Here is a 57,671-nt window from a genome sequence, read left to right on the forward strand (position 1 = left end):
ACGTTCGGTTTGACTTCAAGCCGGTAGTCCCTGGGTGAGAACCGGATCGTTCCAGGTGTGGGAATCCCGCAGAGGCTCCCTTCCTCGAAGTCGATCTTTGTTTCATCCCCTCGTCGCGTGATCCTGGCCCCAACGTTGCTCCAGGTAAGTGTACCGAAGGTGAACCGGCCCGCTTTGAGCGTCGCGTTTCCCTGCAGAGTCAATGGCTGCGTCTCGGGTGCGGGTGTTCGGACTCCGGATTTTTTCTTGTCGCTGCGGTCTTCCGTCAGGTGCTGGAGCTGCTCCCAGTCCAGAGCGTCGGCCGAAAGATCCAGATTGACGATGAAGCCTTCCGCGGAAAAATCCACGTTCCCCTGAAAATTCAGAGTGCTGCCGGCCCATGTGCTTTGAGACGACTGGATGTGGATTTGGCGACCGGCAGCTTCGAGTGCTGCCCGTTCGATGGTGATGGGCTGCTTCAGCTTGCCCTTATACTGGAATCCTTCGATGGAGAACTTGCCACTGGCCTTGGATTCCAGGGGCGCCTCCAAAGAAAAATGCGCCTCGAAATTTCCTTCGAGGGTGCCCGTAAAATGGGGATTTTTGGCCAGCAAACCGTCCACGCTGGACCGTTTCAGCGTGCCGGCAAAGGACAGGTCGAATTCTCCCCGGCTCCAGAGCAGGGAGAGGGACGCATCGGAGCTGGCGTCTTTCACGGCGATCTTATTGATGGTCAGCGCCTCGGGTTCATGCGTCACATCGAGGTCTACCGTCGTGCCGTTGTTGCCGGTCATCTGGCCGGCGAAAGAGATCGCTCCCCCTCGAGCCCAGCTGAATTTTGCCCCGGTGAAACGCAGGGGAGATTGAAGTCTGAAAGGGTCGGGCAGCTGGATGAGGTTGGACAGGTAGGCGTTGCCCGCCTCTCCGACCTCGCCCCCCAGGGTCAGGTTGACTCCGCGAAGGCCCTGGGTGTACCCCTGAAAAACGCCCGACCCCGTCAGGGTGGTGTCCAGGATGCGAGCAGAACAGTCGTAAAAGGAAAGCCTCTCCTGGTTGACCTCCACCCGGCCCGTCTTCACCCCGAGGGAATCCGGGAGGAAGGAGGTTTTCATCAGGAAGTTCTCGGGCCTCCCCCTGGCTTCAAATACCCAGTCCCTGGGTTGGAGCACCGGCCCTTTGAGGTTGAGGGAGTCCAGCCAGAGGACTCCCTTCATGGATTCAAAGTCTTTGAGGAAATTCTTCACGGCGCCGTGGGTCAGGAGCCACGGGTAGATTTCGTCGAGGTCCACGCGGGATTTTCCCGTGGAGCCGACTTCCAGGGTGACTTTGCCTCCCCATTGCACTCCGACGGAAACATCCGAGAGCTGCGATTTGCCCACGCTGCCGCTCGCGGATTTTACCTGGACGGCATTGCCATGATAAGCGAACGTTCCTCCCTGAAGGTCGAAGGGAACAGGAAGCCTGCGATAGTGAGACTTCAGGCTGAATGAGGTGATGTCGAGGTCCGTCTTGACGGCGTCGAGGCTTTCGCCCAGGACTAGGCGGCCCGCCGCCCGGCCCTGGATGTTCTCCATGAGGCGCATTTCCCGCAGGAACGGCTCGTATTTCACCACGCGCTCCAGTATGGGAGGCAACTGCACGAGGTCTGCATCCAGGCTGATGTCCAGGTGGAAAGGAGCGGGCTTGTCTTCCCTTTTGAGTCCAACCACCAGGGTGCCTTCCCTGCCGAAGGATTTTTTTGCCCGGCCCTCCAGCCCGTTTCCGTGCAGAACGCTGTTTGAGATGAGCACCTCGCCTTTGGCGTCCTGCACTTCAAGTTCGATCTTGGGGACGACAATCGTTCCACCGATCATGTTGCCACGGATGACCATGTGATCCAGTTTCTTGAGGTCATCGAACTGGGTTCCCTGGATGTCGAAAGTGATGCGGGGCACCTGGCCGGCCCGTATGATCTCGAAAACCTTGGCGAGGGCTTCGTCTTTGCCGCCGAGGGCCAGCAGGACCTTACGGAGGCCTGCGGCGTCGATCTCGCTGCCTGCCAGGTTCAGGCTCACGAGAGGTGCCTGGGAGTCACGAAAATACTTGCATGTCAGGCCACCCCGGGGCGTGTCGAACTGAAGCTGGGAGAGGACCACCTCCAGTTGATTGTTGCCGCTTTGAATGGAGCCCTCGAGTTTTCCGCCCTTGAGGATGATCGGTTCATGGTTTTGCCGCAGCTTGAGAGAAGGAACGGACCCTTTGAACTGGGAACGGAAAGTTCCGGGTCCGTCGCTTTCGAAGGTAACCTCCAGGTCTGCTTCGCCCTCCTCCACCTGGCAGGTGGCGGCAGGGAAGAAGAAGTCCGTCAGTCTGTGAGGGATGAGGCGCGTGAGGACCATCTTTCCCTGGCTTTTGAGGGTCTGGGTGGAAAGGGACGACTTGAGGGAGATGGATTCGAAAAGGTCCGATCTGCACTGAATGTCCAGGCTGGGGTGGTCCGGGGAAAGGCGGATGTTGCCGTGAGCGTCCTTGAACTGGAACCTTGGGGTTGTCCCCTCGAACAGCGTGAGGCTCCCGTGGGAAAGGGCAATCTTCAGCTCTGGCAGCCTGGAGGCCAGCCCGACCAGAAACTCGACAGCCTTTTCCCTCGCCTGGATGTGCTTTGCAATGTCTTCAGGGGGTGCCTCCGTCCCTGGGGTCCCCGTCAATTGAAGATTCACTTCGGGGGCGTTGCAAAGGATGAAGGCGATGCGCCCCTCTCCACGGATCAACGCAAAGAGGTTGGGAAGGACCTCCAGGGATTCCATGGAGACATTGAACCTTCCTGGAGATGACAGAAGGGGGTAATGAAAAACGACACGCGGATAAGGGAAGAGGGAGAGGCGCACCTCCCTGTATTGCAGCTCGTAACCCGTTTTGGCACGGAACGCTTCAGTGATTCTCTTGTCGATAAGTTCCATGAGGCTGGTCCTGGGGATGATCAGCGCGGCTGCGACAGCCAGCACCAGGAGCATTCCCAGAATGCCCGTGAACCAGAGGGCTGCTTTTTTCAGTGGTATTGTCCTCGCATTGTTTGTGCAACTTCCAAATGACACCGTGCCATGGACTCGCGGGCGAATCACCTGAAAGACTCCAGTATGTCGCAGCGAGCGTCATCACCTGGTCCGGGAGATTTTGAAGTCAATGCTGTTGAGTTAACGTCACCCCGTTGAAAACCGGGGTCCAGAACGTCTCTATTGTCCTGGATTCCGGCTTTCAACGGAATGACGAAAGCAGGTCAAGTCACCAACATTGGGTTTTGAAGTCCCCCTTTGCAGGGAAATTTCATATTTCCCAGACTATATGATGATTTTCCCTGCGACACAATAGGGAGAGAAATGCTGTTGCGATGCTTGACTTTATCGTTTCAGTCGTTAAAATTCAACTTCTGTCGGAAGCTGTACCAACCATCAAAAAGGGGGCGAAACGGGTTCGACGGAGGTAAGGAAGCTCAAGTTGCATGCCGAGGTCCTGGTTCCTCGTTAAACCATCGGGACAAAAAACAAACGCAGACGATTATTCGTATGCTGTAGCCGCGTAAGCGGCTACCGTTTCTCTGGTTTTTTCTTGCGGAACCAGCAGGAGCGTCGACTCAGCGAGATGGTCTTTGGCATGACGCCTGCAGTGCCAAAGGCGAGATCCTGTAGGCTAGCCTAATGGAAATCCTGCTCGTGGGAGTTCTCCAAGGCGAAACTCAAAACGCGAGATAAGCATGTAGTAACTTCAGTGGATTACTTTCGGACGCGGGTTCAACTCCCGCCGCCTCCACCAATTACAAAAGACAAACCCGTCCGCCAACCGCGTCCGGTTGTGAGACGGTTTTCCTTCAAATCTTCATCGGCTTACGTCGCTTTTGGTGTTTTTGGCCTTTCGGCATTATCACTCCTTTTTCGGGAAGTCGGCCATATCCCGCTTCTCTTTCGGCAGAGAATTCTCCGAATTCTTCCCCCCAATCTCCGGACCTCGTCCGGACTCCTGTATCCTTTGATTCAACCGCTGCTCGGCGATTTCGCCAGCCTGCGCGTGACCGCAAGCGGACAGGTCGGCAAATGCTGAAAAACCTGCCAACCTTCCACTTTCCACCTGCATTTGCACCTGCTATATTGAAGGCCGTGATTGTACGTTGGCAAATTGCGTTCGCTCGCTGGCATTAAACCGTTAGCGTACCAGGAATTGAGGCAAACCAATATGGCAAAGGCACCGGAAAATTTTGCGGAGACGGTCAAAGAGGTCCGCCAACAACTGGGGCTCAGCCAGGAAGAGCTGGCCCACGAGCTGGGCGTGAGTTTTTCCACGATCAACCGCTGGGAAAACAGCAAGACGGTTCCCTTCAAACTGGCGAGGAGGCAGTTTGAAGCTTTTTGTGAGCGGATGAAAGAACAGGGGAAGTTGGCCTGATGAACAAAAAACAGCTTTCCGAACGCGATATCTGCACAAAGTACATTACACCCGCCCTGGAGAAGGCGGGCTGGGATGTCACGACCCAGGTCCGTGAAGAGTTTCCTCTCACCAAGGGACGCATCATCGTGCGTGGCATGCTGCATACCCGCGCCAGGCAAAAGCGCGCCGATTATGTCCTGTTTTACAAGCCGAATATTCCCATTGCCATTATCGAAGCCAAGGACAACAACCACACTGTTGGTGATGGCATGCAACAGGCGTTGGGCTATGCCGACATGCTGCAAGTGCCGTTTGTGTTCAGCTCCAACGGCGATGGGTTCCTGTTTCACAACAAGATTGCCTCAGACGGTGTTATAGAGCGTGAGCTTGCACTCCACGAATTCCCCGCTGCGGAAACGCTGTGGCAATGGTGGGCGCAGCACCGTGGCCTGAACGATCAGCAGAATGCACTGATCACGCAGGATTATTTCAGCGACGGCAGCAATAAAAGTCCCCGCTATTACCAGCTGCTGGCCATTAATAAGACCATTGAGGCAATCGCTCGCGGCCAGAATCGTATCCTGCTGGTCATGGCCACCGGCACCGGCAAGACCTTCACCGCCTTTCAGATCATCTGGCGGTTGTGGAAGTCCAAGGCGAAAAAACGCATCCTGTTTCTTGCCGACCGCAATATTCTCATCGACCAGACTATGACCAACGACTTCAAGCCGTTCGGCTCGGCCATGACCAAGATCCAGAAGCGGCAGGCCAACAAGTCCTACGAGATTTACCTTTCCCTCTATCAGGCCGTCACCGGCAACGAGGAAGAGAAAAACATCTACCGGCAGTTCAGCCCTGACTTTTTCGATCTCATCATCATTGATGAATGCCATCGGGGCAGCGCAGCCGCCGATTCGGCCTGGCGGGAAATCCTCGAATACTTTACCTCCGCCACCCAGATCGGTCTTACCGCCACGCCCAAGGAGACCAAAGAAGTCTCCAACATCGACTACTTTGGCGACCCCATCTATACCTACAGTCTCCGGCAGGGAATTGACGACGGCTTTCTGGCCCCCTACAAGGTCGTGCGCATCGATCTCGACCGGGATTTGACGGGTTGGCGGCCCGACAAAGGGATGATCGACAAGTACGGCAACGAGATCGAGGATCGCATTTACAATCAGAAGGATTTCGACAAGACCCTGGTCCTTGAGCAGCGCACCCTCCTGGTGGCAAAAAAGATCACTGAGTTTCTCAGGCAGACCAACCGCTTCGACAAGGCCATCGTCTTCTGTGAAAACATCGACCATGCCGAGCGCATGCGCCAGGCCCTGGTCAATGAAAACGCCGACCTGGTGGCGCAGAACAGCAAATACGTCATGCGCATCACCGGCGACAACGAGGAAGGCAAGGCCGAGCTCGACAACTTCATCTTTCCGGAGAGCAAATACCCGGTTATTGCCACCACCTCCAAGCTGATGACTACCGGCGTGGACGCGCAGACCTGCAAACTCATCGTGCTCGACCAGCGCATCCAATCCATGACCGAGTTCAAGCAGATCATCGGGCGCGGCACCCGCATCAACGAAGATTACGGCAAGTACTACTTCACCATTATCGACTTCAAAAAGGCGACCGAGCTGTTTGCCGATCCTGATTTCGACGGCGATCCGGTGCAGATTTACGAACCCAGCGGGGATCAGTCACCGGTGCCGCCGGATGTTCCCGTTGATCCCGAAGTTGGCGGTGGCGTCACTTACCCGGAACCCGGCGAGGATCAGGAGTGGACCGGCGTCGCCGAACCCGGCCCCGAAGAGGTTGGTGGCGGAGTTCGCCGTTATGTGGTGGCCAATGTCGAGGTCAAGGTCGCTGCAGAGCGGGTCCAGTACTTCGATGCCAACGGCAAACTGATCACTGAATCCCTTAAGGACTACACCCGCAAGGCCCTGTCCGGGGAATATGCCTCCCTCGACGATTTCCTCCGCCGCTGGAGGCGCACCGAGAAGAAGCAGGCCATCATCGATGAGCTCTCAGAACAAGGGGTGTTCTTCGATGCCCTTGCCGATGAGATCGGACGGCAATCCGGCAAAGAATTTGATCCCTTCGACCTGGTCTGCCACGTCGCTTGGGATATGCCGCCCCTCACCCGCAAGGAGCGGGCTGAACAGGTGAAGAAGCGCAACTACTTCACCCAATACGGAGAGCAGGCCCGCCGCGTGCTGGAAGCCCTCCTCGACAAGTACGCCGATGAAGGCGTGGCCCACATCGAAGAGACGCAGATTCTCACCGTTGCCCCCTTTACCCAATTCGGCACCCCCCTGGAAATCATCCGCGCCTTTGGTGGGCTGAATCAGTATCAGCAGGCTGTCAACGAGCTGGAGCAGGCCCTCTATAGCGCCTGACAAAAGGAACTGGAGATAAAACCGCTATGTCACTCACCACCCTGATCAAGGCCATTCAGGATATCATGCGCAAGGATGTCGGCGTCGATGGCGACGCTCAGCGCATCAGCCAGATGGTCTGGCTGATTTTCCTGAAGATCTTCGACGACAAGGAACAGGAGTGGCAGTTCACCGTGCCCGGCTACAAGTCGCCGCTGCCCAGCCGTTTCCGCTGGTCCAGCTGGGCCAAGAACCCCGAGGGGATGACCGGTGAGGAGCTGATCGACTTCGTCAACAATGACCTCTTCCCGGCGCTCAAGAAACTGGCCACCGCCGCCGGTGTTACGTCCCATGGCAAAGTGGTCGGCTCGGTGTTCGAGGACGCCTACAACTACATGAAGTCCGGTACCCTGCTGCGCCAGGTGATCAACACCATCGAAGAGGATGTGGACTTCAACAAATCCGGCGACCGTCACCTGTTCAACGACATCTACGAAAAGATCCTCGCCGACCTGCAATCGGCCGGGAACGCTGGCGAATACTATACCCCCCGCGCCGTCACCCGGTTCATGGTCGACATGCTCGACCCCCAACTCGGGCAATCCATCCTCGACCCGGCCTGCGGCACCGGCGGCTTTCTGACCTGCGCCATCAAGCATCTGAACAAGCAGGTCAAAACCGCCGACGACCGCAAGCGCCTGCAGGACTGTATCCACGGCGTGGAGAAGAAGCCGCTACCTCACATGCTGGCCATGACCAACATGATGCTGCACGGCATCGACGTACCCACCAACGTCCGCCACGACAATACCCTGAGCCGCCCGCTCAAGGATTACGGCCCCCGCGATCGGGTAGACCTGATCATCACCAATCCGCCCTTCGGTGGCATGGAAGAGGACGGCATCGAGAACAACTTCCCGCGCAAATACCAGACCCGCGAGACAGCCGACCTCTTCATGGCGCTGATCATGCATCTCTTGAAGCACGACACCGGCAAGGCCGCCGTGGTCCTGCCAGACGGCTTTCTGTTCGGCGAGGGGACCAAAACCACCCTCAAGCGCGAGCTGCTGGAGGAGTTCAATCTGCACACCATCGTGCGCCTGCCCAAAGGGGTGTTCAGCCCCTACACCAGTATCGCCACCAACATCCTTTTTTTCGAGAAAGGCGGGCCTACGAAAGATGTCTGGTTCTTCGAGCACCCGTATCCTGAGGGCTACAAGTCCTACTCCCGCTCTAAGCCCCTGACCATCGCCGAGTTCGATCTCGAAAAGGCCTGGTGGGGCGGATCCGGGCGCAAAGGGCGCAAGACCACCGAGCAGGCCTGGAAGGTCTCGGCCAAGGAGCTGGCCGAGCGCACCTACAACCTGGATTGCAAGAACCCGCACGAGGTGGAGGTCAACCACCGCGATCCGGAAGAGCTGATGGCCGAATACCAGCAGATCGTCCAACAGCTCGAAGCGGCGCAGGCAGCCTTGAAGAGCGAGCTGATAGCCTGCCTCTCATCAAATAAGCGGAGCAAGGCATGAGCAGGAAGAAACAATCCGGCAAGGAAGTATCCATTGTCCGCTCCTCGGCTGCCGAATACCTCACCTTTGTCGCCGCCAGTGGCAGCGGTGGTGTCGAAGCGGTTTACGCCGATGAGAGTATCTGGCTGTCCCAGAAAATGATGGCCACGCTCTACGACGTGAACGTGCGCACGGTGAACGAACACCTGAAAAAAATCTTTTCCGACAGCGAGTTGCAGGAAGATTCAGTTATCCGGAAATTCCGGATAACTGCCGCCGACGGCAAGAGTTACAACACCCTGCACTACAAGCTGCCTGCCATCATCGCCGTGGGTTACAAGGTCAACTCCGAACGGGCCGTTCAGTTTCGCAAGTGGGCCACCACCATCATCGAGGAGTACACTATCAAGGCCTACGTCATGGATGACGAGCGCATTAAAAGCGGCGGCTCCATCCTTACGGAACAGTACTTTGAAGAACAGCTCCAGCGTATCCGCGAGATCCGCCTCTCCGAGCGCAAGTTCTACCAGAAGATCACCGACATCTACGCTACAGCCATCGACTATGACGTCACCGCTCAGGCCACCAAGCGCTTTTTCGCCACCGTGCAGAACAAACTCCACTGGGCCATCCACGGCCAGACGGCGGCGGAGGTCGTCATCAACCGCGCAAATGCCGAAAAACAGCACATGGGCCTGACCACCTGGAAGGATGCCCCGAAAGGGAAAATCCAGAAGTTCGACGTCAGCGTGGCCAAGAACTACCTGACCGAAGATGAAATGGTACAACTGACACGGTTGGTCAACGCCTACCTGGATGTGGCCGAAGACATGGCCTTGCGCAAGATCCCCATGACCATGCAGGACTGGGAAACCCGCCTGAACAAGTTTATTGAAGCCACCGACCGTGAAATTTTGCAGGCTGCTGGCAAGGTCACAGCGGAGATCACCAGGGCCCACGCTGAAAGCGAGTTCGAGAAATACCGCATCGTGCAGGACCGGCTGTTTGAAAGTGACTTCGACCGGATGCTGAAGCAGATCGAGGCCGTTCAAAAACCGGGGGACGGCTATGAATAACGGGATGGTCTCACACGAAGGCACGAAGACACGAAGAAAAAAAGATTTTTGTGACCGTCATACCCGTGCAGGTGGGTATCCAGTCCTACAACGGTCATTTATCCAACAGCTTGTTGGACAATTTGCCCGGCTCCATCGGGCATTTGTGCCACAGGTTGTGGCACAAATCATCGACTTCATAAAAGTGCAGCAGCCTGTTGCACTATTTCCAGCCACTCAGACCAGAAAATGTTTATGACCAGCTCCCCCTCCTTCGTGCCTTCGTGTCTTCGTGTGAGCGAACTGCTGGATCAGCACTTCGACACCGCCTTTGCCGCGCCTGACGGCATCGCCAAACTGCGCGAACTGATCTTGACGCTGGCAATGCAGGGCAAGCTGGTGGAGCAGGATCCGAACGACCCGCCCACTTCGGAACTGCTGAAGGAGATCGAGGCGGAAAAAAAGCGGCTGGTGAAGGCAGGCAAAATCAAACAGCCCAAGCCCCTGCCGCCCATCAAACCGGAGGAAGTGCCCTACCAACTGCCGCAGGGGTGGGAGTGGGTTAGGATCAGAGACATTTGCCACGACTGGGGACAAAAAACTCCTGATGCCAATTTTACTTATATTGATGTTGGGGCAATTGACAATAAATTGGGGACAATTGGCGCTGACACACAGCTTCTTGATGCAGCTAACGCGCCGTCACGGGCTCGTAAAATCGTTAAACCCGGTACGGTAATTTATTCGACCGTCCGCCCATATTTGCTGAATATTGCGATTGTCGAAAAAGAATATGATCCTGAGCCCATTGCAAGTACAGCGTTTGCAATCCTCCACCCATATTCATCATTGAGTAACCGGTTTGTCTACCATTACCTGCGATCACCTGCTTTTATTCGTTACGTTGAAAGCACCCAGAAGGGAGTTGCGTATCCAGCAATTAACGACGGCGATTTCTTCTCTAGTTTGTTCCCACTCCCCCCCCTCCTCGAACAACGCCGCATCGTCGCCCGGGTCGACCAGTTGATGGCCCGTTGTGATGCGCTGGAAAAGCTGCGCAAGGAGCGGGAGCAAAAGCGGTTAGCCGTCCACGCCGCCGCCATCAAACAACTGCTCGATGCGCCGGATGGCTCGGCCTGGGACTTTATCCAACAGAACTTCGGCGAACTCTACACCGTCAAGGAAAACGTCGCCGAACTGCGCAAGGCCATCCTTCAACTTGCCGTCATGGGCCGCCTCGTCAAGCAAGATCCCAACGACCCGCCAGCCAGCGAACTGCTGAAAGAGATCGAAGCCGAGAAACAGCGGTTGGTGAAGGCAGGCAAAATCAAGAAGCCCAAGCCCCTGCCGCCCATCAAGCCGGAGGAAATCCCCTACGAACTGCCGCAGGGGTGGGAGTGGGTGCGATTTGGGAAAGTGGCAAGCAACCGACTTGGGAAAATGCTCGATAAATCTAAGAATCGCGGCAACCCAAAACCATATTTGAGAAACACCAATGTTCAATGGCATCAGTTTGCTCTTGATGATGTCAAAGAGATGAAATTCGAAGATGATGAGCTTGATGAATTTCGTGTACTTCCCGGTGACCTCCTCATATGTGAAGGTGGTGAACCCGGTCGCTGCGCAATATGGAGCGATTCAGAGCTAGAAACCTATTTCCAAAAAGCCCTACATAGAGCGAGACCGTTTTCGTGCGTTACTTCTGAGCATCTGCAAGTTTGCCTTACTAACGATGGAGGCAACGGTCAGTTGGCAAAGTATTTCACTGGGGCAACAATCAAGCATTTCCCTGGTGACAAGCTTAATGGGTATGTCATTCCTCTCCCTCCCCTCCCCGAACAACACCGCATCGTCGCCCGGATCGACCAGTTGATGGCCCTGTGCGACACGCTGGACCAGCAGATCGACGCTGCCACCGGCAAACAGACTGAGCTCCTCAATGCCGTGATGGCCGCCGTATGAACGCAAACCCTGATTCACCTTCGTGTCTTCGTGCCTTCGTGTGAGGTAATCCCATGCGTCTGACATCGCGCAATATCTGCCAGTACAAAAACCTCCGGAATTTTTCCCTGAGCTTCGACGGCAGCAGCACGATCGCCTTCAAATTCGATGGTGAAAAGACTACCTTCGCCAAAGAAGTCGTGCCAACCCTCGACGCGGCCTGCTTCGAAGTCTTCCGCCCCATGTTCGAGTTCATCAAATCGAAATGCCCGACCGGTGCGGCAGGTGAGGAAGTTGCGCCATGAGCAAGCCCTCCAACTACCAGCCGCCCTACACCATCACCCTGGGGATCCTGAACCGGGTCGCCGCGATCAGCGAGGGCATCGGGCGGTTGACTGTACTCACCGACCAGGCAAAAGCGTTGCGGCTAAGGCGTATCAATCGCATCCGCACCATTCACGGCTCGCTGGCCATTGAGGGCAATACCCTGAGCGAGGCGCAGATCACCGCGATTCTAGAGGGCAAGCGCGTGATCGCCCCGCCCCGCGAGGTGCAGGAGGTGAAAAACGCCCTCGCCGCCTACGACCGGTTCGATACCTGGAAGCCCGAGACAGAAAAAGACCTGCTGGAAGCCCACCGGATTCTTATGTCCAGCCTGATCGACGAGGCGGGTAGTTACCGGCGCGGCGGCGTGGGGGTGATGGCGGGCCAGGAGGTGATCCACATGGCACCGCCCGCCGACCGAGTGCCGCATCTGATGGCCGACCTGTTCGGTTGGCTGGCCGCCACCGACGCTCACCCGCTCATTGCCGGCTCGGTCTTTCACTACGAGCTCGAATTCATCCACCCCTTCGTCGACGGCAACGGCCGCAAGGGGAGGCTGTGGCAGAGCCTGATTCTGGCTCACTGGAACCCCCTGTTCGCCGATATCCCGGCGGAAAGCCTTATCTTCGAGCAACCAGCCTGAGTACTACCAGGCCCTGCAGGAGAGCACCCACCAGACCGACTCTGCGCCCTTCATCGCCTTCATGCTGCGGATGATCCTCGATAGCGTGACCACCTCGACCCCGGAAGTTGCACAGGAAGTCACCCCGGAAGTCAGATTGCTCTCGGTCCTCACAGGCGAGATGCCCCGCCAACAGCTCAAGGAGGCGCTCGGGCTGAAAGACAATGAGCATTTCCGCAAGGCCTATCTGCTCCCCGCTTTGGAGGCCGGGTTGATTGAAATGACCATCCCCGACAAGCCACGCAGCAGCAAGCAGAAATACCGCCTGACCGACAAGGGCTGCCAGTGGCTGGCACAGCGTGGCGGTGGATAACTTGCGACGAACTCACGGCATGGCTTGTGACAATGTGGAACAACTTGAGCAGGTGCGCTACAGCCGGCGTCAGGCCCACTGGCTTGCCAAACGTTTCCCCAAGGCCAAAGTCTGCGATGTGGAGAGAAGAACTTCGAGGAATTGGGGACATGAAATACTGTCCGGACAAACACCACCGGCGATCGGTTCGTCTGACTGGTTACGATTATTCGCTGAGCGGGGCGTATTTCATCACCATTTGCACACAGAACAGGGAGTGCATCTTTGGGGAGATTGAAGGTGACGCCATGCGGTTGAGTGATGCCGGTCAGATCGCCGTCGATTCATGGGAATGGTTGGCGCGGCAATATGATCATGTTGTTTTGGATGAATGGGAGATGATGCCGAATCATTTACATGCAGTTATTGTAATCACCGACGATTGCAGGGGCGGTTCACAAACAGACGGTTCACAAACAGACGGTTCACAAACAGACGGTTCACGAATGGGCGGTTCACGAATGGGCGGTTCACGAACCGCCCCTACGGAACGCCGTAAACCCCTCGGGCGATTGATTGGGGCATATAAAACGGTATCTACCCAAACGCATCAACGAATTGGTTCACACGCCCGGTGCCCGAATATGGCAACGCAATTATTACTATTACGAGCACATCGTCCGCAACGATGACGAATTGAACCGCGTTCGCCAATACATCATCGAGAACCCGGCGCGGTGGGACGCAGATCGGGAGAATCCGAGGGTGGGAAATGTAACGGTGACTATCAGGAGCAGCAACGAAAAATGAGGGGCCGGAAAAATTTCTACGCCCGCCGACAGTGAAAATGGAACCCACCTGCGGTGAATTTTTGTGCCCGCCGGCGGCGAGAATGGGATCTACTGGCGGTGAAAATCGATGGACGTCGTAGGGGCGGTTCGTGAACCGCCCGTTCGTGAACCGCCCCTGCAATAGGGGTAGAGAACCGTCCCAACGGTAGGGGCCCTTAGCCGCCCCAACGGGAAGGTAGGGAACCACCGCAGCGGTAGCGGGTAATTCAACAACTCGACCTCCTGCCTCCCCCCCTCTCACACAATCCCTTCAACCTTACGAGCTCAGGTGATGCCTCTGGAAATCATAGATTCTCACACCCATTGGGGCCCTTCGGTTGCCCTGCATACTTCCGTCAGCACGGAGGAGCTGCTCCGTCAGGCTGCAGGGTGCGGAGTGGACCGGATTGTCATCTTTCCTTTTCCCTCCCAGGCCCTGGCCGATGAGAGCATCAACGAGGAGGTGCTGAACGAGGCCGCGGCCGTGCCGCAGTTTATCCCGTATTACTATATCCCCGATGATCTGCTTTCGATTCCGCCGGGGAAGGGCTTCTATGGAGGCAAGTGGCACTGGACGCGGGGCGTTTCCGATTGCTCCTCGTGCTATGACGTCCTGGAAGATCCGATCCTTCCGGCGTTTCTCGAAGAGTCGGAGGCTGTCGGTCTGCCGCTGATCGTCGAGGAGGAGCTGGAATTCACCCTGGAGCTTGCGAAGCGGTCCGGAAAGCTCAACCTGATCGTTCCTCACCTGGGCATGCTGGGCGGGGACCCGCTGGATTTCCTCGTTGCCTTCAAAAGGAAGGAGCACATCTTCTTCGATACGGCCCTGGCCCAACCTCGGACGATCCTCCGCTTCGTTCAGGAGCTCGGAGCCGAGAGGGTGCTCTTCGGCTCGGATGTCCCCTTCGGGACGATGTCTGTGGAATTGCGGAAGGTGCTGACCCTGCCCATCAGCGAGCGGGAAAAAGAAGCCATCCTCGGCGGCAATCTCCGCCGTTTGACCGGTATTGCTCCCCTTGCTCTCTGAGGGAGCGGCTCCGTTGTTCTCCCGCGAAGGATGAGCTTTTGCCCACCAGTCGATTTTCTTCCAGTGGATCCTCTACGAGATGGCAGGATCTCAACGAGACGGCGGCAAGGGGGAACCGACCCGCTCTGCGCCGCTCTTTTTCCCCCTCGCTTTGAACGGCCTATAGAGGGGGTCGCCCACGAGCACCATCCGCCAGGACAGGAAGGGGAGGGAGATGGTGTAGCATTCGGAAAGTGTTAGATTTCCTTCCAGCAGGGCTGCGAAGAAGACCTCGGGGACAGGGAAGGCCTGGACATAGGGCTCCGCCACCGGTCCCACGGTGGCCGCCGCACCGTTTTCCAGCATGGACTTGCACCAGACTTGGCTCCCTTCCTGCCTGAGAGTCTGGCATTCCTGGCTCGCAATGTGGTAGCCGACGGAGCCCTGCGCCCAGGTGAAGGCGGGCACGTAGCGAGCCAGGCTGTACCAGCCGCAGTAAAGCGCGGCATCAGGAGCTTCCCCGGGCTGAAACAGCTTCTCCTCCTCGTCAAGAGTCACGGGCATGGCGCCGCTCTTTTTCACGACATCGGCGGCCTTGTGGATCGAGTCGTCGTAGAAGGCATATCCGGAAGGTTTTTCGCTTTTCAGTGCCGGCCATCGCGCGTCGAAATAGGCCTTGCCGGCAAGCCCTTTTTCTTCAGCGGCCAGGCTGTCGTCGATCATCCTCCTGACGACGGCCGGGGAAGGTCCGTCGAGCCTCGCGACCATCAAAACGCGCTTGGGAAGATTGGGGACATCCTTGCCCCTGAAGCCGACGAACGAAGGGTTCGGAAGCCATCCCGAGAGGGGGTAGTCGCCCTCGAGGGCCAGCGTCAGCTCGGAGTCGACGGACGCACTTTCATCGTCCCTGTTGGTTTTCTGGATCTCGGCCTGCATGGATTCGAGGGCTTTCTTGAGGTCTTCCAGTTTTTTTTCGTCGGGGGGCATGATCTTGATTTCCCTCTGTATGGCCCGGCGGCGGAGCTGAAGCCCCCGGATGTGTGCCTTCTCGTCGAGGCTCAGCTTGGGCTCCGTGATGGCGAGGGGTACCCCCTGCATGAGGAGCAGGGCGCGGACGGGTGATCCGCCGGCTTCCCGTTCGTGGAGATGCTTTCTCAAAGGGACGAGTATCTGCGCTTCGTAGTCCGCGCGGGAGCAATGCTCCTTATCGGTGGTGCGGAGCACGACAATGTTGGCTTCGGGAATGTGCCGCTTTGCCATATAATACCGGGCGAGGTCGAGGCTCGCTCGCCCGTTTGCCACCACGAGAATCTCCGACGGTTCCAAGGCCAGGGAATGCGCCGGGAACAGGCATACTGCCGGCAGGCAGAGGAACCACAGGGCAATGAGCCAGGGTGGGCGGTTCATAGATCCTCCTTTGGGCAGAAATGCCCTTGCCGCCAGGGCAAAAGGCAATATTCCCTTTCGTTCCCGGACTGCACTCGATGGGGTCCCACTGACTGTCTAAAAATTCCATTGCTCGTCATTCCGGCAGTCGTTAAGCCGCAATCCAGCCCGGCGAAAAACCTGGATTCAAGCCTAAAGACCGCCGGAATAGCCAAACAAGGCGCATGCCGGGAGCAATTGGCTCATTTGTCAGAAAGCGTCTCACTGGCAGGGCAGCAGGATGGAGAAAGTCGTCCCCTTCCCCTGGGTGCTCTGTACGCTCACCGTGCCATGATGATCCTCGACGATTTTGTTGATGACTGCCAAACCCAAGCCTGTTCCGGTCTTTTTGGTGGTGAAAAAGGGGTTGAAAATCTCCGGCATCAGTTCCGGCTCGATCCCCTTGCCCGTGTCCGCGACTTCGATACAAATCTGGTCCCCCTGGCGGCGCGTTGAAACCGTGATGGACCCCTCGGTCTCCATGGCCTCCATGGCGTTCTTGATCAGGTTGATGAGAACCTGTTTCATCTGGTTGGGGTCGAACTGGCCGGAGGGCACCGAGTCGTCCAGGCTGGTTCGCAGCTGGATCTGCTTTTCTTCGGCCGCCTCCTGCATCATGAACTGGACCTCCCGGACGATCTTATTGAGGTCCGCCTCCTGCTTGACGGGGCAGGCCGGCTGCGTAAAGTCTCTCAGGTCTCCCAGGAAATTCTCCAGGCGCTGGACTTCATCGGTGATGATCTTGAGCTTCTGCCGCGCGCTCCCGGGGAGGTGTGGGTTTCGGTCCAGTTGACGGGCGAATCCACCGATGATCATGAGAGGGTTCTTGATTTCGTGCCGTACGTAAGCAGTCGCTTCTCCCACTGCGGCAAACCTTTCGGAGCGCAGCAGCCGTTCATGGCTCTGACGCAATGCATCGGTCTTCAGTTCCACTTCCCGAGTGAGGCTCTCGTTCCAATTGTAGGATGCGCTGATGAGAAGGCCGCTCATGCCGACAATCAAAACAAAGATGAATCCGGCCATCGTGCCCACCTGGACCTGGAGGCTTTCCACCAGACCGTAGACTTCTTCGAAGGGTGCAGCCACTCCGACTGCCCAAAGGTTGTGGGGGCTGTCTTCCACCTGTATGATCCCACGGACCATCCCCTTGTCGAATCGCACGGGAGTGTACGCCAGCAATTTCTTTATTTTCCCTATCTTTTCACGGTGCCAGCCCGATTCGTACCAGTCGGTCCCTTCTTCACCTTTCAGGATATGATTGACTTGAATGTACTCGAGCCTGTCGAAGGACAGTTTCGTATTGCGCTTCTGGCGAACCTTGATGGAATCCTGGCCCACAAACTCCTGCTCATAGTGGGCGAGGAAAGTCCCGTGCTGATCGATGACCCAGGCGTAGCCGGTCTGCCCCGACTTGACATCTTTCGTCGCCATTTGACTCACGAACGTGGGGTCGAAAATGATTTTCAGGATGCCGGCAAAGGTTTTATTCTGTTCGGGGAAAAGCGAGCTCATGCGATAGAGGGGCGTCATGAGGGCCATGGCCAGGCGTTGCTGTCCGGAAGGGTCGGTGTGCAAGAAGGTTTTCGTAAGAAAGACCATCCCTCGATGCTCCGGGGCTTTCGCCCAATCCACATAGGTCGCATCCAGATTTTGAGCTTCCTGTGGGATGGACTTAAGGGTTTGCCCGTAGGAATGCTCCAGCCGGCCCTGGGAGTTGAAGATACGCATGTCCAAAATGCCGAAAGCCTGCTTGTCCTTGAATTCGAGAGCGCCGTAGGCGCGAAAGTGAGCGATCGTGTCACTTTCGACTTTGTACAAGTCGGCATAACTGGTCAGTTCATTTTCCAGCAGATCAAAATACCCTTCGATGTTGTCGGCGATCTTTCGAGCCAGCATGAGCTGCTGTTCGTTGAACTGTCGGCTGATGATCTGTTCGATTCTCTTGGATGCCCAGTACCACAGGGAAAAAAAGGTCAGGGAAACGAGCAGCGCCACGGTAAGAATGCTCGCCATGATCTTTCGAGGTCGTAATCGGCTCAGCCGCAGGAGAGGGTTCATTGGAGTCCGCTCGCAAAGGTCAGGGTTTGCAGCACCGCCGTTCAGCGCATCGGCAATGCGAGGAGGTCTCTGATCACGATTTTCACTGTGAATCGCCACCAAGAATAGCACAATTCAGGGTCGGTTGTGTGCTTAAAATGATGGCTGGAAGGGTTCCTGCCTTCACGGAGTGCATACGATGTCAACCATGATGCAGAAAAAGTTTTCAGGATGGCAGGGTTCGGATGAACGCGGACATGTCTTTGGCTGGCTCTACAATTTTCATGCCATACCACTGGCAACACAAAAAATGATGATTACCTTCTTGCTAATCTGATCGAAGTTCAATCATATTAATCCCTTATGGGAAAAGAACCTTAGAATTACTTCTAAGGACAACTCAATACATGAGAGTTTGCACCACTCGATTTGTCATTCCGGCGGTCCTTTAGCCGGAATCCACAGAAGAAACTGGGTGCCGGCTTAAAAACAGCCGGCATGACGAGGGGCGATCTGTGGACATATATTAATGAAACCGTCCCGTGTGTCCTGTTGAAAGGCAAAGGGTTGCATTCGACCTTATAGTACCGGTGTCAAGGAGGAAAAGCACATGGCGAAAGCAGTGGGTATAGACTTGGGAACAACCAATTCGGTCGTGGCCATATGGGAGGGTGGGAAAGCTGCGGTGATCCCCAACACGGAGGGAGGACGAACGACCCCGTCCGTGGTGGCCTATACCGAGGATGGGCAGAGGCTGGTGGGGCAGGTGGCGAGGCGGCAGGCCATACTCAATCCTGCCGCCACGGTATATTCAGCCAAGCGTTTTGTGGGTCGCAAATGGGGTGAAGTGGACGCGGAATCCAAAATTGTTTCCTACAAGGTGATTCCCGGCCCCAATGATGCCGTGCGGTTTGACATACGGGGCAAATCCACCGCCCCTGAAGAAGTCTCAGCGCTGGTGCTGCGGAAGCTCGTGGACGACGCCTCTAAGCACCTGGGCGAAAAGGTCACCGAAGCGGTCATCACGGTTCCGGCCTACTTCAACGACGCTCAGAGGCAGGCCACCAAAGATGCGGGAGAGATTGCGGGTCTGAAGGTCCTGCGCATCATCAACGAACCGACGGCGGCGGCTCTCGCCTACGGCCTCGAAACCAAGAAGAACGAAACGATCCTCGTTTTCGACCTGGGGGGCGGGACTTTCGACGTTTCCATCCTGGATGTGGGGGACGGAGTTTGCGAAGTGCGGTCCACTTCGGGGGACACTCACCTGGGAGGGGACGATTTCGACAAGCGCATCGTGGACTGGCTGACGGAAGAATTCAAGCGGGATACGGGCATCGACATCCGGTCGGATCGCCAGGCGCTCCAGCGCCTTTACGAAGGAGCGGAAAAAGCCAAGTGCGAGCTTTCCAGCATGCTGGAAACGAGCATCAACCTCCCCTTCATCACTGCTGACGCGTCGGGACCCAAGCACCTGGCAACGAAGCTCACCCGGGCCAAATTTGAAGACCTCACCCATGACCTGGTGGAGCGCTGCATGAAGCCCGTGGAGCAGGCCCTCGCCGATGCCCGCTTGACCGCGAAGGAACTGGACGAGGTCATCCTGGTGGGGGGATCGACCCGTATTCCCGCCGTGCAGGAACTGGTGAAACGGCTCACGGGAGGCAAGCCGCCCAACATGAGCGTCAATCCCGACGAGGTCGTTGCCGTGGGGGCGGCGGTGCAGGCGGCTGTCCTCAAAGGGCAAATGGAGGATGTCGTGCTCCTGGACGTGACGCCCCTTTCCCTGGGCGTCGAGACACTGGGAGGCGTCATGACCCGGCTCATCGAGCGCAACACCACTATCCCTTCCCGGCGCGAGGAGATCTTTTCCACGGCCGAGGACAACCAGACGGGAGTCGACATTGTCGTGCTGCAGGGAGAACGGGAAATGGCCCAGGATAACCGGGTCCTGGGGCGCTTTCGCCTGGAAGGCATTCGCCCGGCCCCACGCGGACTGCCTCAGATCAAGGTGATTTTCGATATCGATGCCAACGGCATCCTCCATGTGACCGCGCGGGACCAGGAAACGGGTAAGGAGCAGGCGGTGACCATTTCCGAATCCACGAACCTTGCCAAGAACGAAGTGGAGCGCATGATCCGGGATGCCGAAGGGCATCATGCTGAAGACAAAAAGCGCCGTGAAACGGTGGAAGCCAGGAATCAGGCCGACTCCCTGGCCTACCAGCTGGAGCGGACCCTGGGTGATCTGGGCGAAAAGGTTCCCATTCATGAAAAAGCACGCTCGGAAGAGCTCATTGTGGCCACTCGCAAGGCCGTCAAGGACGAAAGCGTGGGGAAGGAACGTTATCAAGAGCTGGCGAGCGACCTTCAGCAGGCGCTCCAGATGATTTCCGCTTCCGTCTACCAGCAAGCGGGAGGGGCTTCGGCCTGGGCTTCACAGTCCTCCACCGCTCATGCTCCAGCCGGTGATGACGTCATCGATGCGGAATTCACCGAGACTTCCCATTAGGGGGCGGCTTGCGGTATAACGTTTCCTGCGACTGAACCGGACCGGATCAATGGATGAGGTAGCTCCGGGGCCTTGCGGGTATGAACGAAAAGATCGAAGAGGACGCGACGAAAAATTATGGCTGTTAAATTCAGAGATTATTACGAAGTTCTGGGGGTCGACCGCACGGCGAAGCAGGAGGAAATCCAGCGGGCCTATCGAAAGCTGGCCCGGAAGTTCCATCCCGATGTGAATAAAGCGCCGGATGCCGAAGACAAATTCAAGGAAATCAACGAAGCCTACGAGGTGCTGAAGGATCCGGAAAAGCGCCAGAAATACGATCAGCTGGGAGCCCATTGGAAGGACGGTCAGGATTTCAGGCCCCCTCCGGGGTGGGAGACTCAATTCGATTTCGGTCGTGGAGCTGGACCGGGCCAGACGGAATTCCACTGGGGTGGCACGGGTGGCTTCAGCGATTTTTTTGAAGCCCTCTTCGGAGGAGCCCGAGGCCGGGGTGGGCCTTTCGGCGGTATGAGAGGCGGAGGGCCGGGGGGAGCCGGCTGGAGCCAGGCCGGTGCCGACCAGGAAGCCACCATTCGCATTTCTCTGGAGGATGCCTTTCAGGGGGCAACGAAGACCATTACGCTTCAAAGCCAGAGCGTCACGCCTGAGGGTCAGCTGTCCGTTCAGTCCAAAAATTACGAAGTGAAGATTCCCAAAGGCATCCAGAACGGTCAGAAGATTCGCCTGGCGGGTCAGGGGGGAGAAGGCATCGGTAGTGGTCCTCGCGGAGACCTCTTTCTCAAGGTCGAAATCGGCCCCCATCCCCTCTATGAGGTAGATGGGCGGGATTTGATCCTGAAGCTGCCCCTCACACCATGGGAAGCCGTGCTGGGAGCAGAGGTGGAAGTCTCCACTCTGTCGGGTCCCGTGACCCTCAAGATCCCGCCGGGGACTCAGAGTGGGCAGAAGCTGCGGCTGAAAGGCAAGGGAATGCCCCATCCCAAGGGGGCTCCCGGTGACCTGTATGTCGTGATCCATATCGTCGTCCCCAAGAAACCGGGAGATCGCGAACGGGAGCTTTTTGAGGAGCTTCAGAAGGTATCCCGCTTCAAGCCGCGGTCATAAGGTTCAGGAGGATTCATCCGCTATGAACGAGCAACAGTACTTTTTGGTCCGGGTGAAGAGAACCGTGGGAGGCTCGCCCTATATCGATCAGTCGGAAGTGGCCTGCCGTTGCGGGATCCATCCTGAGCTCCTGGACCGCTTTGTGAGGCTCGGGCTGATTGACTACGTGGAACGGTCGACAGAGGGGGAAGTCTTTTTCGAGCCCGAGGTGATCCCTCTCATTCGACGAATCTTGCGTCTGCGCAACGAGCTCGGCGTGAATTATGCCGGCATCGGAGTCATCCTGGAGCTCATGTCACGCATCGAGCTCCTGGAAGCTCAGATTCGAAAACTTGAACAGCAACTCTTCAGCGGCGACTGAAGATAAATATAGAATAAAAGGAGATTTCAATATCTTATGGATATGAACAAACTGACCATCAAATCGCAGGAAGCCCTGCAGGCGGCACAAACCAAAGCCATACGCTACGGCCATATGGAAGTGGACGGGGAGCATCTTCTCCTGGCCATGCTGGAGCAGTCCGACGGCTTGGTGCCACGCCTCCTCAAACGCATGGAAGTGCCTGTGGAGGCCGTGCGGGAACGGATTGAACAGGAACTGGAAAAGAAGCCCCGCGTGAGCGGTCCGGGCGTGGAGTCGGGGAAGGTCTATGTCACCCAACGGCTGAACCGCCTCCTGATCAAGGCCGAAGAGGAAGCGCAGCGTCTGAAAGATGAGTACGTTTCCGTCGAGCACATTTTCATCGCTTTCGTCGAGGAGGGAGCTTCCTCTCCGGCGGGAAGAATTCTTAAGGAATTCAATATAAATCGGGACATATTCCTCCAGACCCTGACGGCGGTGCGCGGGCATCAGCGCGTGACGAGTGCTTCGCCCGAAACCACCTATGAAGCCCTTCAGAAATATGGGCGGGACTTGGTGAGTGAAGCCCGGTCGAACAAGCTCGACCCCGTCATCGGCAGGGATTCCGAAATCCGCCGCGTGGTGCGGATACTCAGCCGGAAAACCAAGAACAACCCGGTGCTCATCGGAGAGCCCGGCGTGGGGAAAACGGCCATAGTGGAAGGTCTTGCCCATCGCATCGTGCGGGGGGACGTCCCCGAGGGGTTGAAGGAAAAGACCATCTTCTCCCTCGACATGGGCTCCCTGGTGGCCGGCGCCAAGTTCCGGGGGGAGTTTGAAGAGCGACTCAAGGCTGTCCTGCAGGAAATCAAGGAATCCGAGGGGCGGATTCTTCTCTTCATCGATGAGCTCCACACCATTGTGGGGGCCGGCAAAGCCGAAGGGTCCATGGATGCGGGCAACATGCTCAAGCCCATGCTGGCCCGTGGGGAGCTGCACTGCATCGGCGCCACGACCCTGGATGAATACCGCAAGTACATCGAAAAGGATGCGGCCCTGGAGCGGCGTTTTCAACCCGTGCTGGTGGATCAGCCCACGGTTGAAGACACGGTTTCCATTCTTCGGGGACTCAAGGAACGGTTCGAAGTGCACCACGGGGTGAAAATCCAGGATACGGCCCTGGTGGCTGCGGCGGTTTTGTCCAACCGCTACATTTCCGATCGGTTTCTTCCCGACAAGGCCATCGATCTCGTGGACGAAGCCTGTGCCATGATCCGTACGGAAATCGATTCCATGCCGACGGAGCTGGACGAAGTGACGCGCCGTGTCATGCAGCTCGAAATCGAAGAAGCGGCCCTCAAGAAGGAGAAGGACAAGGCGAGCGTCGAGCGTCTCGAAGCCATTCGCAAGGAGATCGCCGACCTGCGTGGCAAGGCCGACAGCATGAAGGCTCAGTGGGAATCCGAGAAGGAATCCATCAAGAGGGTGCAGGCCCTGCGGGAGGAGATCGAGAAGGTCCGCCATGACGTCGAAGTGGCCGAGCGGCAGTACGACCTCAACAGGGCGGCGGAGCTGCGCCACGGGCGGCTTCCGGAACTGGAAAGGCGGCTCAAGGAAGAAGAGGACAAGCTGACCGCCGATGAGGAAGGCAGCCGCCTGCTGCGGGAGATGGTGACGGAGGAGGAGATCTCGGAGATCGTCTCACGGTGGACGGGCATCCCTGTGACGCGGCTGGTGGAAGGGGAGCGGGAAAAGCTCCTGCGCCTGGACCAAGTCCTCCACAAACGCATCGTGGGTCAGGACGAGGCGGTGCGGCTGGTGGCTGACGCCGTCATTCGAGCGCGCTCGGGCATCAAGGATCCGCGGCGCCCTATCGGATCTTTCATCTTTCTCGGCCCCACGGGTGTGGGAAAGACGGAGCTCGGCAAAACGCTGGCCGAAGCCCTCTTCGATACGGAAGAGAGCGTGGTGCGTATCGACATGAGCGAATACATGGAAAAGCACACGGTCTCGCGCCTCATCGGGGCGCCTCCGGGGTATGTGGGCTACGAGGAAGGCGGGCAGCTCACGGAAGCCGTGCGCCGAAAGCCTTACAGCGTTATCCTCTTTGACGAGATTGAAAAAGCGCATCCGGAGGTCTTCAATGTCCTCCTTCAGATCCTGGACGACGGGCGGCTTACGGATGCTCAGGGCAGGACCGTGGATTTCAAAAATACCGTCATCATCATGACGAGCAACATCGGTTCACCCTACTTGTTGGAAGGACTGACATCGACGGGGGAAATCAAGGAGGACGCACGCAAGAAGGTCATGTCCGAGCTGCGGCGCCAGTTCAGGCCGGAGTTCCTCAACCGCGTGGACGACATCGTGCTCTTCAAGCCCCTCACGCTGGAGGAAATCAAGTCCATCATCGATCTCCTGACGAAGGACCTCTGCAAGCGTTTGAAAGACCGGAGGATCGGCCTGGAAATCACCGATGCGGCCAGGGATTTCATCGCCCAGGCCGGGTATGATCCCGTCTATGGAGCGCGGCCTTTGAAGCGGTACCTCCAGCATGAACTGGAAACCCGCATCGGCCGGGCCCTCCTTTCGGGCGATATCGGCGATGGAGCGACCATTCATGTGGATGTTCAAAACGACCAACTGGTGGTCACCCATACGGGAGGAGAATGACGGACCGGCCGTAATCGCGGGTTCAGGATATTTTTCTCGGAATAGGGTGTACACCAACCCGTCGGGTGGTTGATAAAGAGGTTATGAAAAGGGCCTGTCCAGGAAATGGTCGGCCGGGCTCTCTGGGTGAAAATGCAGGCCGGGATCCTTTCTCGACACAGCCGTGTCGGGTATGGAAGCCCGGCCTGCATTTTTATGGGACGGTATTGACCCACCCTCAGGGCAGCGGGCCTGTCAGAGGTATTCTTCGATCCCCAGCTCTTTCGCCCGCCTTCGGACGCGCTCTACGATGTCCGGGTCCATGACGATGTCGTCGGGCCACGGGCGGTCGTGGTCGTCTTCACGCCCCTTCTTGGTGGCGTCAATGACGATGCGGTTGTCATACTGAATGAGATCGCGTTTGGGGTCAACGTTGTTGAACGCCTTCCACAGGACCAGCGAGGCGTCCTTGAGGTCGATGTTGTCATCATAGAGCACCAGAATGGAGAAGGCTTCGAGATCCCTTTGGTCGAAAAGGCGTTCGGCGAGTTTTCGGCCCGTCGTCTTACCGTCCTTGTGGAGGTTCAGGAGGAGGATGCGGTTGCGGACATTCAGATCCGGGACATAAAAGGACTTCAATAGATCCGAAACATTGTGGAGAGCGCCTTCGATCTTCTCGGAGGGTGGAAGGAGCAACGGCGGCGGTGGCTCCGGGCGATTCCTTTCGCCTTCCAGGCGGTGCGTGGCATCGATGCCAAGCTTGCCGCCGAAGAGGGCTTCAGGGGCGCTATGATCGAGCACATCCAGGATTCCTTCGGAGATGTAAAGATCCGTTCTGAGATCGAGTTCGTTCAAAATCGTTTCCAAAACCTTCCGTGGGTGCTTGAACTCCACGTCGGGGTCCACCAAAACCACGGCCTTGCAGAAGCTCATCTGCCCCTGCCCCCAGATGGCGCTCATGATGCGCCGGGCATGACCCGGATATTCCTTCTGCATGGAGATGACGGTGATGTTGTGGAAGACCCCTTCCCAGGGCATCCAGAAATCCCGTATTTCCGGCAGGACCGTGTTCAACAGCGGCAGGAAGATGCGCTCCGTGGCTTTGGCCAGGTAGCAGTCTTCCATGGGCGGGCGGCCGACGATGGTGGCGGAATAGACGGGCCGACGGCGGTGGGTGAGGGCCGTCACGTGGAAGACGGGGTATTCCCCCACGAGGGAATAATATCCCGTATGGTCTCCAAAAGGTCCTTCGAGGCGGAGTTCATCGGGTTCCACGTAGCCTTCGAGGACAAATTCCGATTCGGCGGGGACTTCCAGGTCCACCGTTAGGCAGCGCACCATGGGGACGGGTTTGCGGCGTATGAAGCCGGCCAGCATCATTTCGTCCACTCCCCGCGGCAAAGGGGCTGTGGCGGCGTACGTGACAGCGGGATCCGTGCCGATGGCGACAGCTACCGGCATGCGTTTTCGGGCTTTCCGATATTCATGGAAATAATGGGACCCGTCCTTATGGATGTGCCAGTGCATGCCCGTCGTGTACCGGTCGAAGACCTGGAGCCGGTACATCCCGGCATTGCGTCTGCCCGTCAGAAGGCTTCGCGTGATGACGACAGGCAGCGTGATGAAAGGACCACCGTCCTGGGGCCAGCAAGTGAGTACGGGGAGGAGGGATAAATCCACTTCGTCTCCACGGTAGACGATTTCCTGGCAGGGCGCGCACTTGAGCTTCCGCGGCAGGAAGCGCAGGAAGTCGAGGCCCATGGGCATCAGCCGCATGACATCTTTCAAGGTCTTGGGCGGCTCGACTTCCACGAACTGGCGCACTCTGGCGGAGAGCGTGTCCAGGTCCGGGACTCCAAAGGCCATACAGATCCGGCGGTCACTGCCGAAGGCATTGGTGAGGACGGGGAAGGGGGATTCAAGGACGTGCTCGAAAAGCAGCGCTTGACCCCCTCCAGGGCTCTTGGAGGCGAGATCGGTAACTTGGGTAATCTCCAGGTCTTTGGAGACGGGGGCTTGAATGCGCTTGAGCTCCCCCGCTTTTTCCAGCGCGGCAATAAATTCCTGAAGATTTCTGTAAGCAGTCTCCATAATGATTGGACCCCCTTTCTAGATGGCGGAACCCTGGGAACGGGGACAAAACACAAAAGAATGACGGGCTGCCGGCTTCCTTGCCCTGGAATGCATCGAGGGGACACCGGCAGGGACTCACGCCTCAGGAACACCAGGTGTCGGCCAGGACGGCCAGGAACAGGAGAACCGAAATGGCGCTGTTGACGTGAAAGAAGGCGAGGTCGATTTTTTCCAGGCGATCGGGTCTCACGAGGCGGTGCTCGAGCACCAGCAGAAGACTGATGACGGCCAGGAATGCCAGGTAGATGGAACTCAAATCAAAAGCGAAATAGACGGCGAGCAGGAATAAAAACGTTGCCAGGTGCAATCCCGCGGCAACCTGGAAGGCGCGATGCACACCCCAGCGGGACGGGATGGAAAAGAGGTTTTGCTCCCGGTCGAAATCCACATCCTGGCAGGCATAGAGGATGTCAAATCCCGCAATGTAGGTCATGAGGGCCAGGGAGAGGAGTACGATTCCAAGGGACCATGTGCCTGTGATGGCGATCCAGGTTGCCAGGGGCGAGAGGCCGATGGCGAAGCCCAGGAAAAGGTGTGAAAATGAGGTGAAGCGCTTGGTGTAGGAGTAAAAAAATAGGACAAAGAGTAGCGGCAGAGAGAGCTTGAGGCAGAGGGGACCCAGGAGGGCGGCGAACACGATGAACAGGCCCGAGGAAACGGCGATGAAAATGAGAACGGATCGCTTGTCGATCTTTCCCGCCGTAAGAGGCCGATCGATCGTGCGCGGGTTGCGGCGGTCGTATTCGTAGTCGGCGAATCGGTTGAAGCCCATGGCGGCGGAACGGGCCGCAGCCATGGCCAGCACGATGCACCCCAAAGTGAGCCATGAGACCGGATGCTGACGGTTGGCCAGGAGAACGGCGGCAAGGGCAAAGGGAAGGGCAAATATGGTGTGACTGAATTTGATCAGCCGGCCATAAGTCTGGACCCGCTCCAACCACATGGCTACTCCTCGTGCCTTTCGACTTTCGACTGTGTTACTGAGAACGCCTCCCCGGGATGGGCAAGGCCGGAGCATAAACTCCTGGTTATTTGTGGGCATTTTTATTAGCATACCACGCTGGCAAAGGAAAGACATGAGTCCCCGCGCCGAGTCCGCCGGGTGGCTTTGGCCGGTTACCCATGGGAATCGCGCGCAGGAATCACCTGCATTTTTGAGATCCAACGCAATCAGGAAACGATGACAAATATGGATGCACTTCGAAAGGGAACGGAACTGGACTTGGTGGTGGAAAAACTGGCTTTTGGCGGTAACGCTGTGGCCAGGGTGGAGGGGTTCGTGATTTTCGTGGACAAGGCCCTCCCCGGGCAGCGTGTCCGCGTGCGGATTCACCGCAAAAAGCGTCAGTACGCCGAAGCCCAGGTCCTGGAGGTGCTGGCCCAGTCGCCCCATTATGTGGAACCCGTCTGCCCGCACTTCGGTGTCTGTGGGGGATGCCGGTGGCAGGATCTTGCCTACCCGGAGCAACTGCGCTGGAAGAGACTTCACGTCCTGGAATGCATTCAGCACCTGGCAGGTGTCGAAGACACGGCGGTGGAGCCGACGACGCCTTCTCCAGAGCAGGTGCATTACCGCAACAAAATGGAATTTACTTTTGCCGACCGCCGCTGGCTTTCACCTCAGGAAATTGCCTGCACGGACGTCCAATACAGCAAGTCTTTTGCCCTGGGACTCCATGTGCGGAGCTTCTTCGACAAGGTTTTCGATGTGGACACCTGCCAATTGCAGTCGCGCCAGGCTTCCGAAATTCTGAGGGAGGCCCGGGACTGGTGCCGAAGGAGCGGGCTGCCTGCCTACAGTGTTCGGGACCATTCGGGATTCTGGCGCTTCCTCGTCCTGCGTGAAACGAAACGAACCGGCCAGATGCTGGTGCATCTCCTGACAACCCCTCAACCTGAAGATGAAAAGACCGTGGATGCCCTGGCGGCGCACCTGCTGGGACGCTTTCCAGGTCTCACGACTTTTGTACATTCCGTCACGCGGAAAAAGGCCCAGGTGGCCTTCGGAGAGTCCAGCCGCGTGGTTTTCGGCCCGGGATTCATTGAAGAGGAGATCGACTCTCTGCGCTTTCGAATCTCTGCCCATTCCTTCTTCCAAACCAATACCCTCGCGGCCGAGAAGCTCTATGAGGCTGTACGGCGGCTGGGGGATTTCAAGGGGCACGAAACGGTCTGGGACCTCTACTGCGGCACGGGAAGCATCGCCCTTTTCATTGCCTCCCAGGTGAAGTGGGTCCTGGGATTTGAAATCGTCGAGGAGGCCATTCGGGACGCTCAGGTGAATTGTACCTTGAACGGAATTGACAATTGCACTTTCCGGTCGGGTGATTTAAAAGATGTAATCAAAGATGCGCTGGAATCGGCACGGGAGAACGGGCTTCCCGATGTGGTGATCACTGACCCTCCAAGGGCGGGGATGCATCCCCATGTCGTCAACACCCTTCTCGAATTGGCGCCCCAGAGGATTGTGACCGTTTCCTGCAATCCTTCGACCCTTGCCAGAGACCTGACGTTCTTTTTGGACCGGTATGAAGTTCGAACGATTCAGCCTTTCGATCTTTTCCCTCATACCCCTCATATTGAATGTGTCGTAAGATTGGACAGGAAATCCTGAGCATCATGGCTTCCCGCATCCGCTCCGCCGCTTTCGTTTCCGAGTTGCCTTTCGGCTTTGCCTTAAAGGGTCACCGCCGGTCGCTATGCTGAGAAACGCGCGATACAAGCCCAAGAGAAGCCGCATCAAGAAGCGGTCTCTCTGGTTTAAGGTTCTGGGGTTCCTGGTAGTCCTGGCCATGCTTTTCGGGGTCGGCTTCTATTGCTACCTCTACGTGGAAATCAAGCAGCGTTTTGAATCCCGCCGGTGGAGCGTTCCCTCACGCGTTTTCTCAGCGACGGTGCCTTTGTTTCCCGGTCAGGTTGTTACTCCTGGGCAGCTGAAGAAGATGCTGGTGGAGCGCCGTTACCTGGAAGGCGCACAGGAGCCTCTCCGTGCCGGGGAATTCAAGATGGGGAAGAATGCCCTGAGTGTTCATTTCAGGGAATTCCGCTTCCCCGGTCATGCCCTGCCGCCCCAGCGCGTCCAGTTCGAATTTGCACAGAATACCCTCATGCGTATCCGAGGTTCCCAGGGAGATCAGGCGTTCCTGGAACTGGAGCCTCTCGAGATCGCGAGGCTGTTCGGGCATGAACGGGAAAGTCGCCTTCTCATCAATATCAAGCAGGTCCCCCGGCATCTCGTCGATGCGGTAGTGGGGATCGAAGATCATCGTTTTTACGAGCACGGCGGCATGGACTGGAGGGGGATTTTTCGTGCCCTGTGGACCGACGTCAGGGCCCGGCGGGTCGTTCAGGGCGGCTCTACCATCACTCAGCAGCTGGTGAAGAACTATTTCCTGGAATCGGAGCGCAGCTTCAAGCGTAAATTCCTGGAAGCCTCCATGGCTCTCATCATCGAAGGGCTGTACGGTAAAGATGAAATCCTGGAAATGTACCTGAACGAAATTTACATGGGCCAGAAGGGCAATGTGGCCATCCACGGAATGGGGGAAGCCGCCCGTTATTATTACGGCCGCAATGTGGAGGATCTTACTCTGGCAGAGGCTGCAGCCCTGGCGGGGATGATCCGTGCACCCAATCTCTATTCACCCCTGACCAACCCGGAACCGGCCCGGGAACGGCGCAACACGGTCCTGAAGCGCATGGCCGAACTGGGGAAAATCAGCCCTCAGGATTACGAAAAAGCAAGCATAGAACCATTGAAAGTCACAAGGTCTCTGTTGCCCCTCAGTGTGGCCCCTTATTTTGTGGATTACGTCCGGCAGCAGCTGCAGGAGCTTTATGCTCCCGAAGTCCTTGCTTCAGAAGGTCTGAACATTTACACGACGCTTCAGCCCGAAATGGCCCTTGCCGCAGAAAATGCCGTGACCGAAGGGCTCCGGGAACTGGAAAAAGAGATTTCCAGTAAAGACGAGCCGGCAGGGGACCGCCCCCTGCAGGCGGCGCTCATCGCTATTCAACCCAAAACGGGAAGCGTGCTGGCCCTCGTGGGGGGGCGGGATTATGGGGAGAGCCACTTCAACCGTGCGCTCTTTGCACAGCGGCAGCCTGGGTCGGCCATCAAGCCTTTCGTCTACCTGAGTGCTCTCGATCGATTCACCCTTGCGAGCCGGCTTTCGGATGACGCCAGGCGCTATTCCGTCGGAAGTGATTTTTGGACCCCTAAAAATTACAGCGGGCGTTATCGTGGGAATGTCTCTTTTCGCACCGCCCTGGAGGATTCCCTCAACGCCGCCACCGTCGACCTGGCCATGTCCGTCGGTTTGGAGCGGATCGTCGCGACCCTCAGGAGCCTCGGTATCCAATCGCCCCTGGAGGCTCTCCCATCGATGCCCCTTGGATCCTTCGAGGTCACACCCCTGGAGCTCACAGGGGCTTACGCAGCTCTCGACAATGACGGACAGAAACCTTACTTACTCAGTCTCAAGGAAGTGGTGACGGAGGGAGGAGACATTCAAGAACGGCGAAACGTGGATTTTTCCACGGTGACGACGCCCGCCAAAGCCTTCCTCATTACGAATGTCCTGGAAGGTGTGGTAACACGGGGGACCGCCAGGAACCTGAAGCGGTGGGGAATCGATTTCCCCTGTGCGGGAAAAACAGGGACAACCAGTGACTACCGGGATTCCTGGTTTGTGGGGTATACGACAGACCTCCTGACGCTGGTGTGGGTGGGTTATGACGACAACCGATCGACTCGCCTCAGCGGTTCGGCGGGAGCGGCCAGAATTTGGGCCAAATTCATGAAATCTGCCGGCCCCTGGTTTCACCCGCAGGCTTTTCGCATTCCTCCGGGTGTGGTCCAGAGGGTCATTTGCCCTGAATCGCAGCAGCTGGCGTCTCCCCAGTGTCCGGAGAAGCGACTGGAATATTTTCTGGCGGAGAACGCCCCGAGCGATTATTGTGTCACACATTCGGCGCAGTGGTGAACTGGAGCCCATGGGGTCGGTAAATTCTCCCATGTGCGGGGGAGAGCTGAGGAAGAGAGCCTCATGAGGCTCGAAAGAGCTCCTTGCGGCGGCTGAGCTATGATGGAGAAGGGGAAGCGATCATGATACGCATGATACGGGTTTCCATGGAGCGATCTGCAGTCACGAGATTCCTTGCCGGGTCGGCCTGTTTCATGGCAGTCGTTTTTCTTTCTGCCTGCGTTCCCAGGCAGTATGTCGCCATTCCCCCTGAATGGCGGACGTCTCAGCCCCCGGTTCCATCGACTGGTGCCGCACCGCCTTCCCCCAAACAGAAAGCCTCCGTTCCTGGACCGCCCCTAAAAGAAGCCCCCATCATCAAGCGTAAGCCTCTTTTTAAAGAGATGGACCTGCCCAAGGCGTCGGAATCTCCTGCTCCTGTCGTCACGCCTAAAAATGGGGAGTCGCAGGTACATCCCCAGGCCCCACCCCAGGTTCAGCCCCAGGTATCCTCACAGCCAGAACCGCAGGTACCACCACAGGCCCAACCGCGACCACAGCCGAAGGAGCCCGCGCGGCCGGCCCCGGTGCAGGAACCTCCTCAACATCTGGCATCCATGCACCTGGTGGATCAGGCCAAGACTTCACTGGCCCAGGGGAAGCCGGATGCGGCGATTCCCCTTCTGGAACAGGCCATCCAGGTGGATGTTTACAACGGAGACGCGTTTTTGGGTTTGGCCAGGGCATGGCATGCGAAGGGCTCTCCCAAAAAAGCCCTGGAATTTGCCAGAAAGGCCGAAATTCTGTTTCAGAACGAACCCGGGAAGCTCAAAGAAGTCTATCGCCTCGAAGCAGAGCTGTACAGGGAGATCGGGGATCCCAGAAAGGCTGAAGTGTATCGGCAGAAAGCCGCCAGATTATAGGGAGAGGAGAGACGTTATGTGACTGGAGGGTAATGGGCATGAAAAATCAAAATGAAAATGAAGTGGAAAACCGATCGGCCCCGACGAGCAAGAGACACCGCCCATTTCTTTTGCTTATTTTCTTTTTCTCTCTCTATCTTGCTTTCCTTATCCTGAACCCGTTTCTGCACATTCTGATCTTCTCCATTGTGCTGGCCTCGCTTTTCCATCCGCTCCACCTTTACCTGGAGCGCGTGACGAGAGGAAGAAAGAACCTTGCCGCCACAATGGTTGTCCTGGTCGTCACCTTTGTCATCGCTATCCCCATGTTCTTTCTTGCTTCGGCCCTTGTGGCGCAGGGGGTCGATTCCGTCAACCGCATCAACGATTGGATTCGCGCCGGAAACTTTCAGCATTTGATCGAAGATCCCAAGGTGCTTTCATACTACCATTGGGCTCAGGAACACTTAGACTTCCTGGATTTGCAGCAACTGGACATTCCGGGGAGCCTCTTGCAAATCAGCAAGAACCTCGGTCAGTTCATCATTTCCAAAGGGGCGTCTCTGCTGGGGAACGCGGCGACCCTTCTGACGAATTTTTTCATCATGATGTTCATTGTCTTTTATCTCGTGCGGGATGGAGCGGACATGGTGGAGGGCATGCGATATTATTCCCCGTTGCAAAAGGACCAGGAAGACAAGATCCTGCATAGCGCCCGGATGGTTTCACGGTCTGTCCTCATGGGGAGTTTCCTGACGGCATTGTGCCAGGGAGTCGTAGGAGGGGTCGGCCTCGCCCTTGTTGGAATTCCCGGGCTTTTCTGGGGAACGGTCATGGGGTTCGCTTCCCTGATTCCCGTCGTGGGAACCGCCCTCATCTGGGGTCCTGCTGCCGTCTACCTGGCTCTTCTGGGGAAATGGGGCTCCTTCTTTTTCCTCATTGTTTGGTCCCTCCTGCTCGTGGGCTCCATCGACAACTTTCTCCGTCCCTTTCTCATGCAGGGGGAGTCCAAACTTTCTCCCTTCTTCATCTTCCTGTCCATTCTGGGAGGGGTCCAATACTTTGGACTGGCAGGCATCCTCTACGGTCCCCTCATTCTGAGCTTTGCCACCATCATGTTCTACATTTACGGCGTGGAATATCATGACGAGTTGCTGGCGCACAAAAGTGAAGTGGAGTCGGTTGGAGCGGAAGAGTGAATGCCGGGGGAGATCCGCAGGAGGGGGTGCGCTCCGGTTCGTCCTCCAGGAGCGCTTCGAAAGTCTACTGTGCTTTTTCTTGATATTGCTGGTGGGGTGTCCTGGCAGAAAACTCTTATTCTTCAGGAGGGCAGGGCGGGAAGACTTTCTTTCGCTTACCCAGCAGGTTCTTCATGCGGTGCAGCGCTCTTTGTACCCAGGGGCATCGGTTTTCGATCCAGCAGATGAAACGGGCGAAGAGAGGAATGTCGATGGAAAGGGTCAGGATGGCCAGGGAAAGGAAAAGCCATCCCTGTAGGAACGGCAGTACCAGCCCCGCAAGGCCAAGGGCCAGAAACGTCAGCCCGAGGAGGATTCGGATCATGCGCGTCATGACGGTCTATCCCACGAAAATTTGGCCCGTCGCCGGGCGATTGAGGGGGAAGAAGCCCTCAGTGCTGTTGACTTGACGTCACCCCGGTGAAAACCGGGGTCCAGAGGGGCTCTATTTTGCTGGATTCCGGCTTTCGCCGGAATGACGAACGTTGGTTAAGGCAACAACATTGGAGGAAGCCCCGGGCAGGAGTCTTACCCGGATCGTAGAGATTGGCGAAAGTTTTTATCTCCTGGGACGGTGCGATTCCCCCTTTGAGCACGGCAGAACCCTCAGGAGAGCGTCGCGCCCTCCTGAAGACAGCGCGTTTGCGTCAGTGCGCTCCTGCGAAGAAGCGATTGAAGGCATTGAGATAAGCGCGGGCGGTTGCCTCGATGACATCCGGACTGGTTCCAATCCCCGAATAGACCGTTCCCTGAATTTCCACGCGCACCATTGCCTCACCCAGAGCATCCTTCCCCATGGTGACGGCCTTGAGATCGTAGTCCCGCAATTCTCCCTGCTGCCCCACAATGCGCTCAATGCCGTTGAAGACGGCGTTGACGGGCCCGTTCCCCGTGGCGGCATCGGTGAACATCTGCCCCTCCTTGATGAGCGTGACGGAGGCGAGGGGGATCATGGTGTTGCCGCTCATGATCTGAAGGCTGTGAAAGGTAAAAGTCTCGGGCACCTTGGTGAGCTCGATTTCCACGATGGAATTGAGGTCCTGACTGGTGATTTCCTTCTTGCGGTCGGCCACGTTCAGGAACCTCTTGTAGACGCGTTCGAATTTCTCCGGTTCCAGTTCATAACCCATTTCGGCCAGGCGATGTTTGAGGGCCGCCCGTCCGGACCGGGCCGTGAGCACGATTTTGTGCTGGCGGATCCCCACGTCTTCGGGTTTCATGATCTCATAAGTGCTGCGGTCCTTCAGGATGCCGTCCTGGTGGATGCCTGACGAATGGGCGAAGGCGTTGGACCCGATGATGGCCTTGTTGGGCTGGACGGGAATGTTCATGAGTCGGCTCACCATGCGGCTGGTGCGATAGATCTCCTTTGTGCGGATGTCCGTGTGGGCCTGGTAGGATGCCTGCCGGGTTTTGAGGATCATGACAATCTCTTCCAGGGACGCATTCCCGGCTCTCTCTCCCACACCGTTGACGGTGCATTCGACTTGATCCGCGCCGTTGCGGATGGCGGCGAGGCTGTTGGCCACCGCCAGTCCCAGGTCGTTGTGACAATGAACGCTCAGGATGACTTTATCCAGGGCCGTCACTTTTTCGCGGAGCTTCCGGATGAGCTCCCCATATTCATCAGGGATAGCGTATCCCACGGTGTCGGGAACATTGATGACGGTAGCGCCGGCGTTGATGGTAGCGTCGATAACACGGCACAGGTAATCGAAATCGGTTCGGGAACCGTCCTCCGTCGAATACTCGACATCATGGCAGTATTTCTTGGCATATCGCACGGCTTCCACAGCCATGTTGAGAGCGTTGTCTCTTCCTCTCCGCAGCTTGCTCTGAAGGTGAATGTCCGAAGAGCCCAGGAAAACGTGGATGCGCGGTCGTTCGGCCTTCTGGACGGCTTCCCAGGCGATATCGATGTCTGCCTGAACCGCACGGGCCAGCCCGGCGATTACGGGTCCTTTGATCTGTTCGGCAATGGCCTTGACCGATTGGAGATCCTCGGGAGACGAACAGGGGAAACCGGCTTCGATAACATCCACTCCCAGGAGCGCCAGCTGCTCGGCGATTTCAATCTTCTGTCGTTTGTTCAGCTTTGCTCCCGGGACCTGCTCCCCGTCTCTCAGCGTCGTATCGAATATGTGTATTTTTCGGCTCATGTTGTTATCCTCTTTTTCCCATCCGTAATAATAGGGACCTGGTTTGGTGATCCGTGAAAGACCTCAAAAGCGACCTGTGGAATCGACCGGAGGCATCGGGCCTGTCCGATGAGCCGGTTCGTTTCCCGAGCCCTTCGCCCCGGTGCTGATGCACCCCATTCGGAAGGCTCGAAAAAGAAAAGGCCATGGGGGGAAGCCATGGCCTTTGTTCTTTATTGCTTAACGCATGGGTTATGACGTCTGCAAAGAGAAGGCATGGGACCTCCCTACTAGACCCTGGAGTCTAAGAAGCAGCTCCGAACGTAGAGCGAGGTCCAAAAGCACTCTTTGCATCGTAAAGACTTCCTGTAAAAAAACTTGAGTAGTGAATTCACCTTAGAAGCCTGAGGCTAAATCAGGCATCCGGCACGGCAGAGGCTCTGCCTTACATATTTAGAGACCACCAGAACACGAGGGCGGTTTCCAGCAAAAACAATAAGAGGTATAGAGCATACTGCCCAATGGAAAAATCCTGTATGATTTCATTTGCCTCTTGCATTTTGGCATAAGCTTCGGCAGTATCCATCGTGTTCCCTCCCTGCGAATGATTCTGTTCCATGACTTGAGACTTCAAGCAAACCTACCAAAAATCGTGTACACATTATATTGAGTGAGATCAAAAGATCAAGGCGAAAAATTTTCCGGTGGGAAGAATCTATGGCGATGCTCTCCAGCATGCCTTTCCTTATGTACCGGTTGAGGGAGATTTTGTGCTCCGCTTTCGGTGCGGGCTGAGGGCTCGAAGTCGGAGTCGACAATGGAAAAGGCTTTGAATTCAGCTTCTTTGGACAGTGTTCCCCGGCATGTCCGCGAAATCATGGCGTGCCTGTTTCGGTCGGGATTCCAGGTGTGGGTGGTGGGCGGCGCTTTGAGGGATATGCTTTCCGGGCGCGCACCGAAGGACTACGATCTCGCGACCGACGCCCCTGCCGATGCAATCATGAAGCTCTTTTCCCGCGTCATTCCCGTGGGCATTGCGCATGGGACCGTCCGCATTCATGTGGATGAGGGGGACATCGAAGTCACTACGGTGGCACCTCCCGGGATGGAGGGCATCCTTTTGGACCTGGACCGCCGCGACTTTACGATGAACGCCCTGGCGTTGTCGTATCCGGAAGGACACCTCCTCGATCCCCATGGGGGAACTGAAGATCTCCGCCGCCATTTGCTGAAAACCGTGGGGAATCCGCGGTCCCGATTCAAGGAGGATCCTCTGCGAATCCTCAGGGCGGCGCGTTTCATGAGCGCTTACGGTTGCCGCATGGATGGCAGAATGGCCGCCGCGGTCAAAGACGAACTGGCCGGCATGGACGGGATCGCGGCAGAGCGCATACGCGACGAGATGTTCAAGCTCCTCTCGGGGAAATTTGTCATCGAAGCCTTCGAATGGATGCGTCGATGCGGAGTGCTCCGGAAAATCATGCCCGAGCTCCAAAGCCTGGTGAGCAGCGGATCGAAGCGTTCGTACCCCTTCGATCCGTATCGGCATACCCTTTACACCATCGGCAACTGCCCTCCCCGCCTGACCGTCCGCCTGGCTGCGCTTTTGCACCATTTGGACAGGCGGGAATCGCTTCGAAAACGGCCTGCCCCCGGACGCCCAGGGAGTGGGCAGGGGAATCATCGGGTGGCTCTATCGCTCATGAAGCGTTGGCGCATGTCCAGGAAGCAGATCCAGGAGGTGAATCTTCTGCTGAACAATCTGCTCCCCCCGAACGCCGTTCGTTGGGGTGATGTCTCTTTACGGCGCCTGATGGCGGAAGTGGGGCACGAGCGACTGGAAGACCTGTTGGATCTCTCCCACGCCCATCTCCTCTCCCGGGGGCGGTCGAAAGGCCTGATGCACGCGTTCGAGGTGCTTCGCTCAAAAATCCTTCGGGAAGTGGCGCTTCACCCTCCCTTACACATCGGGGACCTCGAGGTCAAAGGGGAGGATGTAATGCGTGTTCTTCACCTGAAACCAGGTCCGGTTGTGGGGGAAATTTTACAGGCCGTCCTCCAGCGGGTATTGCAGGATCCGCAATTTAACCGGCGGGAAGCGCTGATGGCTTATATTCAGCAGCGTTTCAACAATCAATTGTAAGTGTTTTCCATCGTGCCAGTACCAATAAACGAACTTTGACATTCCTCTTTAAAATTGTTGACAGAAAGTGAGTAGTGCTTTAGTGATATCAGTACCATGTACCGGTCCGCCAGTCCGCAGGATATTTTTATAACTTATTGAAATAAATTAAAAAAAGGAGGAAGGTGCAAAAGGCAGGTTTAGAAATGGGGCAAGCAGTGAACAAATCGGCTGATATTTGCCGCTTCGCTTTGAACCTGGCGAAGAACATTTTTGATAAATAGCAGGTTTGGAAGGAAGCTGCAACGGTGAAGGGTGCCGGATGGGCTGCCGGCGTTCTTTGTGAGAATTCGGTGAAGCATCATCGAAATGGTTGTTGAACCTTGGTTTTAGTCAAAATTGCAGGACTGCGGTTGGGAATCCAGTCTTATTTTTAGAACCTCCATGAGACGGGAGGGTACGGACCGGGGGAGCAGGAATCAATTGCCGACAGATGGTTCATGGGTGCCCGATGGACTGTCCAAGGACTACATCCACTAAGCTAGGAGGAGGGAGTTATGAAAAAGTTCAAGATGTTGAAGGTAATGGTGTTGGTTTTAGCGTTGGTGTTTGCTGCCGGTTCCGGCATGGCCCGCGCCGTAGACAAATGCCCTGATAATTTTGTCTTTCTGGTGGACCAGTCCGGGTCCATGTACATGCACATTGTGGGCTCCCAGGTGAAGATGGCCATTGCCAAGAAGGTGCTGCTGGGCATCAATGACATGATTCCTGACATGCGTTATAATTCCGCCCTGCAGATGTTCGCACCTGTTCAGACAGTCGTGCCGGTGGGACCTTACGATCGCGCTGCCATGGCCAAGGGTATCAAAAGCATCAAAGAGGAACAGGCGATCTTCGGGCGTCTCACCCCCATGGGACCTGGCATCATGGCGCTGGATCCCGTGCTGGCTAAGATGTCGGGCAACACCGCTGTGATTCTGGTGAGCGACGGTATGGCGAACCAGGGACCGGACCCGGTGGAAGAAGCTCGGGCCATTTACAGCAAATACCCCAACGTGTGCATACACATCATCTCCCTGGCAGATGCTTCAGACAAGAAGGGTAAAGAAATTCTTACCGCCATCAACAAGATGAATACCTGCAGCGTGATGGCGGAAGGGGTGGCCCTGGAATGTGACGCCGCGGCCATGGAAAAGTTCGTCAGCTCCATCTTCTGTACACCCAAGAAAGCGGCTCCCAAGGAAGAAGTGATCGTCCTGAGAGGCATCAATTTCGATTTCGATAAGTCCAACATCAAGCCCGAATTCAAGCCGGTGCTGGATGAAGCCGTCAGGATTCTGATGAAGAACCCGGATATCCGCGTGACCATCGAAGGCCATACGGATGCCATGGGGTCGGAAGCCTACAACCAGAAATTGTCCGAGAGACGTGCAGCCGCCGTCTATGATTATTTCCTGAGCAAGGGCGTTCCTTCAAGCCGTATGAGAAGCGTGGGTTATGGCGAGCTCAGACCTATCGCCACCAACGCTACGGAAGAAGGCCGTGCCCTCAACCGTCGTGCGGAGCTCAAAGTCGAGAAGTAATGTTTGATTGAAAGTCCTGCCGGGGCATGTCCTTTGAGTGCATGCCTCGGCAGTTTATTTCCAGGGGAGAAATTATTTTGGGAGGAGAAAGCGTTGTCATGTCGAGAATAGCGCGAAGAATCTCGGTTTTGTTCGTTGTGTTTGCCTTGATGGCCGGTCTTCAGGCCGCTCAGGTTATGGCTTCCGATGACGCCCAGGTGGAAGAGAGTTTTGTGGCTTTTCAAAAAGACTGGATGCAGAAGCTGAAAACTCATGGGAAGTACGGCGAACACAATGCTCAGCTTGCGGAAGATAAAGAAGGGGCGGGAACGTTTTCCGCCGAATACGACGATCTGACGGAGCCCACATCCTTTGAAATCAAGAAAACCGATGTGAAGTCAACTCCCTACGTGGGTGTTATCCACTACGAGAAAAGGAAATACTCCTGCCGTGCTAAAACGCTCGAGCAAGCCAAACTGGGGCCTTACGAAGTAGCGTCGAGCTCCGAGGTGACGGAAATTTTTCGTTACTCCAACGGTAAATGGGTGTATTAGCGTGGCCTTGCTGAGCATTGCCACGGCAACTCGAGCATAGGTGATCCGGGTGCGGTCAAGCCGCGCCCGGCTCCATCAGCCCGGTCGAGCTGAAGATTTTTTCATTATCTGCCTATGGCAGATTCAGCGGTTTGTCATACCCTGTAAGCTCCACATACCCTTCGCCCGTCACGGGCTTTCCATCCTTTCCATTTCCCTTTACTGAAACACTCCCTTCCCAGTAGGTGATGCGCGTGGTTCCGGGCGTGTTCATTTCCTGGTCCTTCAGCTGAGCAGCGATGGTGAGCTCCATCTTCAGGGGGATGATTTTTATCGCCCACCTTACGGGATAACTGCCCCCGGAATGGGGGCTCTGCCAGTGATCCAAGGCTTCCACCGCAATATCCTGGAAGACCAGGGCAGTGGTCGTCCCGGACGCATCGACGAAGGTCCCGCTGGACGCAGGGCTCATGCCTCCATCTTTCTGACGGAGCAGGTAAATCATAAGCTCTGTCCGGTCGGAAAACTGCAGGCTGAACCAGTCCCATCCCAAAAGGTCCGATTCCAGCGGGGCCGTGCTGAATTCATGGTCCATCCATGCGCTTCCCTGTACCGGAATGGATTGCCCCCGAACGACCAGATCCCCATGGACGCTCATGCGCGTCAGGGAATAGTAGCAGCTGGCGCTATCCGCCGCTTTTCCCTTCAGGGAATAACCGTTTTGGCCATGGAGTACAGGCGGTTTTTCCTGTGACAGGATAAGATTCATGCCAAAATCTTCGGCCACCGCCGTCAAATGATGGATGGAGTCTTCGTGGCGGATCTCCAGGCTCCAGTCTTTCACGAAGACGGATGTCTTTTCAAGGTCGCTCGTGGCGTCAGCGAGTCCGACGGCTCCCCGGGCCATCTGTTCCACATGGCGGTAGGTTCCTTCCATGATGTCCGAAAGGGCCAGATGTGCAATGTAGATCTGGGGAGTGCGCCACGCCGAGGGAAGCTTCGGCCAGCCGGTCTCATCACCGGGAGGAACAAACTGGTGGCGAAAGAAAGTCAGCTGAAAGCCGAAGGGGGAGCCGGATCCGGACTTCACATTGCCCGTGTAATACCACCATTCCGTGGCATATCCCGGGTGCGGTCCGTGATCCCGGGGAAACTCGAGATGGCAGGGCCCCGCCACACTTCGATAGGAGGTTTCAGCCCGGCTGGAGCAGGGCATCAGCATCACCATCGCTGCCAGGAAACAGAGCAGAAGGGGCAGTCGACGTGAGGCTTTGTCGGTCAGGTACACCTGGACGCGGAATATGGAAGCCATTTTTATTCCCTCAGGACTTGGGATGCCGGGCGTTGGAAGACCAGTTGACTCGCAGGCAAAGCCGCGAAGAGGGCGGTGCCCAGGATCAGGGGAAGCGATATCCATAGGGCCGTCCAGTCAACGCTGTAGATGAAGGTCCATCCGAAGGACTGGCGGTTGATGACGAAAATGAGCAGATAAGAAAGAAAAAAACCGCAGCAGAGCCCGATGCCTTCGCCGGTGATGACCATGAGGACGGCTTCCCAGATGATCATGGTACGGACCTGGGTTCTGGATGCCCCGACTGCCAGAAGCGTGTGGAGCTGACGGCTCCGCTCCAGGATGAAAGTCGCCAGGGTGGTCGTGATTCCCAGGGTGGCCGCCAGCAGTGCGATGAGGAGGAGTACGCTCGTGATGGAGAAAGTTTCATCGAAAATGCGCAAAATGATGCGGCGCAGATCCCGCCCCGTGGTGACTTCCAGTGCCTGTGCCTGGTCGCCTGAACGGGTGAGAATCTCGTTTTTCAAGGCCAGGGCAGCTGCTTCAAGATCCTCACCGGGATGTTTCAGAAACAGGCGGGCTCCGCTCCAGGAGGTATCACCGGATTTTTTCGTGAAACGCTCCAAAGGATAGTGGACCGTTCCTCCCTGGGTGCGGTAATCACGGAAGATGGCCAGCACAGGCAGGTCCAGCTTCGTTCCCTCGATCTGCGCGGTAAAATGATCTCCTACTCCCAAGCCTGTCTGATTGGCAAAAACTTCAGAAATGAGAATTCCGTCTCGTGCCTCCAGCTCGCGAAAAATGTTTTCGGGATGCCCCTGCAGGAACAGCAGGGAGGCGTGGTGCCGCAGTCTGGAAAGATCGAGGGCTTCAAATTGATAGGGTACTTTTTCGTAGGTCAAAAAAATACGCCGATAGGGGACGATTTCGACAGATTCCTGCAGATCCTGGAGAAGCTGCACCGTTTGCGGCGGGAGGGGGTCCCGGTACCGGTTGATTTCAGACATCTTGGGCCGGAGAAAAAGATCCCCGCTGATGCTTTGCTCCACCCACAGCTCGACGGTTCCACGGAAACTGTGAATCATGATGACAAGGGCCACAAACAGGCCGACGGCAGTGATGAGAGCACCCACGGACAGGGCCATGCGGGCTCCCGAATCCCGGATGTAGCGTCCGCCGAGATAGGCGGGTTGTCCGCCCACATGCTGCAAAAGCGGAGGGAGGTGGGAGCCGAGCAGGTGCAGGCACCAGGGGGAAAGGAGAGAAAAACCGCAGAACAGGAGGAAGGTAGCCAGGTAGCCTGAAAGGGGGACGCCGTGTATGGCGGGAAGCCTGACCAGGGGCCACACGGTAAGGATCAGCAGGGCACCCAGGAGGGCCAGGCAATAGGGTGCCGGCGATCCGTTTTCCCTGGACGCGTGCCTCAGGAAGACTTCCCGGGGATGGACCTTCCTGGCTTCGATGGCGGGTTGAATGGCAGCCAGCAGGGAGACGAAGAGGGTCAATGCGAAAGAGGATGCTGCCTCTAAAGGATCGAGCGGCAACTGGTCCACCTGCACCCGAACGAAAAGGTGGCTGACCGTTGCGCTCACCTGCTCCACCAACCGGCGAACCAGGAAGGACGACAGGGGGATGGCCGCGACCCATCCCACCACACCGAAGAACGCGCCTTCCAGCAGAAACAGAAAGAACAACAGACGCGAAGAGGCGCCAAGAGATCTAAGAACGGCCATTTCATGGCGCCGCGATGTGACGTGAAGGGAGACGAGGCTGAAGATGAGGAACATTCCCACGAACAGGGAAACGAAGCTCAGGACGGAAAGATTGAGTCGATAGGAACGAACCATCAGTTTTCCGCTTTCTCTGGCTTCACTCGGCTTTTCCAGGACGGTTCCCTCCGGGAGCATCGCTGCGATAGAGCGTGCCGCATCGTTTTGAGCCGATGCTTTGAGGCGGAGATCGATCCTGTCGACCCAGCCGTGCAGCCCGGTAAATTCCTGAAAAGTAGCGATATCCGTTAGAGCGATTCCTCCGCCTTCCGCGAGGGCCAGTCCTTCGGGCTCAAGAATGTCCGTCACCTGGAAGTCGACCGTCCTGTGGGCGTGCTCCAGTGTGATGGAATCCCCTGGAGCCTTGTGCCATCGCTCTGAGAGCTTTTCCCCCGGGAGGAGGGTGTACGGTGTCCGCATGAGCGTCAACCAGGAAGAGCCCCTTTCACTGGTGCCGGTGGAGCTCCACTGGCGCATGTCCCGGTCGGAGATGGGGTCGAGGCCGATGAGTAGAAACGGCTCACCCCCATTGCCTGCGGGACGGACATATGTGGAAAGGAGCGGGGAAGCCGTCTCTACGGCCGGGTGCTTTTGCAGGGCGGCCACGAGTCCTTCCGGGACTCGTGCACCGGGAGTCACAACGGTCCAGTCCGCTTTGCCTGCCAGGGTGTCCATGCTGTTCGCAAAGGAATCCACCGAGGCATTGACGGCCAGGCGCACGCTGGTGAAGACAGCCGCTCCGAGGGCGATGCCCAGGAGCACGGTCAATGTACGCCAGTATTGGGAGCGCAATTGGCGGAGGCTGAACCAGATCCACAGGCGCACGAGAAAAACGGCTTTCTTCATGAGTATTCAGCGATGACCCCGTCCTTCAGGAAAAGAGAGAGGCCGGCGTACCGGTCGGCCAGGGTGCTGTGCGTGGCGATGATGACGGTGCGTCCCAATTTATTGTTGAGCTCCCATAAGAGCTCCATCACGATTTCGCCGTTGCGGCTGTCGAGATTGCCGGTGGGCTCATCCGCCAGGATGATGGCCGGATCGTTGATGAGAGCCCGCGCGATGGCCGTGCGCTGCATTTCCCCTCCCGAGAGATGGGAGGGCGGGTGCTGGAGTCTTGCAGTCAATTTGAGCCAGTCGAGGAGATCGAGGGCTCTGGCTTTCACCTGGGGGGACGGCTTTCCCGCCAGGAGCGCCGGGAGGCAGGTGTTTTCCAGGACGGTCAGGGTGGGAAGCAGGTTGAAGGATTGAAAAATGATGCCGACCGAGGAGCGGCGGTAGTGAGTGATCTCGGCAGGAGAGGCTTTGCGCAAGTCCCGGCCGGCCACATGAAGCTCCCCTTCCGTCGGTTGATCCAATCCCCCCAGCAAAGAGAGCAGGGTACTCTTGCCCGAGCCGCTGTTGCCTTTCAGCACAACCATTTGACCGGGAAGAATATCCAGGTCGATGTGATCGACTGCGGCGATTTCAACCTGGCCCAGGCGATAGATACGCGTCAGCTGCCTGGCCTTGATGATGGGAGAAGAGAAGACTTCGTTCATGCTGGACAGTGCTCCATATGCCAAGTTTTCTTCCGTAGCGGGTACAAAAAGCCGGTCAGGATGGGTCCGTCTCGAGAGCTTTTCGCAGGCAGAGGCCCAGTTCTTCCATCTGGTAGGGCTTCTGAAGGAATCCGCACAGGCCTTTGCCGGAGAACCGTTGCCCGACCTCATGCTCATTATAGCCGCTGCAAAGGATGGTGCATACGTCATGGCGGATACGTCGCAGCTCCCCGAAAGTTTCTTCTCCATCCATGTGGGGCATCGTCAGGTCCAGGAGGACACAGGCGATCTTGTGGGAGTGCTGACGGAAGACCTTCAAAGCTTCGTGGCCGTCGGAGGCCGTCATGACGCTGAACCCGAAACGCTCCAGCATTTGCTTCCCCACGGTCAGAACACTCTCGTCATCGTCAACGATGAGCACAGTACCGGTTCCTTTCCAGGGGGTTGTGCCGGCAGGCTTCTTCCTCTCAGCCCAAACCTCTGTCTCCGCCAGGGAAGGGAAGAGCACCCTGAAAGTACTTCCCATTCCCGGTTCACTCATGATTTTGACGGCACCTTTATGGCCCCGCACAATGCCCAGCACGGCAGCCAGTCCCAGTCCTCGACCCGTGAACTTCGTGCTGAAGAAAGGGTCAAAGATTTTGGACCTTGTTTCCACATCCATGCCGGAGCCGGTATCGGATACCTCGAAGTAGGAATAGACGCCTTCGGGAAGCTGCTCGTCGAGGTAGCTTCCCTGCAGATAGGCGCGGTCGCACATCATCGCTCCTGTGGAGATGGAAATGATCCCGCTTTTGTCTCCGATGGCCTCTGAGGCATTGGTGATGAGGTTCATGACGACTTGACGGATTTGAGTCGCATCCGCGTTGATGAGGGGCACATCCGGTACGAAGCTGTATTTCAGCACGGCCTTCTTGGAGATGGACACGTCCAGGAGATGGGTCATTTCCTGAACGATCTTGGCCAGGTTGACGGGCTCTATGAGAAAGTGGCCTTTGCCCGAGTAGGCCAGCATCTGCAGGCAGAGGTCCGCAGCCCTTTGAGAGGCCTCCATGATGGAGATGATGTTGTCACGGGCTGGATCGCTCGGAGAAATCTCCATAAGCGCGAGATCGGCATTGCCGAGGATTGCCATGAGCAGGTTATTAAAATCATGGGCGATTCCACCTGCCAGAATGCCGAGGCTTTCCAATTTTTGTGCGTGCTGAATCTGGGCTTCCAACCTTCGCTTTTCTTCTTCGGCGCGCCTGCGCTCGGTGATGTCCAGGGCTGTAAAAATGATCCCCTGGGAAAGGTCCTGGCGCTGGATAGCGTTGGAATTCAACAGGATGTCCAGTACCTTCCCATTCTTACACCTCCACCGGGTTTCAATGCTTCCTGATCCGCTTCTGTGGATTTCGGAGTATTTGATCACGCCGACGCGGTCATACTCTCCATCGTTTTCATACAGGATTCTGGAGCTCTTTCCCTGGAGCTCTTCTTCGGTGTAGCCCAGCATGTTGAGCATATGGGCATTGGTCAAGCGCAGCACACGGTCAACCAGCAGTCCGATGCCGATGGGAGCGGCCATGAGCACGCTTTTCAGCGTCGCTTCGCTCTTTTTCAGCGCATCGTCTGCAGCCATGCGGTCGCTGATGTCCCGAACGATGCTCAGGATAAAACGTTCGCTGCCGATATTGGCCCCGCGTGAACTGACTTCCACGGGAAACGTGCTTCCATCTTTTCGACGGTGCACGGTTTGAAAGCGAATGCCTTTCAAATTGGCCTCTTCCATTTGAAGATCCACACCGGTGCGGGTCGTTTGCGCACGCAGATCCCTGACATTCAGTCCCAGCAGTTCCTCGCGCGAGTAACCATAGGCTCTGACGGCCTCATCGTTGGTTTCGGCAATCTGTCCATCCAGACGGACAAAGAGTATAATATCGCGTGCGTAGCGTGACAGGAGCTGGTAGTGTCGCAGCTTTTCCTCCGCCCTTTTTCGTTCGGTAATGTCCACGCCGGTGCCCCAGGTCGTCCAACCCGAAATGGGCAGGCGACTGGAGGCATTGGACCATGCCACGGTCTTCAGGCGGCCGTCGCCGTCCGTCAGTGTCCATTCCTCATGGAAGAAATCTCCACCATCCTCCCGCCATCGGGCCAGAAACCGTTCCCGGTAAGCCGGGTCCGGGTAGAGCCCGGCCATAGCATTGGGATTTCCCACCATTTCCACATCCTTGTATCCCGTTACCCTCTCGCACTCACGGTTCCATGCGAGGATATTTCCCTTTTCGTCCATGGCGAGCAAAAGGACGGGCATGTTCTGAACAATCTGCTTGAGTCGTTCTTCACTCTTGCGGAGGGCCTCTTCGGCACGCCTGCGCGCCGCCACGTCCTTCTCGAGGACTTCCAGCATTCCGTTCACAGCGGTCGCCAGGGCGGATACTTCGTCGTTGCCGTGGATCGTCGCCCGTGCGGAAAGGTTCTCCGTGGATCGCACCGTCTGAACGAATGCGCTGAGCCGCGCCAGGGGAGACAGGATGAGCTTTTCCAAAAGCAGGAGGGTCAGCAGCGTTACCCCAAAACCGACCACCGACACTGGCACGATAAAGGAGCGCATATTCGTGAGGATGTGAGCATGGTGAGCGGAGGGGTTGATGGCGCGGAAAATCAGGGCGGGGCTCCCGTCGATGTCCTGGAGAAGCGTATATCCGGCCGTCACGGTCTCCTCCAGTTGTCGGATCAGAACCGGGCGCTGTGGACTCAAGGATGCCGCTGCGGCTTTGAAATCTTGGGGCGCGGTCTCGTCGTCAAACCTATAAAAAGCCAGATTCAGCCTCGTTATTCTCTCGATGCGTCGAAGCTCGGAGGAGTCCAGGCTTCTTCCCACCATGAGGACTCCAATGGATGAATCCTTCCCTGTAGCGTCCAAAATGGAGTGTACCGCCACCATGACCGGCCCTGAAGGCAGGGTCAAAATCCTCGAAAGAGGCTGCCGTTGGCTTTGCCGAAGGTTGAAGAGCCTGGCCAGCGGTACGCCGCGCGAGTCGTTCAGGGGGAGTGGCAGTTCCTTGTTCGTTTTAGAATCGAGAAATCGGGCAAGAACGATCTCGCCTGCCGTGTTCGTGCACATGATCAGGCTGAATCGATTTTTTAAGACGTTGAAATGCTGTGGACGTTGCCCCGGAGTGTTGCTGGTGCCTGTTGCCAGGAGACCCTGGATGGCGTCACTCTGAGCAAGATTTTCTGCATCGTTTTCGAGGCCGGTCAGACTGTCTGAAAATGCGTCGAGGACGCGGCTCAGATCTTCGCCGCTGAGATGCTCATGCTCCGTCAGATGTTTCCTGAAAAAGAAGTCGGATAAGGAAATGAGGATAGACATGAGAATGGTCGTGGTGAGAATGAGGATGACGGCAGTCTTCCACCGCAGTGTCATGACACGGATCTCCTGAACGTGCACCAGGGCTGAGGGACAAGGGTATGCACTGACCATTCACATGTGCATGTACAGATTTTTGATGATTTATATACGAAAATGTAAGGAGGTCTATATTTTTTTGTCCGACCCATTTTTGTAGCCGCAGCCTGAGTACTCCTCCCAGAGTTTCCCATTGAGCGGTTCAGCCTGAGAGTATAAGGCCGGGTTAGCGGTTCTTCTTGAGAAAGGCATCGGGCCATGGACCTCCTGGCCCTTCCCATGGTATCTAAAAAAGTTATAAATTTTAGATTTGCGGCTTATGCACCAAGAGTGCTAATGGATGGAGCCCATTCCCTGGGCGTCGTTGCTGTTGATTTTATGTCACCCCTTTTGCCCTGGCAAAAGGGGACGTTTAAACGGGATGAATGGGAGGTTTGAATGCCCGGAGTTTTTGAAGTCTATGTAAAGACACACTTTTCCGCAGCTCATAGTCTCCTCGGCTACCCCGGGGATTGTGCCCGGATCCATGGGCACAACTGGATCATAGAAGTCTACGTACAATGCAAAGAACTGAATGCTATCGGGATTGCCATCGATTTCAGAGACATCAAGACTGCCGTGAAGGAGGTCCTCTCCCGGATGGACCACTCCAATCTCAACGAATTGCCTGCTTTCCAGCATGTGAACCCCACCTCGGAAAATATCGCACGGTACCTTTACAAGGAGCTCTCCCGAGTGCTCAATGATGAAACGGTTCGGGTATCCAGGGTGAAGGTCTGCGAAACCCCCGGGGCGGGGGCGTTCTACTGGGAGGATTGAGTGGGCCTGCGCGTCAATGAAATTTTCCACAGCATCCAGGGCGAATCGTCTCATGCGGGATGGCCTTGTGTCTTCATCCGGCTCACGGGGTGCAATCTTCGGTGCCGGTATTGTGACACCCGTTATGCTTATGAAGAAGGCGAAGTCATGGCGATCCCGGACATCCTGCAGGAAGTGGCTGCGTTTGGATGTCCCCTGGTGGAAGTAACGGGGGGGGAGCCCCTGCTTCAACAGGAATCACCCGCGCTCATCGAGCAGTTGCTGGACCGTGGCTATGACGTACTCCTGGAAACCAACGGCAGCCGGAACATTGCGGGGATTGACCGTCGCTGCATCAAAATCGTGGATGTGAAATGCCCGTCCAGCGGCGAAGCGGCTTCGAACGATTTGGACAATATGACACGACTGGAGAGCCATGACGAGATCAAGTGCGTCCTGGCCGACCGGGAAGACTACCTGTTTGCCAGGGCAATCTATCAGAGGATTTTCCAGGGCTCGCAACGCCGCAATGTTGTCCATTTTTCCCCCGTCTTCGGGCAGTTGGAAGCAAGGGATCTGGCCCAGTGGATCCTGGAGGATCGCCTCGGTGTGCGGCTGAACCTGCAATTGCACAAGTTCATATGGAATCCCGACCAAAGGGGGGTATGACGCATAGTATATGGAAGCACAATCGCCCAAAGCCGTCGTGTTGTTTTCAGGGGGGCTCGATTCCACTACGTGCTTGGCCATCGCGAAGATCGAAGGCTACGATCCATATGCCCTGAGTTTTCACTACCACCAGAGGCATCGGGTCGAGATTGAAGCTGCCAGGCGGGTAGCTTCGGTTTTGGGAGTCCGTGAGCACTTGATTCTGGAGCTGCCCCTCCGGCAGATCGGCGGATCGGCCCTGACGGCAGACTTGCCCGTCCCCAGGGATGTTGCTCTCGAAGAGATGCAATGCCGGATTCCATCAACCTATGTCCCCGCTCGAAATACCATATTTCTTGCCTATGCTCTGGCATGGGCCGAAGTCCTGGGAGCGGCGGACATCTTTATCGGAGTCAATGCCCTGGACTATTCGGGCTACCCCGATTGTCGCCCCGAATACATCGAGGCTTTCCAGCACATGGCGAACCTGGCCACACGCGAGTCGGTGGAAGGCCGACTGCGTTTCCACATTCATACGCCTCTCATCCGCCTCACGAAGGGGCAGATCATCCAGCGGGGGCTGGAACTGGGGGTGGACTACGGGATGACGCACTCCTGTTATGACCCGGATGCCGATGGATTGGCCTGCGGACATTGCGACAGCTGCCTGCTGCGCAAGAAAGGCTTTGCCGAGGCGGGGATACCCGATCCCACGCGCTACGGACCCTCGGCATGAGCTCACCGGCATGGATAGCAACCAGTTGGAGTCAAGCGCATGCCCTTACGACTGTCCGATCGTCATTCCAGGAAGCTGTAAGCGTGAATGGCCGGGTGAAAACAGTCAAACACTCTGGACCGCTGCAAAGAGGTCCCTGGAGCTGGCAATACGGAGAAAAGGATGACCACAGACTATTCCGGACTGACACAGCTTGGCGCAAGGGCTGAGCTCCCATCCTCCCCTGAAGACGCTCGACTGGAGACCTTTCCGAATCCGCATCTTCAAGTGGACTACGTGGTCCGGTTGACAGCGCCGGAATTTACGGCAGTCTGCCCGCTGACAGGGCAGCCGGATTTCGCGACACTCATTGTGGACTATGCCCCCCGGGGACTCCTGGTGGAGAGCAAATCCTTCAAGCTTTTCCTCGGCAGCTTCCGCAACCATGGAACCTTTCACGAGGATTGCACCGTCTACGTTCACAATCGCCTGAGCGAGGCGTTGAATCCGAAATACATTCGAGTGGTGGGGCTGTGGTATGCCCGCGGTGGAATTCCCATCGATGTGGTGATCCAAACAGGGAACCTCCCCCCCAACTGCACACTGCTGCCCCTTGAAAAAACCAGTTATCGCGGAGGAAGGGAATAGGGAAAGGGTTGGACAGGACCATGAGAGAGAAAAAAGTCGGTGTATGGCTGGTGGGCGCTTTGGGTTCCATCGCCACAACGGTGATCGTTGGCGCCTTGTCGCTGGGGAGGGGCCTGGCGGAGCCCACGGGCATGATCACGGCGACGGAAGCCTTCGACGGCCTGGGCCTGGCTCCCCTGGACGGGCTGGAATTTGGTGGGTGTGATCTTCGCAGGGGGGGGCTGCGTGACGCGGCGCGCCATGTGATGCGGGAAACGGGGGTGCTGAGCTACGAGATCCTGGACGAACTGGACGAGCCTCTCACGGGCATCGAGGAGGACATCCTCATGGGAACGGCGAGGAACTGCGGCGAAGCCATCGAAAGGCTCGCTGCGTCTCCCGTGACTCATGACCGCACAGCTCGGCAGGAAATTGAAACTGTTCGGAGGCAGTTTCGGGACTTTAAAAAGAAGAAGTCCCTCGACGAGCTTGTCGTTGTCAATCTCGCTTCGACCGAGCCGCCCCTGGTGCTCCAGGATGCGCACCTGGAAACGGATGCCTTCGAACGGGCCCTGGACCGCAATGAGCCCGGCGTGGTGAAAGCGAGCACCATCTACGCGTATGCGGCAGTCCAGGAAGGGTGCCCCTACATCAATTTCACACCCTCCAGCGGAGCCCTCATCCCGGCGGTGATCGGTCTCGCCGGGCGCAGGGGGGTACCCGTCATGGGAAACGATGGCAAGACGGGTGAAACCCTCGTGAAATCGGCCCTTGCTCCGCTTTTCCAGTGCAGAAACCTGGACGTCCTGAGCTGGGAAGGCTTCAACATCCTTGGAAATATGGACGGCTGCGTTCTGGATCATCCCGAAAACAAGGAATCCAAGATCAAGAGCAAGGACCAGGTGCTTTCCAAGATCCTGGGGTATCCCCTGCATTCGCGCGTCCATATCCACTACGTTCCGTCCCTGGACGACCAGAAAACGGCATGGGATTTCATCCATTTCAGGGGTTTTCTGGGCTCCAAGATGTCTCTGCAGTTCATCTGGCAGGGGTACGATTCCCTCCTGGCAGCACCCCTCATTTTGGACCTCGTACGGCTGGTCGAGCTCGCAAAACGGAGAGGGGAAGGGGGGCTCATGCCACACCTGGCGTCCTACTTCAAGGCGCCTTTGGGGGTGGAAGAGCACCGCCTCTATGAACAGTTTCAGATGCTGCTGCGCTATGCACAGGCGGTGCGGGCATGATACGAGGGCACTGAGGCGGCTCTGTGCGGCGCTTCGAGATCGTGCCATGCGGGAGGACCATGGAACTTTCATTCAGCACCAACGCGTTCGTCAGGCATTCAGTGTATGACGCCGTGGAAAAAATTGCGGCCGCCGGGTACCGGGGTGTGGAGCTCCTGGCGGACATTCCGCATCTTTATGCCGACGCGATTTCTGCGGGGGACTTGAGGCGGTTGAAAGCGCTTCTTCAAGGAAAGGGGCTCCAGGTTGCCAATGTGAATGCCAACACCGCGGCGGGTTACTATGGGCGGGAATTTTGGGAGCCCTTGTTTGAGCCGTCCCTGGCTCACCCCGATCAGGACCGGCGGCGGTGGCGCATCGACTATACGCGCAAATGCATCGATATAGCCAGGGCGCTCGATTCGCCCTGCGTGAGCATCACCTCCGGCCGCATGGTGCCCGGCATTTTGCCGGAGCAATCCCTGGGTCTTCTGAGGCAGTCGCTTCGGGAAATTGTCCTTTACGCCCGTGAGTGCGGAGTCCGCCTGGGGATGGAGTACGAGCCCGGACTTCTGGTGGAGTGCTATGAGGACCTTATGGCTTTATTGCACGACCTGCAGCTTCCCGAGCTCGGGGCCAACCTGGATTTGGGGCATAGCCACGTACTGAGGGAGGATCCTGAAACAGTCATCGGAGGACTGGCTTCCCGTATTTTTCACATTCACATGGAAGATATCCGTGCCCGCAAGCATTACCACCTCATACCGGGGACAGGGGACATGGATTTTCAGCCTCTGTTCCAAATTCTGAAAAATAACGGCTATTCGGGATTCATCACCGTCGAGCTCTACACCTACCCGCAGATGCCCGAAGAAGCCGCCATCATGTCTTTGAGGTATCTGCGAGGCTTCCTGCCCATCAGCAAGAAGGAGACCCAATGAAATTCGCCTTCAGTTCCAACGCATTTCTTCGCTATGACCTTTTGGAGACCATCCGGATTGTTGCTTCCGTGGGATACCAGGGTATTGAGATCATGGCGGATGTTCCCCATGCGTATCCCCTTCATCTATCAGACGCCGATGTCCTCGCCATCCGGCGCGCCCTGGACGCCAACCGCCTGGCCATTTCCAACATCAACGCTTTCATGCATCATGCCGACGGCGACACCTATCACCCGTCCTGGATCGAGAAAGATCCGGCGCTGAGAGCCAAGCGCGTTGTGTACACCCTGGGCTGCATTGATCTCGCGGAGAAGCTGGGAGCCCGCAACATATCCACGGAGCCCGGCGGCCCGCTGGACGGAATGAGCCGCGAAGAGGGGATGGTGCTCTTCCGGGAAGGGCTTGCAGCCGTGGAGGGCAGGGCGAGGGAAAAGGGTATCCGGATACTCATCGAGCCTGAGCCCGGCTTGCTGCTGGAGAACAGCAGGGAATTTTTGGAGATATTTCAAGACCTCGATCCGGAGGTTTTCGGCATCAACTTCGATATCGGCCATTTCTTCTGCGTGTCCGAAGACCCGGCGGAGCTCATCGAGAGCATGAAGGACGTCATCCACCATTTCCACCTGGAAGACATTGCGCCCTCCCGCGAGCACCATCACCTCATGCTGGGAAACGGGGCCATTGACATCCCGGGGGTCTTGGGGACGATCGATACCATTGGATTTGAAGGATTCGTGACGGTGGAGCTCTACACGTATGAGAGCCAGGCTGAAGAAGCCGCACGGGAAGCCTTCAGGTACCTGGAAAACTGGCGAAAGGGCTGCCGGCCGATGGGTTGATCCGGCGGTGGAGAATTTTATCGCTTCCCCTGATCCATTTGCCTTCATCCTTTTGCAGGAGCGGCATCCTGTCGCGACAGAGGCTGCGGTTATCTTTCCTTTCACGGCTGGAAGGTGTTCCTGCAAAGAAAAAGGCACGTATTGACGCTTTTCGGCTAAGGCCGGGCCGCTTTCTGTTCGAGCCTGTCCAGCCAGTAGGGATTTGCAATACCTGCCCTGTATGCCTCGAGTGCCTCAGGTGAGGAATGGATGTGCAGGTTACTGTAAGTGTCATCCGAGTTCTTCCACCGCTCATTCCAGTAGACGGCGGCCTTGATGCGGGGGTATTCATCCTTCATGGCTTCCAACGCCTCGCGGATCCATGCCGATTTATCTCCCGAGCGGGGATATTCCCCCACACCCCATTCCGCCACGATGACCGGTTTTGAGGGATCCAGACGACAGATTTCCATGTACGCAGCATTCATGGCTTCATGAAACGAGGGCCATTCCTCGCCGGGGAGCTGCTTGCCGTAAACGCTCAGGCCCAGCCAATCGACACAATCTGTACCTGGATAATATTCTGCCATGGAGTTCCAGGGTTCTTCGGGAATTGTCAAGTTGTTGGCATGAAATCCCCAGAGGATGTTGGCGGCCCCCCTGCTTTTCACTCGTTTCACCACATACCGGAACGCCTCTTTGAATAGATGAGGGCCTTCGTCGACATTGGGCTGCCCGTTGGCGGTGGGGCTCGCAGCTGCCTTTCCATAAAAATATCCGGACCAGGGAAACCAGTTTCCGTTCATCTCCAGACCCCAGGAAACGAGAAGAGGTTTTCCAAATGCTTTTGCCTGGTCAGCCCATGCATCGATATAGGCATCCCACGTTCCCGATAGAATATTCTCGAGGCTGAAGCGGTCTGGGCCCCTGTCCTCCTTGTAGGGACGGTCCCAGGGAGACCAGTAGATGAGGGGGACGGCGCCATGGTGAGAAATGATCTGAACATTCTTCATGGGGAAGGTCTCTTCCCCCCAAAAACTGGACGATGCGATGATGGCCTGGTGCTTGCCGGACATTTTTTCAAAGTCTTCGATCAGGTCGAGAGAAACATCATCTTCGGTGTCTCCAAAGTCCAGGTAGGCGCCGATACAGGCGCCCTTTTCGGGGAACGACACTGATGCGGAGAGGTCCCCGTGCGAATCCACAGGGCTTTCTCCCTCGAAACCCGGCGCTGATGACGGCATGAACAAAATGCCTGAAATGAGAAGGCAGAAGGCGAACCGCTGCAGTCTCAAAATGAAGTCCGCAAATCTCATGACTCCGTTGACCTCCATATTTCGCAACCTCACATCGGCGGCCTCAACGCGTCTTCAAGCCGCATGGGCATCTAAAGGTGGCTCGGTACGGACGCGGTACGTTCCAGCTTGCCCCAGCTCACCCAGGCGCCCTTCGCTGCTCTCAGAAGAGATTTCCAGATGACATAGCTGAGGAGAGGCCGATAGACAAATCGCATGGGAAGAATGAGCCATGCGTGAGAGAGAGGCTCCTTTTCCAGAAGACAGGCGAGGGCTGCCAGTGAAAGATCCAGGAGCAGAAAGACGAGGAAATAGATGTAGACGGCTTCTCCCACGCCAAAGAAAATGGAGTAAATGAGGAACGCATCGACCAGCGGTCCCACCGCGACCAGAAGGATCTGGAAAAGCCAGATGCTTGGCAGACTGAACCATGCAAGTGCTTTGTACTTAGGATTGAAGACGAGGTCCCTGTGCTTCCACAGACATTGCAGTGTCCCGAAAGCCCAGCGGAATCTTTGCTTCGACAGGGAACCGAGGGTTTCGGGCGCTTCCGTCCAGGCAACGGCTTCCGGTACATAGGCAACACGGAACCCTTCCCGGTGCAGGCTCAAGGTCAAGTCCGTATCTTCCGCCAGGGTATCGGTACTGATGCCGCCGGCTATATGAACGGCGGCTTTTCTAAGAGCACTGACGGCTCCCGGCACAACGGTGATGCAGTTCAAGCGGTGATAGGCACGGCGATCCAGGTTGAACCCACACGTATATTCCAGGGACTGGCAGCGGGCGATGAAGGACCGCAGGTTCCCCACTTTGGCGTGCCCCGAGACTGCTCCCACCCGTTCGTCCCGGAAGGGCTGCACCAGCCGTTCTATGGTATCCGGCTGGTACAGTGTGTCTGCATCCAGCATGACCAGGATTTCATGGGCGGCTGCTTCGACGCCCCGCCGTAATGCCCTGGCCTTGCCTCGGTTGGACTGCTGGAGCAGTTTGATGCGGGAATCTTTTTCAGCCATGCGCCCAACGACTTCCGCGGTATGGTCGTCGGAGCCGTCATTGACGACGATCACTTCAAATTCCCCCTGGTATCGTGTGTTGAGCAGGCTCCGCAGGGTGCTTCCGATTACTTTTTCTTCATTATAGGCGGCAATGAGAATGCTCACGGGCGGGATGAAGAGCTTCTCGTTGGACCGGCCCCCTCTGCGGCGCTCCTTGATGGCCAGGGAGGCGATGAGGAGCGTACGCAGGGCAATGAGGGCTGTCGCTGCAATCATGAATGACCAGAGGAAATTTTCTAGCCAGTGGAGGATACGAAATCCGCTTCCGCTCACCAGGCGGTTGATGGAACCGGCATTCTGCGTTACGGGCGGCATGAGAAAGTCGGGGGCTTCATCGAGAATCTGAGCCAGCGACGAGATGCGGTCTCCCCGCCCCTGCAGGTAGTCGATGATGTGCGGCAATGCCTCCAGGGTCTGACGCCGATCTCCACCGGCATCGTGCATGAGGATGATATTCCCCCCGTTCCTGCGCAGCTGCTTGGTGCGCTGCAGGATAACGTCGGGTCCGGGCCGATCCCAGTCTTCAGTGTCGATGTTTTCGGTGACTGTCAGATAGCCGAGAGCATTGGCCATTCGGAGGGGAGCCACCTCGCTGAGGCTTTGGGGACGGGAGTCCGCATTGTACGGTGGGCGAAAAAGTATGGTGGATCGCCCCGTCACGGATTCGATCAGCCTCTGGCTCGCATTGAATTCCAACAAGGCGCGCTCTTCGGAAACGATGGCCAGGTTAGGATGCGTGTAGGTGTGTATCCCGATTTCGTGTCCCTCCCTCACGATGCGCTCGGCCAGCTCCGGATTCGTCTCCACCTTGGCCCCCACCAAGAAAAAAGCAGCTTTAATTCCTTTTTCCTTCAAGATATCAAGTATTTTAGGGGTCCACTTTGGATCGGGCCCGTCGTCAAAAGTAAGGGCCACCTGGTCGTCATCGCCCTCCCCCTGGTGGCATAAGGTCAGGTAGGTGGGAAACTTTTCGTAGGTTTCCGAGACCTTCTCATCGGAGCTCAGGGTCAGCTTGCGGGTCCCCTCCGCGTGTTCGTCGTCTATCGTAAGAAATTCGCCTCTTCCAACATGCGCAATGACATCATCCGATTTCAGGACCTGGAGCTCCTGGAGCCGATTGCCATCGAGGGTGGGGTTGTCCATCATGCGGAGGGCCTGCCAGATGGCGGGGTCTTCGGTGCCCAAATAGGAAATGGCGATGCCTCCGCTCATATTTTCTCGACCCACCCGTAGCTGGTTGATGAACGTTGCGACATCCAGGAACCACACGGTATGCTCGGTGCCCTCGTCCTGGTAGGAAAAGTGGGGATTCCCGACGGCGGGATCCAGCTCAAGATGCTCAAGCCCCGCCCGCCCCGCGCGGGTCATGACATCCGGGAAGCTGATCCCTTCAGCCTTCTTTTCTCCGAGGGTCCAGTCATAGCCGTAATTGCCGACACCCAGGATCCATTGAGAGGATGTTCCATAATCGCTCATGGCATCCACCCAGCCTTCAAACCAT

General features: G+C 56.9%; 41 protein-coding genes, 1 other RNA gene and 1 pseudogene (2 of these 43 only partly in view). 29 read left to right on the plus strand and 14 right to left on the minus strand.

Annotated features, from left to right (window positions below):
- Nucleotides 1-3,080, minus strand: the 5' portion of a protein-coding gene (locus tag MWC30_RS00830; protein WP_244082246.1) for a DUF3971 domain-containing protein. The gene continues 622 nt to the left of window position 1, outside the view; 3,080 of the gene's 3,702 nt are visible here — the first part of the coding sequence; it begins with the start codon at nucleotides 3,078-3,080; its stop codon lies beyond the left edge, outside the window.
- A gap of 334 nt (nucleotides 3,081-3,414) precedes the next feature.
- On the opposite strand from MWC30_RS00830, the gene ssrA reads away from it, so the two are divergent.
- Nucleotides 3,415-3,768: a transfer-messenger RNA gene (gene ssrA, locus MWC30_RS00835) on the plus strand.
- Nucleotides 3,769-3,876: 108 nt separating this feature from the next.
- On the opposite strand, the gene MWC30_RS00840 is transcribed toward ssrA, so the two are convergent.
- Complete coding sequence (locus tag MWC30_RS00840; RefSeq protein WP_244082247.1) at nucleotides 3,877-4,086, minus strand: hypothetical protein; 210 nt, start codon at nucleotides 4,084-4,086, stop codon at nucleotides 3,877-3,879.
- 99 nt (nucleotides 4,087-4,185) lie between these two features.
- Here MWC30_RS00840 and MWC30_RS00845 point away from each other — a divergent pair, with 99 nt between their 5' ends.
- From MWC30_RS00845 to MWC30_RS00890, 9 genes and pseudogenes are all read left to right on the plus strand, one after another.
- Entirely contained in the window at nucleotides 4,186-4,395 is a 210-nt protein-coding gene (locus MWC30_RS00845; RefSeq protein ID WP_244082248.1) for a helix-turn-helix domain-containing protein, read from the plus strand.
- The gene (hsdR, locus tag MWC30_RS00850) at nucleotides 4,395-6,779 is read left to right on the plus strand and encodes an EcoAI/FtnUII family type I restriction enzme subunit R (protein ID WP_244082249.1); all 2,385 of its coding nucleotides are present in this window, start codon (nucleotides 4,395-4,397) and stop codon (nucleotides 6,777-6,779) included. The genes MWC30_RS00845 and hsdR overlap by 1 nt, the downstream gene beginning before the upstream one ends.
- A gap of 26 nt (nucleotides 6,780-6,805) precedes the next feature.
- Nucleotides 6,806-8,284 carry a class I SAM-dependent DNA methyltransferase gene (locus tag MWC30_RS00855; protein WP_244082250.1) on the plus strand — a complete coding sequence of 493 codons (1,479 nt, stop codon included), beginning with the start codon at nucleotides 6,806-6,808 and terminating at the stop codon, nucleotides 8,282-8,284.
- Nucleotides 8,281-9,339: a virulence RhuM family protein gene (locus MWC30_RS00860; protein WP_244082251.1), complete on the plus strand. Its 1,059-nt coding sequence runs from the start codon at nucleotides 8,281-8,283 to the stop codon at nucleotides 9,337-9,339. Before MWC30_RS00855 ends, MWC30_RS00860 begins: the two co-directional genes overlap by 4 nt.
- A gap of 234 nt (nucleotides 9,340-9,573) precedes the next feature.
- Nucleotides 9,574-11,280 carry a restriction endonuclease subunit S gene (locus MWC30_RS00865; protein ID WP_244082252.1) on the plus strand — a complete coding sequence of 569 codons (1,707 nt, stop codon included), beginning with the start codon at nucleotides 9,574-9,576 and terminating at the stop codon, nucleotides 11,278-11,280.
- Nucleotides 11,281-11,333: 53 nt separating this feature from the next.
- Nucleotides 11,334-11,564, plus strand: a complete 231-nt coding sequence (locus MWC30_RS00870) for a hypothetical protein (protein ID WP_244082253.1) — start codon at nucleotides 11,334-11,336, stop codon at nucleotides 11,562-11,564.
- Nucleotides 11,561-12,578 (plus strand): annotated as a pseudogene (locus MWC30_RS00875) (Fic family protein). The gene MWC30_RS00870 and the pseudogene MWC30_RS00875 overlap by 4 nt, the downstream one beginning before the upstream one ends.
- Before the next feature lie 149 nt (nucleotides 12,579-12,727).
- The gene (locus MWC30_RS00885; protein WP_244082256.1) at nucleotides 12,728-13,249 is read left to right on the plus strand and encodes a transposase; all 522 of its coding nucleotides are present in this window, start codon (nucleotides 12,728-12,730) and stop codon (nucleotides 13,247-13,249) included.
- 430 nt (nucleotides 13,250-13,679) lie between these two features.
- On the plus strand, nucleotides 13,680-14,414 hold the full coding sequence (locus tag MWC30_RS00890; RefSeq protein ID WP_244082257.1) for an amidohydrolase family protein: 735 nt from the start codon (nucleotides 13,680-13,682) through the stop codon (nucleotides 14,412-14,414).
- 90 nt (nucleotides 14,415-14,504) lie between these two features.
- Here MWC30_RS00890 and MWC30_RS00895 read toward each other — a convergent pair whose 3' ends face one another.
- Together MWC30_RS00895 and MWC30_RS00900 are read right to left on the minus strand one after the other, a co-directional pair.
- Entirely contained in the window at nucleotides 14,505-15,800 is a 1,296-nt protein-coding gene (locus MWC30_RS00895; protein ID WP_244082258.1) for a TIGR03790 family protein, read from the minus strand.
- 240 nt (nucleotides 15,801-16,040) lie between these two features.
- A complete protein-coding gene (locus MWC30_RS00900) occupies nucleotides 16,041-17,831 on the minus strand; it encodes a PAS domain-containing sensor histidine kinase (RefSeq protein ID WP_244082259.1) in 1,791 nt (596 codons plus the stop codon).
- Between the two features lie 223 nt (nucleotides 17,832-18,054).
- Between MWC30_RS00900 and MWC30_RS00905 the strand changes: the two genes are divergently transcribed.
- The 5 genes from MWC30_RS00905 (at nucleotide 18,055) to clpB (ending at nucleotide 24,487) form a co-directional block, all read left to right on the plus strand.
- Complete coding sequence (locus MWC30_RS00905) at nucleotides 18,055-18,192, plus strand: hypothetical protein (RefSeq protein ID WP_244082260.1); 138 nt, start codon at nucleotides 18,055-18,057, stop codon at nucleotides 18,190-18,192.
- Between the two features lie 273 nt (nucleotides 18,193-18,465).
- Nucleotides 18,466-20,367, plus strand: a complete 1,902-nt coding sequence (gene dnaK, locus MWC30_RS00910; RefSeq protein WP_244082261.1) for a molecular chaperone DnaK — start codon at nucleotides 18,466-18,468, stop codon at nucleotides 20,365-20,367.
- A 117-nt stretch (nucleotides 20,368-20,484) separates the two neighbouring features.
- Nucleotides 20,485-21,474, plus strand: coding sequence for a DnaJ C-terminal domain-containing protein (locus MWC30_RS00915; RefSeq protein WP_244082262.1), 990 nt, complete (start codon nucleotides 20,485-20,487; stop codon nucleotides 21,472-21,474).
- A gap of 22 nt (nucleotides 21,475-21,496) precedes the next feature.
- Entirely contained in the window at nucleotides 21,497-21,835 is a 339-nt protein-coding gene (locus MWC30_RS00920; RefSeq protein WP_244082263.1) for a chaperone modulator CbpM, read from the plus strand.
- 36 nt (nucleotides 21,836-21,871) lie between these two features.
- Complete coding sequence (clpB, locus tag MWC30_RS00925; protein WP_254006153.1) at nucleotides 21,872-24,487, plus strand: ATP-dependent chaperone ClpB; 2,616 nt, start codon at nucleotides 21,872-21,874, stop codon at nucleotides 24,485-24,487.
- A 234-nt stretch (nucleotides 24,488-24,721) separates the two neighbouring features.
- Here clpB and MWC30_RS00930 read toward each other — a convergent pair whose 3' ends face one another.
- Entirely contained in the window at nucleotides 24,722-26,557 is a 1,836-nt protein-coding gene (locus MWC30_RS00930) for a menaquinone biosynthesis decarboxylase (protein WP_244082264.1), read from the minus strand.
- 124 nt (nucleotides 26,558-26,681) lie between these two features.
- Nucleotides 26,682-27,542, minus strand: coding sequence for a UbiA-like polyprenyltransferase (locus tag MWC30_RS00935; protein ID WP_244082265.1), 861 nt, complete (start codon nucleotides 27,540-27,542; stop codon nucleotides 26,682-26,684).
- Between the two features lie 246 nt (nucleotides 27,543-27,788).
- Between MWC30_RS00935 and rlmD the strand changes: the two genes are divergently transcribed.
- The 4 genes from rlmD to MWC30_RS00955 all read left to right on the plus strand — a co-directional run bounded on the left by rlmD (nucleotide 27,789) and on the right by MWC30_RS00955 (nucleotide 33,664).
- A complete protein-coding gene (rlmD, locus tag MWC30_RS00940) occupies nucleotides 27,789-29,213 on the plus strand; it encodes a 23S rRNA (uracil(1939)-C(5))-methyltransferase RlmD (protein WP_244082266.1) in 1,425 nt (474 codons plus the stop codon).
- A gap of 85 nt (nucleotides 29,214-29,298) precedes the next feature.
- Complete coding sequence (locus tag MWC30_RS00945) at nucleotides 29,299-31,584, plus strand: PBP1A family penicillin-binding protein (protein WP_244082267.1); 2,286 nt, start codon at nucleotides 29,299-29,301, stop codon at nucleotides 31,582-31,584.
- A 122-nt stretch (nucleotides 31,585-31,706) separates the two neighbouring features.
- The gene (locus MWC30_RS00950; protein ID WP_244082268.1) at nucleotides 31,707-32,486 is read left to right on the plus strand and encodes a lipopolysaccharide assembly protein LapB; all 780 of its coding nucleotides are present in this window, start codon (nucleotides 31,707-31,709) and stop codon (nucleotides 32,484-32,486) included.
- Between the two features lie 38 nt (nucleotides 32,487-32,524).
- Entirely contained in the window at nucleotides 32,525-33,664 is a 1,140-nt protein-coding gene (locus tag MWC30_RS00955) for an AI-2E family transporter (RefSeq protein WP_244082269.1), read from the plus strand.
- Between the two features lie 115 nt (nucleotides 33,665-33,779).
- Here MWC30_RS00955 and MWC30_RS00960 read toward each other — a convergent pair whose 3' ends face one another.
- On the minus strand, nucleotides 33,780-34,037 hold the full coding sequence (locus MWC30_RS00960) for a hypothetical protein (protein ID WP_244082270.1): 258 nt from the start codon (nucleotides 34,035-34,037) through the stop codon (nucleotides 33,780-33,782).
- Nucleotides 34,038-34,350: 313 nt separating this feature from the next.
- Nucleotides 34,351-35,862: a 2-isopropylmalate synthase gene (locus MWC30_RS00965; RefSeq protein ID WP_244082271.1), complete on the minus strand. Its 1,512-nt coding sequence runs from the start codon at nucleotides 35,860-35,862 to the stop codon at nucleotides 34,351-34,353.
- Between the two features lie 808 nt (nucleotides 35,863-36,670).
- Here MWC30_RS00965 and MWC30_RS00970 point away from each other — a divergent pair.
- The 3 genes from MWC30_RS00970 (at nucleotide 36,671) to MWC30_RS00980 (ending at nucleotide 40,079) form a co-directional block, all read left to right on the plus strand.
- Nucleotides 36,671-37,984 carry a CCA tRNA nucleotidyltransferase gene (locus MWC30_RS00970; protein ID WP_244082272.1) on the plus strand — a complete coding sequence of 438 codons (1,314 nt, stop codon included), beginning with the start codon at nucleotides 36,671-36,673 and terminating at the stop codon, nucleotides 37,982-37,984.
- Nucleotides 37,985-38,520: 536 nt separating this feature from the next.
- On the plus strand, nucleotides 38,521-39,546 hold the full coding sequence (locus tag MWC30_RS22625; protein ID WP_269467771.1) for an OmpA family protein: 1,026 nt from the start codon (nucleotides 38,521-38,523) through the stop codon (nucleotides 39,544-39,546).
- 98 nt (nucleotides 39,547-39,644) lie between these two features.
- Nucleotides 39,645-40,079 carry a hypothetical protein gene (locus MWC30_RS00980; protein ID WP_244082273.1) on the plus strand — a complete coding sequence of 145 codons (435 nt, stop codon included), beginning with the start codon at nucleotides 39,645-39,647 and terminating at the stop codon, nucleotides 40,077-40,079.
- 112 nt (nucleotides 40,080-40,191) lie between these two features.
- Here MWC30_RS00980 and MWC30_RS00985 read toward each other — a convergent pair whose 3' ends face one another.
- The 4 genes from MWC30_RS00985 to MWC30_RS01000 are packed head-to-tail and all read right to left on the minus strand — an operon-like array spanning nucleotide 40,192 to nucleotide 48,068.
- Nucleotides 40,192-41,370, minus strand: coding sequence for a lipocalin-like domain-containing protein (locus MWC30_RS00985; RefSeq protein ID WP_244082274.1), 1,179 nt, complete (start codon nucleotides 41,368-41,370; stop codon nucleotides 40,192-40,194).
- A gap of 2 nt (nucleotides 41,371-41,372) precedes the next feature.
- Entirely contained in the window at nucleotides 41,373-43,964 is a 2,592-nt protein-coding gene (locus MWC30_RS00990) for an ABC transporter permease (protein WP_244082275.1), read from the minus strand.
- Nucleotides 43,961-44,656, minus strand: coding sequence for an ABC transporter ATP-binding protein (locus tag MWC30_RS00995; protein WP_244082276.1), 696 nt, complete (start codon nucleotides 44,654-44,656; stop codon nucleotides 43,961-43,963). Before MWC30_RS00995 ends, MWC30_RS00990 begins: the two co-directional genes overlap by 4 nt.
- 55 nt (nucleotides 44,657-44,711) lie before the next feature.
- Complete coding sequence (locus MWC30_RS01000) at nucleotides 44,712-48,068, minus strand: PAS domain S-box protein (protein ID WP_244082277.1); 3,357 nt, start codon at nucleotides 48,066-48,068, stop codon at nucleotides 44,712-44,714.
- Between the two features lie 420 nt (nucleotides 48,069-48,488).
- On the opposite strand from MWC30_RS01000, the gene queD reads away from it, so the two are divergent.
- The 7 genes from queD to MWC30_RS01035 all read left to right on the plus strand — a co-directional run bounded on the left by queD (nucleotide 48,489) and on the right by MWC30_RS01035 (nucleotide 53,841).
- A complete protein-coding gene (queD, locus tag MWC30_RS01005) occupies nucleotides 48,489-48,869 on the plus strand; it encodes a 6-carboxytetrahydropterin synthase QueD (RefSeq protein ID WP_244082278.1) in 381 nt (126 codons plus the stop codon).
- Nucleotides 48,870-49,517 carry a radical SAM protein gene (locus MWC30_RS01010; protein WP_244082279.1) on the plus strand — a complete coding sequence of 216 codons (648 nt, stop codon included), beginning with the start codon at nucleotides 48,870-48,872 and terminating at the stop codon, nucleotides 49,515-49,517. It begins immediately after the preceding gene.
- A 10-nt stretch (nucleotides 49,518-49,527) separates the two neighbouring features.
- The gene (queC, locus tag MWC30_RS01015) at nucleotides 49,528-50,232 is read left to right on the plus strand and encodes a 7-cyano-7-deazaguanine synthase QueC (protein WP_244082280.1); all 705 of its coding nucleotides are present in this window, start codon (nucleotides 49,528-49,530) and stop codon (nucleotides 50,230-50,232) included.
- A gap of 162 nt (nucleotides 50,233-50,394) precedes the next feature.
- Nucleotides 50,395-50,859 (plus strand): preQ(1) synthase, encoded by a 465-nt coding sequence (gene queF / locus MWC30_RS01020; protein WP_244082281.1) that lies wholly within the window; start codon nucleotides 50,395-50,397, stop codon nucleotides 50,857-50,859.
- A gap of 20 nt (nucleotides 50,860-50,879) precedes the next feature.
- Complete coding sequence (locus MWC30_RS01025) at nucleotides 50,880-52,082, plus strand: inositol-3-phosphate synthase (RefSeq protein WP_244082282.1); 1,203 nt, start codon at nucleotides 50,880-50,882, stop codon at nucleotides 52,080-52,082.
- 59 nt (nucleotides 52,083-52,141) lie between these two features.
- Nucleotides 52,142-53,002, plus strand: coding sequence for a sugar phosphate isomerase/epimerase (locus MWC30_RS01030; RefSeq protein ID WP_244082283.1), 861 nt, complete (start codon nucleotides 52,142-52,144; stop codon nucleotides 53,000-53,002).
- Nucleotides 52,999-53,841, plus strand: a complete 843-nt coding sequence (locus MWC30_RS01035; RefSeq protein WP_244082284.1) for a sugar phosphate isomerase/epimerase — start codon at nucleotides 52,999-53,001, stop codon at nucleotides 53,839-53,841. Before MWC30_RS01030 ends, MWC30_RS01035 begins: the two co-directional genes overlap by 4 nt.
- Before the next feature lie 155 nt (nucleotides 53,842-53,996).
- Here MWC30_RS01035 and MWC30_RS01040 read toward each other — a convergent pair whose 3' ends face one another.
- Nucleotides 53,997-55,136: a glycoside hydrolase family 26 protein gene (locus tag MWC30_RS01040; protein ID WP_244082285.1), complete on the minus strand. Its 1,140-nt coding sequence runs from the start codon at nucleotides 55,134-55,136 to the stop codon at nucleotides 53,997-53,999.
- Between the two features lie 71 nt (nucleotides 55,137-55,207).
- Nucleotides 55,208-57,671: the 3' portion of a glycosyltransferase gene (locus MWC30_RS01045; protein WP_244082286.1), read on the minus strand. The gene runs 899 nt beyond the window's last position; only the last 2,464 of its 3,363 coding nucleotides appear in the window; the start codon falls outside the window, past its right edge — the gene reads right to left on this strand; it ends in the stop codon at nucleotides 55,208-55,210.

The sequence above is a fragment of the Desulforhabdus sp. TSK genome (genome assembly GCF_022836495.1).
In the GTDB taxonomy this organism is placed as follows: domain Bacteria; phylum Desulfobacterota; class Syntrophobacteria; order Syntrophobacterales; family Syntrophobacteraceae; genus Desulforhabdus.

Bases quoted from the DNA above. Each gene is read 5' to 3' on its own strand.
- MWC30_RS00840 (WP_244082247.1), bottom strand. From the start codon at position 4,086: ATGCAGGTGGAAAGTGGAAGGTTGGCAGGTTTTTCAGCATTTGCCGAC.
- MWC30_RS00845 (WP_244082248.1), top strand. From the start codon at position 4,186: ATGGCAAAGGCACCGGAAAATTTTGCGGAGACGGTCAAAGAGGTCCGC.
- hsdR (WP_244082249.1), top strand. From the start codon at position 4,395: ATGAACAAAAAACAGCTTTCCGAACGCGATATCTGCACAAAGTACATT.
- MWC30_RS00855 (WP_244082250.1), top strand. From the start codon at position 6,806: ATGTCACTCACCACCCTGATCAAGGCCATTCAGGATATCATGCGCAAG.
- MWC30_RS00860 (WP_244082251.1), top strand. From the start codon at position 8,281: ATGAGCAGGAAGAAACAATCCGGCAAGGAAGTATCCATTGTCCGCTCC.
- MWC30_RS00865 (WP_244082252.1), top strand. From the start codon at position 9,574: ATGACCAGCTCCCCCTCCTTCGTGCCTTCGTGTCTTCGTGTGAGCGAA.
- MWC30_RS00870 (WP_244082253.1), top strand. From the start codon at position 11,334: ATGCGTCTGACATCGCGCAATATCTGCCAGTACAAAAACCTCCGGAAT.
- MWC30_RS00885 (WP_244082256.1), top strand. From the start codon at position 12,728: ATGAAATACTGTCCGGACAAACACCACCGGCGATCGGTTCGTCTGACT.
- MWC30_RS00890 (WP_244082257.1), top strand. From the start codon at position 13,680: ATGCCTCTGGAAATCATAGATTCTCACACCCATTGGGGCCCTTCGGTT.
- MWC30_RS00895 (WP_244082258.1), bottom strand. From the start codon at position 15,800: ATGAACCGCCCACCCTGGCTCATTGCCCTGTGGTTCCTCTGCCTGCCG.
- MWC30_RS00900 (WP_244082259.1), bottom strand. From the start codon at position 17,831: ATGGCGAGCATTCTTACCGTGGCGCTGCTCGTTTCCCTGACCTTTTTT.
- MWC30_RS00905 (WP_244082260.1), top strand. From the start codon at position 18,055: ATGTCAACCATGATGCAGAAAAAGTTTTCAGGATGGCAGGGTTCGGAT.
- dnaK (WP_244082261.1), top strand. From the start codon at position 18,466: ATGGCGAAAGCAGTGGGTATAGACTTGGGAACAACCAATTCGGTCGTG.
- MWC30_RS00915 (WP_244082262.1), top strand. From the start codon at position 20,485: ATGGCTGTTAAATTCAGAGATTATTACGAAGTTCTGGGGGTCGACCGC.
- MWC30_RS00920 (WP_244082263.1), top strand. From the start codon at position 21,497: ATGAACGAGCAACAGTACTTTTTGGTCCGGGTGAAGAGAACCGTGGGA.
- clpB (WP_254006153.1), top strand. From the start codon at position 21,872: ATGGATATGAACAAACTGACCATCAAATCGCAGGAAGCCCTGCAGGCG.
- MWC30_RS00930 (WP_244082264.1), bottom strand. From the start codon at position 26,557: ATGGAGACTGCTTACAGAAATCTTCAGGAATTTATTGCCGCGCTGGAA.
- MWC30_RS00935 (WP_244082265.1), bottom strand. From the start codon at position 27,542: ATGTGGTTGGAGCGGGTCCAGACTTATGGCCGGCTGATCAAATTCAGT.
- rlmD (WP_244082266.1), top strand. From the start codon at position 27,789: ATGGATGCACTTCGAAAGGGAACGGAACTGGACTTGGTGGTGGAAAAA.
- MWC30_RS00945 (WP_244082267.1), top strand. From the start codon at position 29,299: ATGCTGAGAAACGCGCGATACAAGCCCAAGAGAAGCCGCATCAAGAAG.
- MWC30_RS00950 (WP_244082268.1), top strand. From the start codon at position 31,707: ATGATACGCATGATACGGGTTTCCATGGAGCGATCTGCAGTCACGAGA.
- MWC30_RS00955 (WP_244082269.1), top strand. From the start codon at position 32,525: ATGAAAAATCAAAATGAAAATGAAGTGGAAAACCGATCGGCCCCGACG.
- MWC30_RS00960 (WP_244082270.1), bottom strand. From the start codon at position 34,037: ATGACGCGCATGATCCGAATCCTCCTCGGGCTGACGTTTCTGGCCCTT.
- MWC30_RS00965 (WP_244082271.1), bottom strand. From the start codon at position 35,862: ATGAGCCGAAAAATACACATATTCGATACGACGCTGAGAGACGGGGAG.
- MWC30_RS22625 (WP_269467771.1), top strand. From the start codon at position 38,521: ATGAAAAAGTTCAAGATGTTGAAGGTAATGGTGTTGGTTTTAGCGTTG.
- MWC30_RS00980 (WP_244082273.1), top strand. From the start codon at position 39,645: ATGTCGAGAATAGCGCGAAGAATCTCGGTTTTGTTCGTTGTGTTTGCC.
- MWC30_RS00985 (WP_244082274.1), bottom strand. From the start codon at position 41,370: ATGGCTTCCATATTCCGCGTCCAGGTGTACCTGACCGACAAAGCCTCA.
- MWC30_RS00990 (WP_244082275.1), bottom strand. From the start codon at position 43,964: ATGAAGAAAGCCGTTTTTCTCGTGCGCCTGTGGATCTGGTTCAGCCTC.
- MWC30_RS00995 (WP_244082276.1), bottom strand. From the start codon at position 44,656: ATGAACGAAGTCTTCTCTTCTCCCATCATCAAGGCCAGGCAGCTGACG.
- MWC30_RS01000 (WP_244082277.1), bottom strand. From the start codon at position 48,068: ATGACACTGCGGTGGAAGACTGCCGTCATCCTCATTCTCACCACGACC.
- queD (WP_244082278.1), top strand. From the start codon at position 48,489: ATGCCCGGAGTTTTTGAAGTCTATGTAAAGACACACTTTTCCGCAGCT.
- queC (WP_244082280.1), top strand. From the start codon at position 49,528: ATGGAAGCACAATCGCCCAAAGCCGTCGTGTTGTTTTCAGGGGGGCTC.
- queF (WP_244082281.1), top strand. From the start codon at position 50,395: ATGACCACAGACTATTCCGGACTGACACAGCTTGGCGCAAGGGCTGAG.
- MWC30_RS01025 (WP_244082282.1), top strand. From the start codon at position 50,880: ATGAGAGAGAAAAAAGTCGGTGTATGGCTGGTGGGCGCTTTGGGTTCC.
- MWC30_RS01030 (WP_244082283.1), top strand. From the start codon at position 52,142: ATGGAACTTTCATTCAGCACCAACGCGTTCGTCAGGCATTCAGTGTAT.
- MWC30_RS01035 (WP_244082284.1), top strand. From the start codon at position 52,999: ATGAAATTCGCCTTCAGTTCCAACGCATTTCTTCGCTATGACCTTTTG.
- MWC30_RS01040 (WP_244082285.1), bottom strand. From the start codon at position 55,136: ATGAGATTTGCGGACTTCATTTTGAGACTGCAGCGGTTCGCCTTCTGC.